Source organism: Flavobacterium tistrianum, from assembly GCF_003254545.1.
Taxonomy (GTDB): domain Bacteria; phylum Bacteroidota; class Bacteroidia; order Flavobacteriales; family Flavobacteriaceae; genus Flavobacterium; species Flavobacterium tistrianum.
In genome coordinates, this window is the sequence record NZ_QJRH01000063.1 from 115,344 (window position 1) to 173,014 (window position 57,671).

Sequence of the window (57,671 nt, forward strand, 5' to 3'; positions counted from 1 at the left end):
TTTATTACCAGAACGAGTATTCAAAACATAAGAACCAGCATCTAAACGTCCAGAATAAGCACGGAAGAAAGCTAAACGACCTACGAACGGGTCAGTAGCAATTTTAAATGCTAAAGCAGCGAACGGTTCTTTTACATCTGGACGACGTAAGATTTTAGTCTGATCTTCTTCTAACAATTCAGCATCATCAGGGTGAATTCCTTCGATACCTTCTTTATCTAATGGAGATGGCAAATACTTACAAACAGCATCTAACATGAATTGAACTCCTTTGTTTTTGAAAGAAGAACCAGCAAGCATAGGAATGATTGCCATATCAATAGTAGCCGCTCTTAATGCATTGTTGATTTCCTCCTCTGTAATAGAGTTCTCATCTTCCATGTATTTATCTAAAAGATTCTCATCATAAGTAGCAATCTCCTCGATAAGGATAGAACGGTAGTGTTTCACATCATCAACCATATCAGCTGGGATATCAACGATATCAAAAGTAGCTCCTTGAGTTTCATCATGCCATACGATAGCTTGATTTTTAACTAAATCAACAATACCTTTAAAGTCAGCCTCATCACCAATAGGTAAAGTAATTGCAACCGCATTCGATTTCAACATATCTTTAACCTGTCCGCACACAGCTAAGAAATTAGCACCTTGACGGTCCATTTTGTTTACGAATCCCATACGAGGAACTCTATATTGATCTGCAAGTCTCCAGTTAGTTTCTGATTGTGGCTCAACACCATCAACAGCACTAAATAAGAAAACTAAACCATCAAGTACACGTAAAGAACGGTTTACCTCTACAGTAAAGTCAACGTGCCCAGGAGTATCAATAATATTAAAGTGGTATGGTAATGATTCTGGAATAACTTTACCTTGCACAGTTGGAAAGTTCCAAGTACAAGTTGTAGCAGCAGAAGTAATTGTAATACCTCTTTCTTGCTCTTGAGCCATCCAGTCCATTGTTGCAGCACCATCGTGCACCTCACCAATTTTGTGTGACTTTCCAGTATAAAAAAGAATACGCTCAGTTGTTGTTGTTTTACCAGCATCAATGTGAGCCGCGATTCCGATATTTCTTGTATATTTTAAATCTCTAGCCATTTCTTACGAATTAAAATCTAAAGTGAGAGAATGCTTTATTAGCTTCTGCCATTTTGTGAGTATCCATTCTTTTCTTAACCGCAGCACCTTCTTCTTTAGCAGCAGCTAAACACTCAGAAGCTAAACGTTGTGCCATAGATTTTTCATTTCTTCTTCTAGAATAAAGTATCAACCACTTCATTGCCATAGAAATTTTTCTGTCTGGACGAATTTGCATTGGGATTTGGAATGTAGCTCCACCAACTCTACGGCTACGTACTTCTACGTGAGGCATAACGTTTGTTAAAGCATCTTTCCAGATCTCTAATGAAGTTTTCTCATCATTTTGCTTTTTAGTTTCAATGATATCAATTGCATCATAAAATACTTTAAAAGCTGTAGATTTCTTACCATCCCACATTAAGTTATTCACAAAACGTGTAACTAATTGGTCATTAAACCTTGGATCCGGTAAAAGTGGTCTTTTCTTTGCCGCTCTTTTTCTCATGTCTTTTTCTTAAAAGTTTTTAAATTACTTTTTTGCTTCTTTTGGGCGTTTAGCACCGTACTTAGATCTTCTTTGCGTTCTTCCTGCAACACCTGACGTATCAAGAGCTCCACGAACGATATGATATCTAACACCTGGTAAATCTTTTACCCTTCCACCTCGCACTAATACTATCGAGTGCTCTTGTAGATTATGTCCTTCTCCTGGGATGTAAGCATTCACCTCATTACCATTTGTCAAACGTACACGCGCAACTTTACGCATTGCAGAGTTTGGTTTTTTTGGTGTAGTAGTGTAAACACGCGTACAAACCCCTCTTCTTTGAGGACAAGAATCTAAAGCAACCGATTTACTCTTCTTAGTGATCTGAGTTCTTCCTGTTCTTACTAATTGTTGAATTGTTGGCATAATTAATACTAAAAATTATTATGTTTATTAAATTCCCGCTTTTTACGGGGTTGCAAATGTATAAAATAATTTTCAGTATACAAACGTTAAATCATTAATTTTCAACAACATTATTTATATCTATGATTTCAGAGAGAAACATTAGATATTTGCTTTACATTTAACCAACAAAATAATTGCATTTGAAACAATTACATTACATACTCATTTTACTTTTATCCTCAAATTGTTTCGCGCAATCTTTTTATCTGACTATAAACGGAGTCAACAAACTACAAAACTCAACAATCGATTCCATACCATATATCAGAAAACATACAAACATAAAATCTCTCAACAATGAAATTTACAACACTTTAAACAAACTGACAAAGCATGGCTATATAGATTCGAAAATAATAGAAAACAAGAAGGTCAGTGACAGCACATATAACGTTTTGATCGACTTAAAAAATAAGATAGAAGCGATACATATATATATAGGAACAAATAGTGCCTTTTATGATTCAAAGAAAATTTCGAAAGACAGCATATCGATCCCCTACTCAGAACTTGAAAACTTTTTAAATCAAGAAATTTCAAATAAAGAAAAAGCTGGTTTTGCATTCACAAAAATTAAACTAGAAAACCTTAAGAAAAAGAACTCCATAATATATGCTGATTTAAACTTTGACTCCGAAAAAAAAAGAATTCTAAATTCTATTGTTTTGAATTATACTAATCCCTCAGTGAAAGATTTTTTCCCTGAAGGAGCATTAAAACAATTGAATAGAAAATACACCAATAAAACCTTCAACCAAGAAACCGTTAAAAAACTTTCTGACGACATTAATAGTTTCGAATTTGTATCTCAAACCAAATATCCAGAAATCTTATTCACAAAAGACTCAACAAAAGTTTACACTTATATAGAGAAAAGAAAAGCAAACACTTTTGATGGCTATATTGGATTTTCAAACGACGACAGTAAAAAAATACGTCTTAATGGCTATTTAGACATTTCCTTAATTAACACACTTCATGCAGGAGAACAATTCTCATTATACTGGAAAAGCGACGGTAACAAACAAACGACTTTTAATACAAAACTAGAAATCCCATACATCTTTAGAAGTCCGCTAGGAATAAAAGCCCAACTAAACATTTTCAAACAAGACAGCACATTTCAAAACACAAAAACAGAAATAAATCTAGGTTATTTTCTAAACTACAATTCCAAAATATACATTGGATATCAATCAACCGAATCAAGCGATATACAAAACACCAACAGCGCAACAATAAGTGATTTCAAAAACTCATATTCCACCACCGCATTAGAATACAAAAAAAATGACAACTCCAACTATTTGTTCCCAAGAAAATCATATGCAAATCTATTGCTTGGTTTTGGAAAAAGAAAAATAAACAACACAGTCGAAACAACAGAAACGTCTAGTCAATTTTACACTAGTCTAAATCTATCGTACAATTTTGAATTAAATAAAAAAAACTTTATTTACATCAACCCCCAAATCTTATACCTAAAAAGCGACAATTACATAACGAATGAGCTTTTCAGATTTGGAGGATTAAACTCCATTAGAGGCTTCTCTGAAAATAGTTTACAAGGAAATGTTGCAAATCTATTCATTACTGAATACAGATACTTACTTAGCTCAAATTTATACATACACACCATACTTGATTATGGAATTTACCAAGACCAAACTTCGATAAATAATAGCAGAAAATTCAACAACTTAATTAGCGCTGGCGTAGGTTTAGGATTACTAACAAAAAATGGCCTATTGAAGACAATATTAGCTAACGGTAGCACAAATCAAGCCGAAATAAAATTTTATAACAGTATACTTGTAATCTGTTACAATGTTAAATTTTAAGGCTTTGTAAAAAATCATTAACAAAATATTAGGATTTTTAACAAGTATTTACGAATATTACATGACTAATCCAAAATATTTGACAATATGAAATCAAAACCAAACAGATTCTTAGTGTTTTTATTAGCACTAATGGCGCAACTAACCTTTGCGCAAGAAAGAACTGTTTCAGGTATTGTTACCGATGATGCCAATATGCCTCTACCAGGTGTAAGTGTATTAATAAAAGGAGCAAAAACTGGAACACAAACCGATTTTGATGGAAAATATTCCATCAAAGCATCACCAAATCAAGTTTTAGTTTTTAGCTACATTGGAATGAAATCACAAGAATTTCCAGCTAGCTCAACAAAAATTAATGCTAAACTATCAAGCGATGCACAACAGCTAGAGGGAGTTGTTGTTACTGCTTTAGGATTATCAAGAGAAAAAAAATCCCTTGGTTATGCAACTCAAGAAGTTAAAGGTGAAAATCTTGCCGCCGTTAAAAGTGACAACTTCGTAAATGCCATATCAGGAAAAGTTTCTGGAGTACAAGTAAAAAGAACGACCAATTTTGGAGGTTCTACCAATATTGTAATTAGAGGAAATTCTTCTCTTACAGGAAACAACCAAGCTTTGTTTGTTATTGATGGGGTTCCAGTAAGCAACAACAATTCTAACACAAGAGATCAGGAACAATCCGGAGCAGGTTATGATTACGGAAGCGCTGCATCAGACATAAACCCTGAAGACATTGAATCCATCAACGTACTTAAAGGTTCTGCCGCAAGTGCACTATATGGATCAAGAGCCGCAAATGGAGTTGTTGTTATAACAACAAAAAAAGGAAACAAAAAAGCAAAAGGCTACTCAATTACTGTTAATTCAGGTGTAACAATTGGTTCTGTCGACAAAAGCACTTTTATAAAATATCAAAAACAATATGGCGCAGGATATGGGCCTTATTATGGTCCGGACGAAGATTCATATTTAGATCATATTGATATAAATGGAGATGGGATTTTAGACAATGTAACTCCATTAACCGAAGATGCCTCTTATGGGCAAGCATTCGATCCAAAATTACTGGTTTATCAATGGGACGCATTTTATCCTGAGTCTCCAAACTACATGAAAGCTACACCTTGGGTAGCTGCTAAAAATGGTCCGATTACTTTTTTCCAAAAACCAGTAGCTCTTACCAATTCCATTTCAATTGACAAAGGTTTAGAAAATGGTTATTTAAGATTAGGAGCCAACAATCTTGATCAAACTGGTTTACTACCAAACAGTAGCTTGAAAAGAAACACTTTTACATTGAATGCTTCGACCCTAATCAACGACAGATTAACCGTGGCAGGATACGGAAACTTTACAAAAACAAGTACAATTGGTAGAAACAGCACAGGATACAATGACAATATTGCTGGTAATTTTAGACAATGGTGGCAAACCAACGTTGACTTAAAAAGCTTAAGACAAGCTTACGAACTTACAGGACGCAATGTATCATGGAACCCTAATTCATATACTAATCCGACTCCAATATTTTGGGACAACCCTTATTTTCAACGTTATGAAAATTTCGAATCAGATAGTAGAAGCAGATTCATTGGAAATGCTTCTCTAAACTATAAAATTGCAAGCTGGTTAGATGCCTTCGGCCGAATTTCTGTTGATACGTATGATGAACTACAAGAAGAAAGAAGAGCCATCGGAAGTGTACCTGTTGATTTTGGTATTGGAACTGGAGGTGGTGATGGTTCTCTTAACAGAAACCCAGCATCGTCAGGTTACTCGCGAAAAAACATTGGCTTCAGCGAATACAACTATGACTTCATGCTGAACTACAACACAGACATCACACAAAAGTTAAACCTTAAAGGTGTAGTCGGTGTAAATATTCGAAGAAGTTACTACAATTCAATATTCGCAGCAACAAATGGCGGACTTGCTATACCAAAATTATACTCTTTACAAAATACAGTAAGCCCCCTACTAGCACCTATCGAAAGAGATGAAGCTATAGGTGTAGATGGCATCTATGGAAGTGCATCTTTTGGATACGAAGATTATCTATTCCTAGAAGGAACAATCAGAAGAGACCACTCTTCAACTCTTCCAGAAGCAAATAGCACTTACTACTACCCTTCTGTTTCTTCAAGTTTTGTATTCTCTAAGTTTGTAAAAGCAGATTGGCTATCCTTTGGAAAAGTTCGACTTAATTATGCCGAAGTTGGAAACAGCCCTGGATTTGACAGAGTTTTAGACACTTATGCAGTTAACACAGCATTTGGAGCAGCATCAGCATCAGTAAAAGACACTAAGAATAATCCGAACCTAAAACCAGAACGCACAAAAAGCTACGAGGCAGGTTTAGAACTTTCTTTCTTCAAAAAGAGATTAGGACTTGATTTTTCTTACTACAAATCAAATTCTATTGATCAGATCATCCCATTAAGACTTACCGCTTCTACTGGATATTTATACGAATTAATTAATGCCGGAGAAATTGAAAACAAAGGAATTGAAATAAGCTTAAATGGTACTCCTATAAAAACAGACACTTTTTCGTGGGAAATAAACTTAAACTTTGCCAGAAACAGAAATAAAGTACTAGACCTACTAGAAGGCATTGATAACCTGCAATTAGGATCATTTCAAGGAGGCGTAACAATAAATGCCGCTATTGGACAACCATACGGTGTAATATATGGAACTAAATACACTTATTTAAACGGACAGCCAGTTGTTGACCCAAGCAATGGTCAATATATCAAAACTTCAACATCTGACAATGCAATTGGAAATGCAAATCCAGATTACACAGGAGGTTTAAATAATAAATTCACTTATAAAAACTTTTCAGTTGAATTCTTAATCGACATGCAAAAAGGCGGACAAATATTCTCACTAGACCGCTATTATGGCTTAGCAACAGGTTTGCCAGATGACACGGCATTTTTAAATGAATTAGGAAACCCTATCAGAAATCCATTGACATCTGGCGCTGATAGCGGAGGCTTTATAAATCCAGGTGTAAATCCTGATGGAAAAGTAAACACTACTAGAATTGAGGCAAGTCGATTTGGAGCTCAAGGTTACAGAAGAGGTTTACCAGATGAAGCATTTGTATATGACGCAAGCTATATCAAACTAAGACAAACAGCAATCACATACGCTTTACCAGAAAAGGTGTTGAAAAACACATTCATCAACGGAATGACCTTCAGCATTGTTGGAACAAATCTTTGGATTATACACAAAAACTTGCCAGACGCAGATCCAGAATCAGGATTAGGAGCTGGTAACTTACAAGGCTACTCAACAGGATCTTTACCATCTACAAGAGACGTAAGCTTCAACATTAAAATCCAATTCTAAAACAAGAAATCATGAAAAAGATATTTATAATCATACTAACCGCAGTAACATTCACGTCCTGCTCTGATGATATAGAAAAATTAAATGTAAACAAAAAAGATCCATCAAGCGTACCGGGAGAAGCTTTGTTTACAAGTGCTCAAAAAAGTTTGGTAGACCAGATGACGAATACAAATGTCAACAATAACATCATTAGATTAATTAACCAATATTTTACAGAGACCGTTTACACAGACGAAAGTAATTACGACTTAGTAACAAGAACAATCCCTGAACAGCATTGGCAATTTTTATATAAAGATGTATTAAAGGATTTAGATCAAAGCGCTAAGAATATTACCGATAAACCACTTGGTTTAACAGAAAATCCTTTAGACAAACAAAACAAACTTGCAATCATAGAAGTTCTAAACGTTTATACTTATGCAATATTAGTTGAAACTTTCGGAAATGTTCCATATAGTCAAGCTATAAACCTTAACTACAAAACACCAAAATACGATGATGGTTTAACAATCTACAAAGATTTAATTACGAGATTAAACAATGCAATAGCTAAACTAAATACTGGCGGTAAAAGTTTTGGAGATAATGATAGAATATACGGAGGAGATGTACAAAAGTGGATTAAATTCGCAAACACTCTAAAATTAAGAATGGGTATAACCATTTCTGATATTCCTGCAGAAAGCGCATTGGCGAAAGCAACGGTATCAAGTGCTGCTCCATTTGTGTTCACCTCAAATCTTGACAATGCTGATTTAAAATATCTTACAGCAACACCAAACACTAACCCTTTGTATGTTGATCTTGTTGCGAGTGGCCGTTCAGATTTTGTCCCAACTAGTACTATAATAGACATAATGAACGATTTGAGTGACCCAAGACGTTCAAAATATTTTGATGACAATATGGACGATCCATCCACACCAGAAATAGAATATATTGGTGGAGAAAACGGGTCTGCTAATTCATTTTCACAAAAAACACATATTACGCCAACAATTCAGGCTCCAGACTTTCCAGGAACAATTCTAGACTATGCTGAAGCTGAATTCCTTTTAGCAGAAGCTGCCGAAAGATCTTTATATGGAACTCCAAGTAATGCAGAAGCGCACTACAATGCGGCAATAACTGCTTCCATTTTAGATTGGGGAGGAACAGAAGCTGAAGCCACAAGTTACTTAGCTAATCCTGATGTAGCTTACACAACTGCTGCGGGAACTTGGAAACAGAAAATAGGAACACAAAGCTGGATAGCTTTCTACAATAACTCATTTGAAGGATGGTCATCCTATAGAAGATTGGACTTTCCTGTTTTAGTTGCACCACCTGATGCCGTATCAGGTTTTCCAATGCGTTATACTTATCCAATTATCGAACAGTCACTAAATAAAGCAAGTTACACAGAAGCAAGTGCCGCAATTGGCGGGGACGCTGTAGAAACTAAATTATTTTGGGATAAATTCTAAATTTTAAAATTAAAAGTAAGTAAAAGCGATTGCATCTTCTGCAATCGCTTTTTTTTATAAAATCCATTAACTTTAAATTTACATTTAACTCTCTTCAATCAGAATTCCAAAACAAAAAAATGTTAAAAGCATTAAAAGAAAATCACATCTATACTATTAAATAATAGCAAAGAAAACTTTGCATATTTTCTAAAACAATATTATAATATAGAAGCACTTTATCCATCCCTTAATACTGTCTAATAAAGATTCCCGCTTTTTTTAACAAAAATCAACAATAAACATGACTGTTTTTTTGAGACAAAAGTTATAAAAAAAACATTTAAACACCCTTCATCTATAAATTTAACATTTAAGGGTTTGACGAAATTTTTAATTATTATCAAATTTAACACTAAAAATTACGGATTTGTAATTTTAAGTTGATTTTAATCTATAAAACAGCAAAATCCAATCCTAAAATCATTATTTAACTAAAAAAAAAGCTTTTTAAATTAGGTAGATTAACAAATTATTAAGATTTTTGTCGGACTAATTCAAAATATTTAAAAATGAAACTAAAGTTCAATGGATTCTTAGTGCTTTTATTAGTACTAGTTGCGCAACTTTCTTTTGCGCAAGAAAGAGCTGTTTCGGGAACAGTTTCTGACAATGCAGGAATGCCTTTACCAGGTGTTAGTGTATTAGTTAAAGGAACTAAAACGGGAACACAAACTGACTTTGATGGTAAATTTTCGATCAAAGTATCACCAAGCCAAATTTTGGTATTTAGCTACATCGGAATGAAAACTCAAGAGGTAGCAGCAAGTTCTTCAACTGTAAATGTAAAATTAGCAGATGCAGGAGCACAAGAACTTGAAGGAGTAGTTGTAACTGCTTTCGGTATTAAAAGAGAGAAAAAATCTCTTGGATATGCGACTACAACTTTAAAATCGGATGCGATTACTCAAGTAGTTAACACGAACCCTTTTGAAACTTTATCTGGTAAAATTGCTGGGGTTGATATCACTGCTCCATCACAACCGGGAGCAGCTACAAAAGTTATCATCCGTGGTTTAAATACAATTACAGGTAACTCTGGGCCTTTATATGTAGTTGATGGATCTCCAATCAACAACACATCTACAGGTACTAGTAATAATGGTACTGCATCTATCAGTAGATCATATGATGCAGGTAACGGTGTAAGTGATTTAGATCCAAACAACATTGAAAGCATGACTGTACTTAAAGGAGCTGCTGCTTCTGCATTATACGGTTCAAGAGCTGGAGGTGGTGTTATCATCATTACTACTAAAAAAGGAAAAGCAAACTCTGGTATAAAAGTAGACTTGTTGGCTTCAACTGAATTAAGCGAAGTTGCAAGAGTTCCTCACCAACAAAGCGAATTTGGACAAGGATGGAACGGACATGGTTACACAGGAAACGGACCTAGTAACGAAAATGGTTCTTGGGGACCAAAATTTACTGGTGAGGTTAGACCTTGGGGAACTGTTTATGAAAACAGCCAACAAATCAAACCTTACGTTGGATTAAAAGACAACGTTAGAGACTTCTACAACACTGGTATTTTAGCTACACAATCTGTAAACCTTAGTGGTGGTGGAGATACTTCAGATTTCTCTTTAATCTTCTCTAATGTAAACAGTGATGGGGTTGTACCTACAGATGCTGATTTATACAAAAAACAATCTATTGGGTTCAATGGAGGTTTAAAAGGTAAAAGACTTACTTTAAGAACATCTTTAAACTATATCTACAAAGATCAAAGTGTTGTAAACACTGGTCAAGGTGATGATGCTGGAGAAGGTTCTACATTACAACAAGATTTATTACAAATCCCTACTGATATTAGTATAGTAGATTTGAGAGATTACAAAAACAATCCTTTCAATACTCCTTCTTACTATTTCACTCCTTACGCTTCAAATCCATATTTTACTATTAACGAAAATAGTACCAAAATATACGGAAACAATATTTTTGGAAATGCTAACTTAAGCTATAAAATTACTGACAAATTAACTGCTTCATGGCAAATTGGTGGTAACTTTAGAACTGAAAGATTAAAAAGCCACGGAGCTATCGTAAACTATTTACCAGGAAGCCCTCAAGATATTGCAGGAAGTTTAACTGTAGGAGGTGTTACAGAATCAAGATCTGAATTCTCAGAATTCGACACATTCTTCAACTTAAACTACAACACAAACTTAAGCGAAGACTGGACATTAAACCTTTTAGGTGGTTTTAACTATAACAGAAGAGAAAGCGACAGATTAATTGCTTCTATTACTAACTTAGGAATTCCAGGTTACTATGAATTATCTAACTCTGCTGTAAGACCAGTTCTTACTCAATCTAACAGCATGAGAAAAACTGGAGCTGTTTATGCATCTGCAGAATTTGCTTTCAAAAACAGATATTTTGCTACAATTACAGGTAGAGAAGATGTTACATCTACATTACCAATTGGTAACAATGCTTATTTCTACCCAGCATTATCTTTAGGTGCTATTGCAATTGACAATGGAAACACTTTCTTAAAATTAAGAGCTGCTGCTTCTAAAATTGCAAACGATACTGATCCTTATAGAACAGAAAATTCATACATCTCAGGAACTGCAGCAGCAAACTTCGGAATTATTGCATCTCCAATTGGAGGGGTAAGTTTCTACGAAGCTTCTGGAAGATTAGGAAATTCAAGTTTGAAACCAGAAAGTACTGTTGAATATGAAGTTGGTGCTGAAGGATCATTCTTCAAAAACAGAATTAGTTATGATATCGCTTTATATCACAAAACAACATCTGACTTAATTGTTAACCTTCCATTAGATCCATCTACTGGTTTTACACAAAAAGCAATCAATGCTGGTGATATCGTGAACAAAGGTATTGAGCTTTCTGTTACTGCAAGCCCAATTAAAAACCAAGACTTTACTTGGAGCTTAACTTATACATTCACTAAAAACCTTAATGAAGTTACTAAGTTAGCTGATGGTTTTGACAGAATTGACTTAGCAACTGCATACGGTGTAACTTTCTCAGCAGAAAAAGGACAACCAATCGGTTCATACTACTCTTTAGTTACAAAAACATCTCCAACTGGTCAGCCAATTGTAAGCGCTACTACAGGAATCGATGTAAACACAACTCAAGTTCAAAGAATTGGAAACGCACAACGTGATTTCGTTATGGGTTTACAAAATACATTTAAGTACAAAAACTTCAACTTAGGTATGTCATTAGACTGGAAACAAGGTGGAGAAATGTATTCTTACACAAAAAGATTGTCTCACTTCGTAGGAAATGGTATTGAAACTACTTACAACGACAGAGCTCCTTTTATCGTACCAAATTCTGTTAACGAAATTGTTGCTCCTGATGGATCTGTATCATACGTAGAAAACACTACACCAGTTTCATTCGAAAACGTTGCTAACTACTACAACACTCAAAGTAACTTAGCGATTGAAAACACTCACATTGTTGACAAAACTTTTGTTAGACTAAGAGAGATAAATTTAAACTATGATTTCCCTTCTTCACTAAGTAAAAACATGGGTCTAAACAAAATTACAGTTGGTATCTATGGAAGAAACTTATTTATGTGGACTCCTGGAGACAACCCTTATGTAGATCCAGAGGTAAGTACTTACGGTACAGGTGTACTTTCAGACTTAGGAGAGTTTGGAGCTAACCCATCTCAAAGATCAGTAGGTGGAGTTTTAAAATTATCATTCTAAAAAAAATATAGAAAAATGAAAAAGATAGCAACATTAATAACAGCTCTTTTCTTATTAGTGTCATGTGATGAAACATTTGACATTAACAGAGACCCGGATGCATTGCCTCCTGGACAAGCAAATAGCACAATATTTCCTGCTGGTATTGCAGGACTTGCAGGTGCACAAGGATCATACTACGCTATAATAGGTGGTTTTTGGTCTCAATTTTGGACACAAAACCCAACTTCTAACCAATATAGAGATATTGACAGCTACAGTATCGGTGCAAACAACTACGCAGCAGCTTATACTGCTATGTATGATGCATTAAACGATATCAGAACTGTAAAAGCTCAATCTGCAAAAGAAGGAAACTGGAACTATTACCTAATGGCTACAATTCTTGAAGTTGAAGGATCTCAAGTTTTAACGGATTTGTATGATGATATTCCTTATACTGAAGCTAACAATGTTAACATTTTACAACCTAAATTTAATACAGGAAAAGAAACTTATGATTTAATGATCGCTGATTTGAAATTAGCTTTATCAAAAGATTTAAGTGCTTCTGTAGGAGATAAACCAGGTAAGGATGATTTCATTTTCAATGGAGATATGGAAAAATGGACAAAATTTGGAAATACTCTATTGTTAAAATTACACATGAGATTAACTGCGGTTAACCCAACTCTTGCTCAGTCTGGAATCACTTCTTTAATTAATTCTGGAGCACAATTCTTAGATGTTGATGCTGCTATGACTCAATTCGAAGATGCTGCTGATAGAAGTAACCCACTTTATGAGTCTGATAGAAGACAATTAAATACTACTTTGAACTTAAGAGCTAGTAAAACTATGTTTTCTTACCTATCTCTTAAAGGTGACCCACGTTTAGCTAAATACTATGCACAACCTGGTAACCCAAACAATCAAGGTGATTGGAATAATACTTCAGTTCCAAACTTATCTCTAGTTCAATTAAGCCCTTTAACACCTGTTTTCTTTATCAGCAAGGAAGAAAGTTATTTCCTTCAAGCTGAAGCCCTTACAAGATACTATGGTGGTGCTGGTGCAAAAGCTAAATATGACGCTGGTGTTACTGCTGCTTTGGTAAGATGGGGACAAACTCCAACAGATGCTGCAGGTTTCGTAAATGGAGTGTATGCATTCCCTGCAACTGGAACTGACACTCAAATTGAAGCTATCATCACTCAAAAATGGATCGCAAGTTTCCCAGGAAATGGTTACGAATCATTCTTAGAGCAAAACAGAACAGGATATCCAAAAGAATCTGCTGTTAAACAATCTAGCGAATTATATATTCCTGGACAATTGGCTATTGCAGTTGAAACTAAAACTGGTAACGTATTCCCAAGAAGAATTGTATTACCAAACGTTGTAACAACAAGAAATCCAAATGCACCGGCAGCGAAACTAATCACTGACAAAGTTTGGTGGGATGTTAACTAATAAAAATTAGATCATGAAAAAAATATTTATACAACTAATGGTAGTCCTTGTTTCAGGATTATTATTTACAGCTTGTGATGGTGATTCAACTGCGAACGTTTCAAAAGTTACTTACTATCCAAACTTAACTATGCATGGAGATGCACTTGTTGTACTAACACAAGGAGATACTTACACTGAAAAAGGTGTTGATGCTGAAGCAAACGGACAACCTTTAGAGGTAAAAATTAGCGGTTCAGTAGATACAAGCAAACCAACTGTGTACAAAATTAACTATTCAGCTTTAAACAATGATGGATTTCCTGCTACTTTGACACGTACAGTTGTTGTATTAAGCAATAAACCTAGTACAATTAACTTAGAAGGTGCATTTACAAGAGGTGCAAACGTTAATAACGTTAAAAGGTTAGCTGACAGAAAGTACATTTGCGATAACGCTACAGGTTATAACGTTGCTAATGACTTCATTACATTGGAGTTCTACAACATAGATGACAAACAAATTTACGCTCCTTATGCTGAAAATACTTCTAAATCAGGAATTTCTGCGGAAAGTAATATTGGAACCATAACAGACAAAAACAACTGGAAATGGGTTATTTATGCTTCAGCAGTCTTTGGTACAGCTGAAAGAATATTTACACGATAATTTAAAAATATTAAAATGAAAAAATTAAAACTAAATATAACACGTGTACTTGTGGCGATCCTAGTACTTACGTCATTCGTAGCTTGTGACGAAGTTGGAGACACAAATCCAGGAGGAACATCAGCTGAATTTCTTGCGGGTGATTGGTATGTTTCAACTACTAATCCAGCTGGAACAGTAATTATTGATCATGCTTTGTTCACTACTTATAACACAGCTGCCAATGATAACACATTATGGTTAGACGATCATAATACTGCAGGTCTTAAGAGATTCAAAGTTAAAGTTACTTTTAACAGTGACAATACTTTTTCAGCAACTGCTGCAGCAAACACATACAATGCTAAAACTGTAACTATTACAGCTGGTAAAGTAGAAAAAAATGCTGCTACATCTCTTGGTGGACACACTGTTGATAAAATCTCTTTCAAAGCAGAGTTTAGCAATGAGCCAGGAATTATCTATACTTACGAAGGTCATAGAAGAACTGGTTTCTTAGAAGATGAATACTAAGATTTTTTAATCTAGCACTTTAATATTAAACCACCTCATTAATTTGGGGTGGTTTTTTTATATAAACATATTACCTATATTTGTCCAATGGAAAAAGAACATCAAATATTTGGCATTAGAGCCATAATAGAAGCAATTCAGGCGGGAAAAGAAGTAGACAAAGTTTTCATTCAGAAAGACATTTCTGGTGACCTTATGAAAGATTTAATGAAGGTAATGAAACGTGCAAATGTTAATTTCTCTTACGTGCCTGTAGAAAAACTTAATCGTTTAACTCCAAACAACCATCAAGGTGCTGTAGCTACCATCTCTCCTATTGGTTTTATCGATCTAGAACATCTAGTTGAATCTACAATTGAGTCTGGTGCAAAACCTCTTTTTCTTATCTTAGATCAGATATCAGACGCTAGAAATTTTGGAGCTATTATTAGGACAGCTGAGTGCACTGGTGTAAATGGAATCATTGTACAAAAGGCAGGTTCTGCTCCTGTTAATGGAGATACTGTTAAAACATCTGCCGGAGCTGTATTTAATGTTCCTATTTGCAAGGTTGAACATATTAAAGATGCCATTTTTTACCTACAAGGCTCTGGAATAAAAACATTGGCTGCAACTGAAAAAACAGACCAAAACATATACGACATATCACTATCTGAACCTGTAGCAATTATCATGGGATCTGAAGACCGAGGAATAAATCCTTCTGTTTTAAAAATAGTAGATGAAAAAGCCAAATTGCCAATGTTCGGCTCAATTGGATCTTTAAACGTATCTGTTGCCTGTGGCGCTTTTCTATACGAAGCTGTCCGCCAAAGAACATAAAAAACACATTGAAAGATTAAGATGCGAATGAAATAATTAAATACCTTTAATTAATGCTTTCAAAATCTAATTCAAAATCAAAAATTATACTATTCCGATGCCTGTTTGTAATTCTACTGATTACAAACAGCTACGGACAAAATAGTACTTATAATCAATTCTGGAATGAAATTCAGTTTAACCAAACTTTGAGTAAAAAATGGGCTACTGAAATAGATTTTGCTGCAGCTTACAGCAGCACTGAATCATCACCAAATTTATTCGAGAATACGATTCAGAGATCTATTAGAGGCTGGGGACATTATTATTTTTCTCCCAGATGGAAATTCTCGGCTTTTATAGCTTATTTCAATAATAGAGATGTCCCTGAAATAGGTCAATTTGAATCTCCAGAAACACGATTTGCTCTTCAGGGAATTTACTACTTTCATAAAACTGGATATACATTAAGTACAAGAATGCGTACCGAATTCCGTCATATGAAAAATAAAGATGATGATTATGAAAATGTTTTTCGATACCGTCAGCAAATCAAGTTTATACAACCAATCAATAGCAAAGTATTAAGAGGCGGTGTTGTATATGCAATTACCTCAGACGAAGTTTATTTTAAATCTGGAGCAAATGTTACAGGCGAAAGCTTCTTTGATCGGAATCGATTCAATATTGGAGCTGGTTATTTATTTTCAGATGATTTTCAGGTAGAATTAACTTATTGCAACGAGTTTCTTCCAAGAAACAGTGGAAATCAGACAACAAATGCGGCTTCGCTTACCATAACTTTCAACAATCTTATTCGAAACCTTCAAAAGAAAATAAAAGAGAAAAAGCATCTTGAAATAAAGGATGAAGAATAATTAGTTTTCTTCTTTCTTTAAAAAACATTTAAGCTGTTCGACAATAGCATCTTTATGAAGCTTAAAATTATAGCTTCTTATAAATTCTGTTCCCGCCATATTGATTTCTGCGCTAACGGCTTCATAATTAGAAAATGCATCGAGATCTTTATCATCAATTAAATAAAGAACTTGCATTATAGAATCGTTACGTCGATATTGGGTATCGTAATGTACCAACTTATAAGTTTTGCTATCTGCCAGATGAATTATTAAATCGTCTTTTATTTTTTTTCCAATTTTTTTTTCAGGAAACGGTGTCGGTTGTAGCGCAACAAAATAATGTTCTTTATCAGTAACAATATTAATTTTCAATGATTTTGATTTTGTGGTATAAAAAATGGCTGGTTCGAAATAGTACATCATACTCCCATCTGCCTGCACCCTATTTTTTATTTCGCATTGAGCAATGCCTTTTGCATTAAAAACAAAACACAAGAACAAAACTAAAAAATTCATTTTCTTCATAATGCTCAAAAATTAAAATTGTTAACTAACAAATTTAATCTTTTTATCTTAAAGAAAATTATTGAGTGGCATCATCTTCAGGAGTTTCCTTTTTGGTCACAATATAATTTACTGGATGACTAGACAAAAAATATCCTAAATCGTCTTCTTCCTCTTCATTATCAAAAACAACAAAATTTCCATTTTCATCAAAATGCTTCATAAAAGGGTCAGTAGTAGCATCAAAATCTGGACGTTGCCAATCGTAAACAATTGGTTTTGCGTATTCAGGCGCTTTGTAAAGTAAACTCAAAACAAAACCGGTAATAAGTCCTGCCAAATGCCCCTCCCAAGAAATAGACTGATCAACATCTGGAAAAACATACCAAATCATTCCGCCGTATAGTAGAATAACAGTCAAGGACAAAGCTACTAGTCTGTAATATTTCGTTTGAATGCCTTTAAAAAAAATAAAACTTACAAGAACATAAATCAATCCACTTGCACCAATATGAAAATTTTCTCTTCCCACAACCCAAGTAATCAATCCTGAAAAAAGAATACCATAACTGATAACTCCAAAAGTTTGTTCCGGGTAAAAAAACTGCATTGCTGCTAATAGTATTAAGAGAGGAATGCTATTATTGTATAAATGATCCAAATTTTCATGAATAAATGGACTGAACAAAACACCTCGCAGTCCAACAAAATCTCGAGGATAAATTCCATATCGATAAAAATCAAAATCAAACCGAATTTGAAGCCAATATATAACCCATAAAAAAAGGACAAAAAATAACGGAAGTCCAATAACCGAATTTGAAAACTTAAAATTAGTGTCGCTCATATTTTTTTAGAAAATAACATCTAGCAGAACTCAAAAAACTATCCAAAAATATTTTACTGATATTTTGTCATATCGATATAAAAAATTGTCTCAAATTGGAACAATCCTTCTCTCTAAGAACTGTTTTAACTTTTGAATGAACGAAATTTAAATCTGAAAACAGTAATTTTGTAATTATGGAAGCACCTTTAGCAGAGCGTATTCGTCCGCAGAAATTAGAAGATTATATAAGCCAGCAGCATTTGGTTGGACCAACTGGTTCTTTAACACAGCAAATTTCAAAAGGAATAATTCCTTCATTGATTTTTTGGGGGCCTCCTGGCACAGGAAAAACAACCTTGGCCCAAATCATTGCTCAGGAGTCCAAAAGACCCTTTTATATTCTAAGTGCCATAAACTCGGGTGTGAAAGATATTCGCGATGTTATTGATAAAGCAAAACAAAGCGGCGGGCTTTTTACAGCCAAAAATCCTATTCTGTTTATTGATGAGATTCATCGATTTAGTAAATCACAGCAAGATTCACTTTTAGCAGCTGTAGAAAAAGGTTGGATAACTTTGGTTGGTGCTACAACCGAAAACCCAAGTTTTGAAGTGATTCCTGCATTATTGTCACGTTGCCAAGTCTACATACTAAATGCATTTACAAAAGCCGATTTAGAAGCTCTTTTAGAGCGCGCAATGAAAACTGACGTCTATTTATTGACAAAAAAAATAAGTTTAAAAGAAACAGAAGCTTTATTGCGAATTTCGGGCGGTGACGGTAGAAAACTTCTAAATGTATTTGAACTTGTCATTAACGCTTCCGCAGGTGACGAAATTACGATTACCAACGATCGCGTTTTAGAACTTGTACAGCAAAACACAGTTCTTTATGACAAAACTGGTGAACAACATTATGATATAGTTTCTGCATTTATAAAATCAATTCGTGGCAGCGATCCCAATGGAGCTGTTTATTGGCTAGCCCGAATGATTGAAGGTGGAGAAGATGTAAAATTTATTGCAAGAAGAATGCTTATTCTGGCTAGTGAAGATATTGGCAATGCCAATCCAACTGCACTTATAATGGCCAATAATACTTTTCAGGCCGTTACAACTATTGGATATCCAGAGAGCAGAATCATATTAAGCCAATGTGCGATTTATTTGGCTACATCGCCAAAAAGCAATGCTTCTTATATGGCAATTGGAACTGCACAGCAATTGGTAAAACAAACTGGTGACTTACCTGTTCCGCTTCATTTGAGAAATGCTCCTACCAAATTAATGAAAGAACTAGGATACGGTGATGAATATAAGTATTCCCATGATTATGCCAATAATTTTGCTGAACAGGAATTCTTGCCAGATGCTATAAAAGAAACGGTTCTTTATAATCCTGGAAACAATTCTAGAGAGAACAGTACCCGCGAATTTCTAAAGAACCGTTGGAAAGATAAATACGGTTATTAAACCATATTTTATATTTAGAATTTAACTACAATTTTTTCTGAAACTAATTTATCATTCTGATAAGATTCAAAATACCATTGTCCGTCTCCTTTCAAGATTAAAGAACCTTGCACATTATCCTTACTAGCGATGTAAACGTTCGGTTGCGAAGTTTTGAAAAGCTTCATTACCACTTTTGGAGTTTTATCAATTAATTGATAGCCTGATTCTGTTGGTTGAGCGTATAGTAAATTTGGATCTTTTAAGTCTGGTGAAGATGCTGTAACAATTTGAGTTGCTGCTACAGTAGTAACCGCAGTTGTTGCAACAGCTTTTGCGGGAGCAGGAGTTTTTGAAGTCGCAACTGGAGTACCGCTATATTTATAATGTAAAGCAGCAACTGACTTAAAAGCATTGTCCAATGCTTCTTTGTAAGCTACCTCATAATCCTTCTCTTTACTTCTTCCTACTTCAGAAGTATAAACAACCTGACCAAAACAATCTTTTAAGTTCACTATAAGCTTAGTTACCAAGAAAGCATTATCTTTTACTACATCAATATACAAAACCTGACAACGATCTGTATAACCGTCAGGAAGCTGTTCATTTGAATAAAAAGCTTCAAAACCAGCTTTAGTTAAATTTTGTTTGCTTAAAGTTGCCAAACGATATTGATTATCAGTCTTCATAAACTCATATTTCAAAGGAATAATTACAGCTTTGTAATCATTAATAGACTGCGCAAATCCAACAAATGAACATAAAAGTGCAGCAAATAAAATTTTAATTCTCATCATTATAAATATTTTTTTAGTTCTAATAAATGGTTAATTTGTTTATAGTTTTCCGAAACGTCGATTCTCTTCTCATTAAAGAAAATAGCATCTATACCAGCATTCAAAGCACCATTTACATCGGCTTCAAAATCATCTCCAATCATAATGCTGTTTTCTTTAGAAGTATTTGCCAGTTTTAATGCATAATCAAATATAATACTATTTGGCTTTTTAACTCCTGCTAGCTCCGAATTTGTAATCGTACTGAAATAACCTCCAAGTGAAGCATTGTTAATTTTCTTTTCCTGCACTTGGGCAAATCCGTTTGTAATGATATGAAGTTTATATTTTGGCTTTAAATATTCCAAAACTTCAATTGCTCCATCAAAGAGATAATTATTGTCGGTCAAAAACTCAATATAATCATTGGCAATTTCCAAGATATTCTCCTCTGAGATAGCATAATTCAAAGCATCGAAAGAAAACTTCAAACGATTGTAACGTAATTCTTGATGCGTAATTTTATCATTCTGATACAGTCTCCAGCATTCTTGGTTGATCGGAATATATTCTCTAATAAAATCTTGAGTAACGATTTCTTGATACTTACTTTTAAAAATACGATCAAAAGCCATTTCTGAATTTTTATCAAAATCCCAAAGCGTGTGATCTAAATCAAAAAAGATGTCGGTAATATTGGTATTCATGCATTAAAAAATTCCTTCATCTACAAAACTATAATATTTTGATTCAGTTATAATAACATGGTCCAAAACTTTAACATCTAAAATTTCTCCTGCAGTTTTAATTTTATTGGTAATTTGTTTATCGGCACTACTTGGAACTAAACTTCCAGAAGGATGATTATGACACAAAATCAAGCCAGTAGCACTATTTTCTAATGCCAATTTAAAAACAAGTCTTATATCTACAATTGTTCCAGCAATGCCTCCTTTGCTTAATTGTGATTTATAAATTACTTTATTAGAATTATTAAGAAAAAGCACCCAAAATTCTTCATGCGGAAGTTCTCCAATAATTGGTTGCATGATATCAAAAACACCTTTACTTGAAGTTATTTTTTTGACTTTTTCAACATCTTCTATTCTTTGTCTTCTACCCAACTCTAAAGCCGAAACAATTGAAACCGCTTTTGCTTCACCTATACCTTTAAATTGCATCAATTGAATAATAGACATTTTCCCCAAAGCAGTTATATTTTTTGTGGTAGCTAAAATCCGTTTACTTAATGCAACCGCAGATTCATTGCGACTTCCTGAGCCAATTAAAATTGCTAATAATTCAGCATCGCTCAAAACCTCTTTTCCTTTAAGCATTAACTTTTCACGAGGTTTGTCACCATCAGACCAATTTTTTATAGCAAAATGTCCTCCTTCCATAATAATAAATTTAAGAAGCGAAGATATTTAAAAAAGAAGAAAAATCTTTCAAAAAAATCTAGTTAGATAATTAGAAAATTTATCAAATAGATAATTAAAAAAAATGTGCCAACTGCAAAGCAATTGACACATTATCTAATTTTCTAATTGACTAATTAAGAAATCAATCCTTTAACCTCATCAAAGTTTAAACCTCCATAATTTCCTGAACTCATTAATAAAAGTGCAGAATTATCTAAATTCAAATTGAACAAATATTCTTTAAATTCAGCTGGATTAGTATAAATAATTAAATCTTTTCTGTTGAATGCCGTAGCAATTTGTTCGTAAGTTACTTCTTCTAGCTGTTTAATTTTTACAGCATCTGGCGAATAAAAAACAACAGCAACATCTGCATATTCCAAAGCACCTTCATACTCTTTTAAAAACTCAGCATTTAAACTACTATAAGTATGCAATTCTAAACAAGCGACCAAAGTTCTGTTTGGGTATTGTTCTTTTACCGCTTTTGTTGTTGCAGCCACCTTACTTGGCGAATGCGCAAAATCTTTATAAGCTACTTTGCCTTTTCCTTCAGCAATTTTTTCTAAACGTTTAGAAGCGCCTTTGAAACTTGCAATTGCTTCGTAGAAATCAGCTTCGTCAACGCCCATATTTTGGCAGATCCATTTTGCTCCTGCTAAGTTATTCAAGTTATGCGCTCCAAAAACTTCAATTGGCATATCGCCTTCTGGAGTTTTTAGTAAAGTTACTCCATCACTTACAGAATATTCTGGTGTTGAATACGCAATTTTTCTAATCGGATTTGTCGCTGCTTCAGAAACACGTTTTACTTCAGGATCATTTTCGTTGTAAACCAAAATTCCGCCATTTGTAATTTTTTCGATAAAAATCTCAAACTGCTCAACATAGTTTTCATAGGTTGGAAAAACATTAATATGATCCCAAGCAATTCCAGAAATCAAAGCAATGTTTGGTTGGTATAAATGAAATTTTGGACGTCTGTCAATTGGTGAAGACAAATATTCGTCGCCTTCCAAAACCATAAAATCATTTTCCTCGGTCAAATGTACCATAGTATCAAAACCTTCTAGTTGTGCTCCTACCATATAATCAACCGCAATATTGTGATAATGCATTACATGAAGAATCATCGAAGTTATGGTAGTTTTACCATGAGAACCTCCAATAACAACACGTGTTTTGTTTTTTGATTGTTCATATAAAAACTCAGGATATGAATAGATTTTTAAACCTAATTCTTGCGCTTTTAATAATTCAGGATTATCTGCTTTTGCATGCATTCCTAAAATAATTGCGTCAATATCTGAAGTGATTTTTTCCGGAAACCATCCTAGTTCAGCAGGAAGAATTCCTTTTTTTTCTAATCTTGATTTTGAAGGTTCAAAAATAGCGTCGTCACTTCCTGTAACCTGATATCCTTTATTATGTAATGCTAATGCCAGATTATGCATTGCGCTTCCGCCTATAGCGATGAAATGTGTTTTCATTTAAAATGTTTAATCGTTAAACTGTTTAATCGGTTAATCGAAATGGCAAATAACTTATTAAACTCCATAATTATTTTTCAAAAATAAGGAAATATAATATGCTTTTGGAGATAAATTAATTTAGAAGACAATAAAAAACCCGACAAGCTTAAATCCTGTCGGGTTTGATATTTATAATCAGAATTAAAGATTATTTTGCAATCGTCAATTCGTCGATAATATTTTTCGCTCCTGCGTATTTGTCTATAATCCAAAGTACATAACGAATATCTACGTTAATCGTTCTTTGCAATTTAGAATCAAAAATTACGTCTCCAGCCATAGCTTCGATGTTTCCGTCAAAAGCAATTCCGATTAATTCTCCTTTTCCGTTAAGAACTGGCGAACCAGAGTTTCCTCCAGTAATATCGTTATCAGTTAGGAAGTTTACCGGCATGTAACCTGCTTTATCAGCATATTGTCCGAAATCTTTTTTCTTGTTTAATTCTAATAAACGAGCTGGCAAGTCAAATTCCTGATCTCCTGCTTTGTATTTTTTAACCATACTTTCCATTGTAGTATAGTTATTGATTTTTGCATCGTTGCGAGGATCTGCAGGTAAAGCGCGAACTTTTCCGTAAGTCAATCTCAATGTAGAGTTTGCATCTGGATATTTAATCGCGTTCAATTTAGATTCTCTTAAACCTTCTACCAATTTACGGTAAGCTGTTGCAAAACCATCATCTGCTTTTGCCTGATCGTCTGTTTTAGCACGGTATTTTGTCAACAAATCATTAGAAATAATATACAACGGATCGTGTACAATTGCTAATGGTTTTGGATCAGCTAAAAATGCTAATACTTTTTCTTTGGTTGTAAAATAACTAACTTCCGTTGCTTTTGCTACATCAGCAGTAAAGTCTCCATTGTTAGCTGTTTTCATTTTTGCAATTTCTGGAGCAAGTCCGTACTCAGCAGCTTTAGAAGCATATAGATTCAATTGAGCTGTTAGAACATCTTTTTCTAATGGAGTATAAAAATCACCATAAATACTTTCTACCATTGCATTGATTTTAGGAAGCATTTCAGCTTTCTTCGCATCATTTTCTTTGTAATAAGCAATTAAAGCATTTCCTAAATTAGCTGGTCCAGTTGCATAAGAAGAAGTACGTAAAAGCTGTGTTAAATAATTATCGTGACGCGCTTTTAAGTTTGTTTCTCTGTAATAATCGTTGATAGTCGGAATTACATTTTCGTACTTTTCTTTGTTTGCAGGTTTAGTAGCCCACTCGTAGAATTTATCTTCTTGCTCCGTTTTAGTATCAACTGTACCTGCTTTTGTTAAAGCATCGATCATACCTTGACGGTTTTTCCAGTAGTTTGCAGTCGAAGCATATTTAGAAGCGTATTGTAAGCGAACAGTTGCATCTTTGTCCATATACTTTTTCATTACATCCATTCCTGTTTTTGCACCTTCAACCCAAGCAGGATAAGCATATTTAATGTTTTGCTCAATTCCTCCAGCTGGCATCCAACGGTTTGTTCTTCCCGGATAACCTAAGATCATAGCAAAATCATTTTCTTTTACTCCTTTTAAACTTACAGGCAAATGATGTTTTGGCTGTAATGGCACATTGTCTTTAGAATATGCTGCAGGATTTCCGTCTTTGTCTGCATAAACTCTAAACATAGAGAAATCTCCAGTTTGACGAGGCCATTCCCAGTTGTCTGTATCTCCACCAAATTTACCAACGCTTTCAGGTGGAGTTCCTACTAAACGAACGTCTGTGTAATCTTGGTAAACAAAATAGTAATATTCATTTCCTTGAAAGAAAGGACGAACAGAAACTGTGTACTTTCCATTTTCGCTGTTTTCTTTTTCGATTAAAGCGATTTCTTGCTGAATAACTTTATTTCTTTCAGTTTCTGTCATTGTATCATTTACTTTTGACAAAATTCTTTTTGAAACATCATCCATACGAACGAAGAAACGAACGAACAACGATTTAGGTTTTAATTCTTCAGAACGGCTTTTTGCCCAAAAACCATTTTTCAAATGATTTTGTTCTGCAGTTGAAAGTTCTGCAATCGCACCGTATCCGCAGTGGTGATTCGTCAATACCAAACCAGTATTTGAAACGATTTCTGCTGTACATCCTCCATTGAACTGTACAATCGCATCTTTTAAGCTATGGTGATTAATACTGTAAATTTCTTCGGCTGTCAATTGCAAGCCCATTTTTTCCATATCTCTATGGTTCAATCTTTCGATAAACATCAAAAACCACATTCCTTCATCGGCTCTCATTGGGAAAGCCATAAGGCACATGGTCAAGAATAAAATTACTTTTTTCATGTTATTTTGTTTAAGTGATGCGAATATAAGCCATTTTAGCAAAAAAAATAAGCTTTAAACTCAAAAACAAAACATAATAAATCGAATAAGGCATGATTTTGCGAAATTCACAATTTTCATAAAACATAGAATAAGCTTTAAATTTTTAAAGTAAATCCATAAAAATTAATAAAAACATTAAGTAAAATAATTACTAGTTTTAAATCGAAATGATTATTTATAAAAATAAACCTTCAAATACAAAATAATATTATAAATCATTTCTTACAATTTATTTTCTACTAAATTTGCCGTTCAATAATTATTAGACTAAAATGAAAAAATTGTTAGTAGCAGTTGTAATCTTATTTACAACTATGGCAAGTGCGCAAAAAAATTCTATCCTTTTGGGTGGTAACGTTGGATTTTCTTCTGAGAAAATCGGTGATTCCAAATCAGAAAACTTCGAATTCTCTCCAAAAGTAGGATATCAATTTGCTGACCGATGGACAGCTGGAATTGAAGGTTCTATTGGAAACGTTAAAAACTTCGGAGAAGACACAACTGAAAAATACAAAATTGGAGGTTTTGTACGTTACACTGTTCCTCTTTCAGATGTGTTCTCTGTTTTTGGTGATTTAGGTGCTGGATACCAATCTACTAATGTTAATGATGCGAAAGGAATGTATGCTAGCCTTACACCTGCTTTATTTATTAATATGAAAAGAGGATTTGGTTTAAATTTCTCTATTGGAGGAATTAACTATGACAATCTTGATGGTAAAAATGATCCAAGACAAGAACGTTTAGGCTTTAATTTTGGAAAAACTCTAAACATTGGAATTTCTAAAAACTTCGGATTATAAATCAAAGTTAACAAGTAAGATTTAGCCATCTTAATCTTTTTGTTTTTTTTTCGTACAAAAAGAAAAACCCGACAATACTGTTCATTGTCGGGTTTTATATTTTTAATTGAAAAAAAATTTACTCATTAAGCATTTTCCAAAGTCTATCTTTCAAATCTGTCAAACCTTGTTGTGCAACAGAAGAAATAAACATATAAGGAACACCTTTGAAAGAAACATCTAATTCTGCTTTCAATTCTGCCTTCAACTCATCATCCAGCATATCACACTTCGAAATTACAACTAGACGTTCTTTGTCCAACATTTCAGGATTATATTTCGTCAATTCATTAACCAAAATATCATATTCTGCCTTAATATCTGCTGTATCAACAGGAATCAAAAACAATAATGTTGAGTTACGTTCGATATGACGCAAGAAATAATGACCTAAACCTTTTCCTTCAGCAGCTCCTTCAATAATTCCAGGAATATCAGCAATCACAAAAGATTGAAAATCTCTATAAGCTACAATTCCTAAATTTGGTTTTAAAGTCGTAAACGGATAATCAGCAATTTTTGGCTTTGCGGAAGTTAAAACAGACAATAAAGTAGATTTTCCAGCATTCGGGAAACCAACTAAACCAACATCGGCTAAAACTTTAAGCTCTAGAATAACATCCATTTCTACACCAAGCAAACCTGGCTGTGCATAACGAGGTGTCTGATTTGTTGAACTTCTAAAATGCCAGTTTCCTAAACCTCCCTTTCCTCCTCTTGCCAGAATCTGTTTTTCTCCGTGTTCTGTAATTTCAAAAAGTGTTTCTCCGGTTTCCTTGTCTTTTACAACAGTTCCTAGTGGCACTTCAATTACTTTATCTTCTCCATCTGCACCTGTACTTCTGTCAGATCCTCCGTCTCCACCGTGACCCGCTTTAATGTGACGTGCAAACTTTAAATGAAATAATGTCCAGAGTCCTTTATTTCCAACTAAATAAACATGCCCTCCGCGACCTCCATCTCCTCCGTCAGGACCGCCTTTTTCGATAAATTTCTCTCTATGTAAATGCGTTGATCCTTTCCCTCCCTTTCCGGAAGAAACATATATCTTAACGTAGTCTACAAAATTTCCTTCTGTCATTTTTTCTTGTTTATGTGTAGTTCCATGTTTCAAGTTTCAAGTTAACAGAACGTCAACCAACTTGAAACTTTAAACTTGAAACAAATTTTACTCTTTTAATGCTCTTACAAGCACTTTGTCAATCTTGACACCGTCCATATCAATTACCTCCAGAACGAATTTCTGCCAAACTAATTTTTCTCCTTCTTTTGGAATATGAGACAACTCAGTCATAATCATTCCGCTTACGGTGTTTACTTCGTAATCGTTGGTTAATTCGTCCAATTCGAAATACGTTAAGAAATCGTGTAACGAATAATGTCCGTCAACTAGCCACGAACCGTCTTCTCTTTCGATAAGCTGGAACTCGTCTTTATAAAATTCGGCAGCATCACCAACTAAAGCTTCTAAAATATCATTCAACGTAATCATACCTTGAAAAACTCCGTATTCATCTGAAACTAAAGCATAATGGACTCCTGTTTTTTTGAAATTTTCTAATGCTTTATAAGCCGTAGTTTGTTCCATCAAATAAGGAGCGTCAGACAATATTGAGTTCAAATCAAAATTATCTTTTTCGATGTGTGCGAAGATATTTTTCAGCGTTACAACTCCTACAATATCATCGTAATTATCATTGTAAACAGGATAAACGGCATGAAGATCCTGAACTACTAATTCTTTGATTTTTTCTTTATCTGCTTTTAATGGCAGCATGTCAACCGACTTACGGTGTGTCATTAAAGAATTTACTTTTCTGTCTCCAATATGAAAAACACGCTCCACAATATCCTGTTCAATTTCTTGAACTTCTCCTACTTCTGTTCCTTCTTTAATGATGGCTTTAATTTCTTCTTCGGTAACTTTTCCGTCAGCAGTTGGTTTTATCTGAAGAACATTCAGTAAAAAATCTGTTGAAGAAGTTAACAGCCAAATAAATGGTGCCGTAATGATCGAAATCACTTTCATTGGCATTGCAACCATTTTAGCAATAGCTTCTGGATAATTTAATCCAATTCGTTTTGGAAGTAGCTCTCCCAAAACCAATGAGAAAAAAGTTAAAACTACAACTACAATTCCAACCGCAATTGAATGTGCATAAGGCTTAAGAACTGCAAAACCAGCTACAAAAAGTTCAACGTCTGCCGTGATTTTGTCACCAGAATAAATACCCGTCAAAATTCCGATTAAGGTAATTCCGATTTGTACTGTAGACAAAAATTTATTTGGGGAGTTGGCTAAATCGAGTGCTGTTTTAGCGCTTTTGTTGCCTTTTTTAGCTGCTGTTTCTAGCCTGTTTTTACGTGCCGAAATCAAAGCGATTTCAGACATGGAGAAAACTCCGTTTAATAGAATTAGAAAAAATATTATTAGTATTTCCAATTGATAGGGGATTCGTTATAAAATAGTCTCGTTAATGTAATTTGTAATCGCAATCTAAAATAGCCCAGATGGAAGAGAAGAGCCAGGAGCTAAAAAAACTAATTTTTCTTGCCATAAAACAGCGACTGAAAGAAGCTCGTTTTATGGTATAGAAAAATAGTTTTTTTAGCGAGGACTCGTAACGTACAGCTGGAAAAAGCTTCTACAAATTATCTATAACTGACGTTAAGCGCTCTGTAATTTGTTCGATAGTTCCGATACCGTCTACAGCATGAAACTTACCTTGTTCTTTATAATATCCAATTAGAGGAGCAGTTTTCTCATTGTACTCTTGATATCTCACACGAATTTTTTCTTCGTCCTGATCATCAGCTCTTCCACTTGTTTTTCCTCTTTCTAATAGACGTTTTACCAAAATTTCGTCATCAGCTTCTAAAGCGATTGTTGCTGTTACGCTAGATCCAATTGTTGGTAAAAATTTATCTAAAGCTTCTGCCTGATTGATTGTTCTTGGGTAACCATCGAACAAAAATCCTGCTGTATCTGGGTGTTTTTTCACCTCATCAATTAACATTGCAGTTGTTACTTCGCAAGGAACCAATTCTCCATTGTCCATAAAAACTCTTGCTTGTTTTCCTAGTTCAGTATCATTTTTTAAATTGAAACGAAAAATATCTCCTGTTGAAAGGTGCGTTAAATTGTATTTCTCTTTTAAAAATTCTGCCTGAGTTCCTTTTCCTGCACCAGGCTTTCCAAATAAAACGATGTTAATCATAATTGAAATGAGTGTTGTTACTTCTGTCTTTCAGAAGTCTTTAAATGAATATTTAGTTGTGTTTTGTTATTCTGCTAATTTGTAAATTTCGGTTAAGTTTCTTCCCAAACCATCATAGTCTAGACCGTAACCTACAATAAATTTATTCGGAATACGAATCCCGATGTAATCTATTTTGATGTCTTTTTTGTATGCTTCTGGTTTAAAAAACAATGTTGCAATTTTAAAGTGCTTTACATTTTGCGCTTTAAACAAGTGCTTTAATTCTTCGATTGTATTTCCGGTATCAATAATATCTTCAATGATAATTACGGTTCTTCCCGAAAGATCCTGATTGATTCCGATTAATTCCTTAACAGCATTTGTTGTTTCAGTTCCTTCGTACGATGCCATTTTGATAAACGAAACTTCACATGGTTTTTTATATTTTTTCAGAAAATCTGACACGACCATAAAAGCACCATTCAAAACTCCAATAAAAATTGGCGTATCATCTCCAAAATCGTCTTCTACCTGAGCTACTATTTTAGTTAAAGCAAAATCAATTTCTTTAGCCGAAATAAACGGAACAAATTGTTTATCGTGAAGTTGTATCATTATTTTTCTTTTTAAAATAATGGACAAAGATACAGAATTACAACTTAACTGCTTCTATCAAAATAAACTGTATCAAGATATTTTTTAAGAATGTTAAATATCAGTTAATGTTTACAAATTAATTTTTGACACTATAAGATTTTTCAGTAAATTGTTGTGACATAATCATTTAACTCCAAAAACTGATGAAAAAATCCTTAACCCTGATATCTATACCACTACTAGCCTTAATGACTGCCTGCAATGGGCAAGTAAAAAAAGAAGAAAAAGAAGAGCTTGCCAAACAGCCAGGCAATGTTGTAAAAACTGCCATTGGAGATATTACTCTTCCTCCACCCTATGCAACAGAATCAAAAACCAACAATAGCAAAGTAATCGGATGGCCTGCTGGCAAAACTCCAAAAGCACCTGAAGGTTTTACTGTAACTAAATTTGCTGACGGATTTGAAAATCCGCGTTGGACTTATATTGCTCCAAACCAGGACATTTTTGTTGTTGAAAGCGGAACAAGATCTAGTAAAAACCAAATTACGGTTTTAAGAGATAAAGATAAAGACGGGAAATTTGAAACTCGTCAAGTTTTTGTTACCGGTTTGAACAAACCTTTTGGAATGTTGGTTTTAAAAGACTTTTTCTACATAGCCAATACCGACGGATTATACCGTTATCCTTATAAAAACAATCCCCTGAAACTGGAAACAAAAGGCGAAAAAATCCTTGATCTTCCTGCAGGCGGATACAATAATCACTGGAGTAGAAATTTATTGGCAAGTTCTGACGGAAGTAAAATTTACGTTTCTGTAGGTTCTGGAAGTAATAATGGAGAAAACGGAATGGACAAAGAAGTACGTCGTGCAGCAATTCTTGAAATTAATCCTGACGGAACAGGAGAAAAAATCTTCGCTTCGGGATTGAGAAATCCTGTTGGAATGGATTGGAATCCTGTGAATAAAGAACTTTGGACAGCAGTAAACGAACGTGATGAACTCGGAGACGATTTAGTTCCTGATTATATTACAAGTGTAAAAAGAGATGGTTTCTACGGTTGGCCATATTCCTATTTTGGAAATATTCCTGACCCAAGAATGAAAGGCGAAAGAAAAGATTTGGTAGAAAAAGCAATTGTGCCCGATGTTTCAGTTGGTCCTCACACGGCTTCGCTTGGATTGGCTTTTTATACTAAAGATAAATTCCCAGCGAAATATAAAAACGGAGCTTTTGTCGGACAGCATGGTTCTTGGAACCGCTCTAAAATTTCGGGCTATAAAGTACTTTTTGTTCCTTTTAAAGACGGAAAACCTTCAGGAAAACCAGAAGATTTTTTAACCGGATTTATTTCTAACGAAAACAAAGCAGAAGTTTACGGACGTCCAGTTGCGGTAACGGTTATGAATGACGGATCACTTTTGGTAAATGATGATAGCGGAAATACGATTTGGAAAGTGACAGCTAAATAAAACTCCAAATTAAAAACTCCAAATTCCAACTACAAAAAGATTTTAAACACATAGAGACATAGATTTTTTGCATTAAAAAGTTGATTTAAGAAAACTCGTTTTCACACATAGTTGCTATGTGGCTTTTGATAAGTGAAACGCCTTTTTTGCCTCAATCAATACTATGTTTCTATGTGTTAAATAAAAATGCATTTAACCCACCTCCTTTTATGCCTTTCAAAAAATATTTTCTTCTCCTTTTTGTTCTTTTTATTTCTAAAAATAGTTTAGCACAAGAAAAAGAAGTCCAAAATATTGATTCTAAAAAAACTCAAAAACTGAACGAAGTTTTAATAAGTCCGCTTCACATTAATCGTGATTTACAAAACAGTCCAGCTTCGATTGGCATTTTATCTGAAAAAGAATTACTTCGAAATAATACTACCGATATCAGTAACGTCATTAATACAATTCCTGGTGTTTTTATGCAATCTTCAAATATTACGACAACCCGAATTTCGATTCGTGGAATTGGCGCGAGAACTCCGTATGGAACCAATAAAATCAGAGCTTTTTATGGAAATATTCCGCTGACATCTGGAAATAGCGAAACCGTAATTGACGACATTGATATTCAAAACATCAATCAGGTTGAAGTCATTAAAGGTCCACTTTCGAGTATTTACGGAGCGGGTTTGGGCGGAGCAATTTTGGTTTCGCCTCAAACTTTAAAAAAAGGAAATTATCAAGCTGAAGTAAGTTCTGTTTTTGGTTCTTTTGGATTATTGAAAAATAGAATTTCTTTTGATTTGAATGAAAGAGAATCTTCTTTAAGTCTTAGTTATCATAATTTAAAAACTGACGGCTGGCGCGAAAACAGCGCTTACAATCGCGAAGGAATTACACTTGGCGGAGAATTATTCAGAAAGAAGAATAGTAAACTAACATATTTCTCCAATTATACTTATTTGAAAGCTTACATTCCGAGTTCGATCAATAAAACCACTTTCGAAAATAACCCACAAGCAGGCGCGCCAACTTGGGTTGCTTCAAAAGGATTCAAAGAATACAAGTCAACTTTGGCTGGATTAGCTTATGATTTTAAAATTAATGATCATTTAAACAATTCGACTTCAGTTTTCATCAATTATAAAGACAGTAACGAACCGCGTCCTTTTGATATTTTGCGCCAATATACTTTTGCTTCGGGTGCACGAACTCAATTTTCGGGAGATTTTAAAATCGGCAAAATCAACAATCAATTTATTGCTGGATTGGAATATTTCAAAGATAATTACAACGGCAATACTTTTGAAAATCTATATCAGCAAAATAACGGAAATGGAAGCTTGCAAGGCGATCAACTTACAGCAACCAATCAAAAAAGACATTTTTATAATATTTTCTCTCAAATTAGAACTTTACTTTCTGATCGATTTGAGATTCAGGCAGGTTTAAATTACAACAAAACCAAATTTGAATTGCAGAATGATTTTCCCGCTTCCGCGAATAATCCAAAAGAAAAATATAGTTATGATGGCATTTTTTCGCCACAGCTTTCTTTTTTATTTAAACCGAATGAAGTTCAAACTTTCTACTTTTCTGTGAGCCGAGGATTTTCTCTTCCCGCAACCGAAGAAACTCTAACCTCAACAGGAAACATCAATTCTGACATTAAACCCGAAACCGGTTATAATTTTGAATTAGGCGGAAAACTACATTTTTTCAATAAAAAACTCTACACCGAAATTGCCATTTACCGAATGGAAATTAAAGATTTATTAGTCGCCAAAAGAATCGGAGATGATCAATACGAAGGTGTAAATGCTGGAAAAACGTTTCACGAAGGAATCGAAATTTCATTAAACCATAATTGGCCCATAAATCGAACTTTCAATTTGAATTCTTATGTTGGAACATCAATCGGAAATTATGAATTTAAAGAATTTGTAGATAACGGAAATGATTATTCGGGAAATAAATTAACTGGAGTTCCAGCAAACACTGCAAGTGCTGGTTTTAATTTGAATACTAATTCAGGATTCTACTTTTCTGCCGATTTCCAATTCACAGATAAAATCCCAATGAATGATTCGAATGCTGATTTTTCAAATTCTTATTCACTTTTGAATTTAAAAACGGGCTATCAATTTGAGATTTTATCAGGATTGAAAGCACATTTTGATGCTGGAATAAATAATGTCACCAACGAAAAATATGCTTCTATGATTTTGACCAATGCAACAGGAGTTGGAAATGCACAACCAAGGTTTTATTATCCAGGACTGCCCGTAAACTATTACGGAATTGTCTCATTAAATTATTTATTTTAGCGACATTAAATCTTAAAAACAATGCTTTCCGAACTGCAGAAAAAACTGGATTATGTCAATGCATACAGAGAAAATCGTCTCAAAACAGCACAAGAGGTTTTAGAGAATCCATCGCTTTTTAGTGAATTGGTTTCGATTTGCTTTTCACCAGAAAACAAAAACAACCATAAAGCTTGCTGGATTTTAGAATTTGTTTCTTACGAAGAATTACTTTGGTTACAACCTCATCTAGATTTTTTCTGTTCGAATTTAAAAGTTTTAAAAGACGAAAGTTCCATGCGTCCGATTGCAAAAGTGACACAACTTTTGGTAAAATCACATTATAAGAAAAACGAAAACGGAATAAAACTCTCCGAAGAAAATCTTCAAGATTGCATTGAAGCTTCTTTCGATTGGCTTATTAACGATACCAAAGTCGCTACAAAAGCGTATTCCATAAGAACTTTATTTATTCTAGGAAATTATTACGACTGGATTCATCCCGAATTAAAAGTGATTATTGATAAAGATTTCGGAGACCATTCTGCAGCATACAAAGCCGTCGCCAAAGAAGTTTTGAAGAAAATAAAATAGTCTTAAGAGCCACGACCCGAGCGATAGCGAATAGGCGAAGCAATTCACGAATTATTTTTTCGCCACAGATTAAAAGGATTAAAATGTTTTTTTAATTACTTCAAAAAATAATCTGTGGAAATCTGTGGAAATCTGTGGCAAAATATTTTAAGCCAAAAATTGATTTCCATAAATTTAAAATTCGTGAATTCGTGGCTAAAAAAACTAAATTTTGGCTAAAAAAAGATTAAAAAGTATCTTTGCAAAAACACAACACAAAATGAATTATTTTTCTTCTGATTTTAAATTAGGAATATTAGGTGGCGGACAATTAGGTAAAATGCTTTTGTTCGATACCAGAAAATTTGACATACAAACTTACGTTCTAGATCCAAGCGATGAAGCACCAAGTAAAATTGCCTGCAACAAGTTTTTTCAAGGCGATTTAATGGATTATGATACCGTTTACAATTTCGGAAAACAAGTCGATGTTTTGACTTTCGAAATCGAATTGGTAAATCTTGAAGCTTTAACGCAACTGGAAAATGAAGGTTTAAAAATATATCCATCTCCTAAAACCTTAAAAGGAATTCAGAATAAAGGCGTTCAAAAAGATTTTTACGCTAAAAATAATATCCCAACTGCGCCTTTCGAAAGATTTGAGAACCTTGAAAATCTAAAATCAGAAATCGCTAATCCACAATCAACTATCAAATTGCCTTTTGTTTGGAAATGCACCGAATTTGGTTATGACGGAAATGGCGTGAAAATAGTTCGCCAAATTTCAGATTTAGATACGCTTCCAAATGTAGAATGTATTGCAGAAACTATGGTTCCGTTCAAAAACGAATTGGCAGTAATTGTGGTTAGAAATCCGTCAGGCGAAATGAAAACATATCCGGTTGTCGAAATGGAATTTCACCCAGAAGCCAACCAAGTTGAATACGTAATCTGCCCAGCAAGAATCGACAAAAAAGTAGCTGAAAAAGCGAGAGCAGTTGCCTTAAAAGTTTCAGAAAACTTCAACCACGTTGGACTTCTAGCAGTTGAAATGTTTCAGACTCACGATGACGAAATTTTGGTAAACGAAGTTGCTCCTCGCCCACACAATTCTGGACATTATTCTATTGAAGCTAGTTATACTTCACAATTCGAAAATCATTTACGCGCTATTTTAGATCTTCCGTTAGGAAATACCGACAGCAAAGTGGCGGGAATTATGGTAAATTTAGTTGGTGCCGAAGGTCATTCTGGAAATGTTGTATATGAAAACATAGAAACCATTTTAGGATGGGACGGCGTTACACCACATATTTACGGTAAAAAACAAACACGACCTTTCAGAAAAATGGGACACGTGACAATCGTAAATGAAAATATGGCTGAAGCGAGAAGAATTGCACAGGAAGTTAAAGAAACTATTAAGGTGATCAGCGCTTAAATTAGTTTTCAGTCGCAGTATTCAGTTAAAACTAAACAAACAGTGTTTACAGTTCCAAACAACTTGAAACTTTAAACCTGAAACAAACACAACAAAATAAAAACATGAGCAAAGTAGCTATTATAATGGGAAGCATCTCAGACATGCCAGTTATGCAGGATGCGATCGACATATTAAAACAATTCAATGTAGATGTTGAAGTAGATATCGTTTCGGCACACAGAACGCCGGAGAAATTATTCGATTTCAGCAAAAATGCACACAATCGCGGGATTTCGGTAATTATTGCCGGTGCTGGCGGTGCGGCGCATTTACCGGGAATGGTGGCTTCAATGTCTCCACTTCCTGTAATTGGAGTTCCTGTAAAATCAAGCAATTCCATTGATGGTTGGGATTCGGTTTTATCGATTCTTCAAATGCCGGGCGGTGTTCCTGTTGCAACTGTAGCTTTAAACGGAGCAAAAAATGCTGGAATCTTAGCAGCACAAATCATCGGAAGCCATGACAAAAAAGTTTTAGATACCATTATTTCTTATAAAGAAGAATTGAAAGCTGCGGTTAATAAAGCGGCTGAAGGCTTAAAGAAATAATCTTCCCATAAATTCCTGCAAGGTTTCCAAAACCTTGTAGGTCTGATTATCACAATCAAAATTAAAGTACTTCAAAAACACCTACAAGGTTTTAAAAACCTTGCAGGACAAAAAACTGTAATATGAGTATCTTAACACAATATTTCAACACCAAACATAACACCGCACCTTTTTCGCAAATTAAAATCGAAGATTACGTTCCTGCTTTTCAGGAAGGAATTGCTTTGGCGAAAGCCGAAATTGATGCGATTGTAAATAATCCAGATGCACCTACTTTTGAAAACACAATTGTAGCGATGGATTTTTCGGGCGATATTTTAGATCGTCTTTCTAGTATTTTCTTCAATTTGAATTCGGCTGAAACGAATGACGAAATGCAGAAAATTGCACAAGAAGTTTCGCCTTGGCTTTCAGAATTCGGAAATGACATTCGGTTAAACGCTGAATTATTTGTACGAGTAAAAGCGGTTTATGATCAAAAAGAAAGTTTAAATCTTAATCCAGAACAAACTACTTTATTAGATAAAAAATACAAAAGCTTTTCAAGAAACGGAGCTAATTTGCCAGAAGACAAGAAAAACAAATTAAGAGAAATCGACAAAGAATTATCGAAATTGAGTTTACAGTTTGGCGAAAATGTTTTGGCAGAAACCAACAACTTCGAACTGCATTTAACTGATGAAAAAGATTTGTCTGGTTTGCCAGAAGGAACAATTGAAGCCGCAAGATTATTAGCCAAAAATCAGGAAAAAGAAGGTTGGATTTTCACTTTAGATCATCCAAGCTACGTTCCGTTTTTGACTTATGCTGACAATCGTGAATTGCGTAAAAAAATGGCCGTTGCTTTTGGCGCAAAAGGTTTTCAGAAAAACGAATTCAACAACGAAGAAAATGTTCTGAAAATTGCTAAACTGCGTCACGAAAGAGCCAATTTATTAGGTTACAAAACGCACGCTCATTTTGTTTTGGAAGAAAGAATGGCCGAAAGTCCAGAAAAAGTATTCTCTTTCTTAAATGATTTATTAGCAAAAGCAAAACCTGCAGCGCAAAAAGAATTTGCTGAATTAACAGCTTTCGCGAAAGAATTGGACGGAATAGAACAATTGGAAAAATGGGACGGCGCTTATTATTCTGAAAAATTAAAACAACAGCTTTTTAATTTAGATGATGAAAAACTGAAACCTTATTTTCAATTAGAAAAAGTTTTAGACGGCGCTTTTATGGTTGCCAAAAAATTATACGGTTTAACTTTTACGGAAGTTTTTGATATCGATAAATACCACGAAGAAGTTACGACTTACGAAGTAAAAAACGCTGATGGCAATTTAGTTTCTATTTTCTACGCTGATTTCTTCCCAAGAAAAGGAAAAAGAAACGGCGCGTGGATGACATCATTCAAATCACAATATGTAAAAGACGGCGTAAACGAAAGACCGCACATTTCGAACGTTTGCAACTTTACAAAACCAACGGAAACAAAACCTTCGTTATTGACTTTTAATGAAGTGACGACTTTATTCCATGAATTCGGTCACGGATTACATGGAATGCTGGCTGATACGGTTTACCCAAGTTTATCTGGAACCTCTGTTTATTGGGATTTCGTAGAATTGCCAAGTCAAATTATGGAAAACTGGTGCTACGAACCTGAGGCTTTAGCTTTGTTCGCAAATCATTATGAAACTGGAGAAATTATTCCGATTGAATATGTGCAGAAAATTAAAGAAAGTGCAAGCTTCCAAGAAGGTTTGGCAACTTTACGCCAGTTAAGTTTCGGATTATTAGATATGGCTTGGCACGGACAAGATCCAACAAACATTACAGATCTTAAATCTTTCGAAACGGAACAATTTGCGAACACACAATTGTATCCTGATGTAAAGGAAAATGCAATGAGTACAGCATTCTCTCATATTTTCCAAGGTGGCTATTCTTCTGGATATTATAGCTACAAATGGGCGGAAGTTTTAGATGCAGACGCTTTTGAATATTTCCATGAAAATGGAATCTTTAACGAAGAAATTGCGAAAAAATTCAAAGATAATGTACTTTCAAAAGGTGGAACAGAACATCCGATGATTTTATACAAACGTTTCAGAGGGCAAGAACCAAAACCTGAAGCTTTGTTAAAAAGAGCGGGTCTTCTCTAGACTTCTTAGATTTTTAGACTTCTTAGAATATTAGATAATTAGAACCGAGGTAGAAATACTTCGGTTTTTTATTTGATTTTACTTTAGCTATCTTCGTATTTTTAAATCTTAATCTTACAAATACAAGCCGTGAAAAAATATTTTAAAATAGCGCTTTATCTTGCCATTATCGGATTGATTGCCATTGTTTCGGTCAATTATTACGTGAAATCTTCGACTAAAAAGTACATTTATTATTCAATAAAAAAGTTTCCTAAAAATGATGTCGGAATTATTTTTGGTGCAGGAATTAACGGAAATCAGCCAAGCAAATATTTGAAAGATCGTTTAGATGCTGGAATTATGCTTTGGAAAGCAAAACGCATTAATAAAATTTTACTTTCAGGAGATAATGGCCGAGATGAATATGATGAATTAACGGTTATGAAAAACTACTGTTTTAATCACGGAGTTGACACAACCAAAATATTTATTGATTATGCAGGTTTCGATACGTATTCAACAATGTATCGTGCAAAACATATTTTTAAGATTAAAAAAGCGACTTTAATTTCGCAGGAATATCATTTAAATCGTGCGATTTATATTGGACAAAAACTAGGAATTAAATCCTCTGGATATTCTGCCAATAAAGGAGAATATCTTGGATATAATTATGTTCGGTTTAGAGAATATGGTTCGGTTTTTAAATCTTTCTTCGATGTTTTAAGAAATCGTAAACCCCGTTTTTTAGGTGGAGAAATTAATATTAACGGAGAATCGAATTATTCTAAAGAAGATAAACGATAAAAAAACAAAACCCTGCAAAAGAACTTGCAGGGTTTTTAGTTTTATAATTTAAATACAAAGAATAGAAATCTTGCCTCTTTATTCTTTTTTCTATTAAATCTTTATTCCTTCTCCAAAACTCTGTTAGCTAATTTCCCAACTGTCAACCCTTGAACCACAATAGAAAATAAGACTACAATATAAGTTACTTCCAAAAGCAAGTTTTTATATTCGCTCTCAGGCATAGAAAGTACTAACGCAATAGAAACTCCACCGCGAATTCCGCCCCAAACCAAAACCATCAAAGAACCTTTGTTGTAAGCAGATTTGATTCCGAAAAACTTAAAGATATCGAAGAATTTCCACGGTAACACAATTGAAGTTAATCTTGAAAAAAGCACAATAAAAATAGCTACAAAACCGGTAAGCAATTGTTTGTTCAAATCTGGAAGCAATAACAATTCGAAACCTATAAATAAAAACAAAATAGCATTTAAAATCTCATCTATAAGTTCCCAGAATTTGCCTAAATAATCTTTAGTCACTTCACTCATGGCAACTTTTTTGCCATAATTACCAATAATTAAACCAGCAACAACCATTGCCAACGGACTCGAAACGTGCAAACTTTGAGCAATTAAAAATCCTCCCATAACTATAGAAAGTGTTATAAGAACAGAAACTTTATAATCGTCAATTTTCTTCATCACCTTAGAAGCTGTAAATCCGAAAACCGCTCCTAATAAAAGTCCACCAATTCCTTCTTTCATAAACAACCAACTAATTGAACTAAAAGTAGCATCAAATGTTGGGTCGGTTGCCATTTTTAGAACAACCGCAAACATTACAACTGCAACTCCATCATTAAAAAGTGATTCACCAACAATTTTAGTTTCGATTCTTTTAGGAACTTTAGCTTCTTTTAAAACTCCCAAAACCACGATTGGATCGGTTGGAGAAATTAATGTCCCGAAAACCAAACAAAATATATACGGAATAGTTATTCCGAGAAGTGGCGCTATATAATAAAGCAGAACAGAAATAATTAAAGCTGATAAAACGACACTTACTGTCGAATAAATCATGATAGGAACTTTTTGTTCTTTAAGATCAAACATGTTTACGTGTAAAGCTCCCGCGAATAAAAGAAAGTTCAACATCGCTCCCATTAGGATTTCATTGAAATCAAATTCCTTTATCAAATCAAAAAAATGCTTTGTCATTGCAGGAAAATAAGAATCTCCCAAAAGACGAATTCCTACTGAGACCAACATCGCAATAATCATGATTCCGATGGTTCCTGGAAGTTTTAAAAATCTTAAATTTAAATAGGCGAAGAATGATGCCAATACAATTAGCACCGAAAATGTGTAGTATAATTCCATAAAATGTGATTTTTACAAAAATAGCTGTATCATTATTTAATCGAAAATTTAAAGGTTCGAATTAACACAACTTTATAATTTGTTAAATATGTTTCAATTATTTTTGAAAGTTTAAAAACTTTTACTTACATTTGACTCATGGAATTCAAAGAAGCAAAAAATAAATTCGTTCAAACTTGGGGAGCACTAGGTTCCCAGTGGGGAATTAATAAAACGATGGCACAGATCCACGCTTTATTAATGGTCTCAAACGAAGCTGTTTCTATGGAAGACATTATGGAAGAATTGCAGATTTCACGCGGAAATGCCAGCATGAACCTAAGAGCTTTAATGGATTGGGGAATTGTTTACAAAGAATTTAAAGCCGGAGAAAGAAAAGAGTTCTTTACAGCCGAAAAAGATTTAGATGAATTAGCAGCAAAAATCTCCAGAGAAAGAAGCAAAAGAGAAATTAAACCTGCTCTTAAAATTTTAAAAGAAGTTTCGACAATTGAAGCTAAAGATTCGGCAGAAGAAAAACACTTCGTTGATCAGACCACTAAGCTCTATGATTTTGTTTTAAAAGCAGATAATATGTTGGACAAAATGACTGAATTTAATGATAACTGGCTTGGGAAATTGTTTATAAAAATGATGAAATAAAAAAATTTAATCAAATCTTTCAATTTTTTCTGAAAGTTTAAAAACAACAGTAACTATGAAAACAACTTTTAAAATAATGGAAATTATCAATATTTGTGCATTAACGTTTTTACTCGCAGGTGCTTATGGAATAGCAATTACAGGAGCATTACAAGTTTTAGCTGCATTTCTATTTCTTATTTTGTTTCCGAAAAACAAATTCATTTATATTTATTTCTCACTCGTAATCTTTTTCTTTTTGATCTGGGATGGAGAATTTACTTGGCTTTTTTTATTACCAGTTGCCTTAATATTCTTTCTAACGTTTATTATCTATAATCAAAAAAAGAAATTATGAATTTCAACATTATTGGATATTTAATCTATCTCGGCATTACAACTTTTATCATTCTAAAAGTTGGAAAAATCTGCTATAAAAACGGAAATCTTTATGTTGCAGATCTAATTCCGCATCACGCTGACATCTGTAAAAAAATAAATCAGGTTTTGCTTTTAGCTTATTATCTATTAAATATTGGCTATTGTGCAATGACTCTAATTTCCTGGCAAAAAATCATTACTTCCACTCAATTGATCGAAACAATTTGCATAAAAACAGCCATTATCGTTTTTATTATTTCAATTCTGCATTACCTCAACATTTTAATTATAACTAAATACGTTCAAAAACTAATTCATAACAACTAAAATTCAAATATTATGGAAACTACAAAAATCTTAATCGGTTACGGAATTTATTTACCAGTCGCTTTATTTTTAACTTATTACGTTTCTAAAACCCTTTTCAAAAACGGAAAAATCTTTATGCTTGACATTTTTAAAGGCCGAGAAGAAATTGCTGAAGCAACCAACAAACTTTTTGAAACGGGATTCTATCTTTTAAATATTGGATTTGCGTTAATGATTCTGGAACTGCAATTAAACCAGGACAGTTATCAGGAATTAATTGAAAGACTAAGTTATAAAATTGGCGGATTTTCTATTTATCTTGGCATTATGTTATTCTTCAATTTGTATTTCTTTTTTAGAGGAAAAAGAAAAGCTAAAGAAGCTCAGAGAGAAGAAAGATTAGTTTTTAAAGCTTAAGATATATCGAAACCTAACAGGTTTAAAAAACCTGTTAGGTTTAATACTCGAAAACAAAATGAAAAAACTTATAATCGCAGCCGGAACTGGTTTTCTTGGACAAGTTTTAGTGAATCATTTCAAAGATAAATTTGAAGAAATTGTAATTCTCACTCGAGGAAAATCTCAAACAATTGACGGAATTAAATATGTAAACTGGAATGCTCGAACTTTTACAGGTTGGGAAAAAGAATTAGAAAATGCTTCTATTCTAATAAATCTCACAGGAAAATCTGTTGATTGTCGTTATACGAAAGCTAATAAAAAAGAAATTCTTTGGTCTAGAATTGAAAGCACAAAAATCTTGAAAAAAGCAGTTTTGAATTGCAAAAATCCGCCGAAACATTGGCTGAATTCGTCAACTTCTACGATTTATCGTTTTTCTTTAGACAAACAAATGGATGAAGTTTATGGTGAAATTGGAAATGACTTTTCTATAAATGTTGCCCTTTCTTGGGAAAAAGCATTCTTTAAAACTGAAACGCCAAAAACTTTAAAAACCGCTTTACGAACTTCGATTGTTTTAGGAAAAAATGGCGGTGCTTTTGTTCCATTAAAGACTTTGGCTAAAATTGGTTTTGGAGGAAAACAAGGAAATGGAAATCAATTCGTAAGCTGGATTCACGAAGAAGATTTTGCGAATGCAATTGATTTTATTATTGAAAAAGAAATTACAGGCGTTATAAATATTGTTTCACCAACGCCAATTCGAAATGCTGATTTTATGCAGAAACTTAGAAAAGCGGTTGGCTTCCCGTTTGGAATTCCTTTGAATAAATTCTTTCTAGAAATTGGTTCTTTTATCATTCGAACGGAAACGGAATTGGTTTTGAAAAGCAGAAATGTAATTCCGAGACGGCTTTCGGAAAATGGGTTTCAGTTTAAGTTTGGAGATATTGATAGAACTTTTCGAGATTTAATATAGACCTCAAATTCACACAGTTTTGTCATTTCGACGGAGGAGAAATCTTCGCGAGTAACTCTACAAAGATTGGCGACATTCTGTACGGAGCTACTTGTGGAGATTTCTCCTACGTCGAAATGACAAGATTGTACAAAATATCTAGTAACTTAATTTATAAGAAGGCTTTCACTTAAAACTATAAACAGTCAAAAAATAGACGATCAAATTATCTCTTAAAAATGAATCTTCTCATTTTACGTTTTGCGTGAGGGATAGAAGCAAGCTACCGAAGTAGCGCGGATAGCCTAACTCCGATAATACGAGCGGGCGAATATGCTCAAAGTAATTTTGCCCGCTTGTATTATCGGGGGCACGCCCAAAATATCTTTATAAAAAAACCACCATCAGCCACCAAAAAATCGGAACAGCTTCAACCCAAAAAGAAGTATAATACTTAGATCGGTTTGGATTGGCGAAAATGATAAAAAGCATCAGCATAATGACCATTATCAAATTGATGAAGGCATCATGATAATTAAAAGTTGACACGAAAATCTCTAAAAACCAAAACGGAACTAAAAGTGAAAGTCCTAAAACTTTGGTTCTTTTTACTCCAATTGTCTGCGGAACGGTTTGTAAATGTGGATCATCGTTAGCCAAATCTAAGATTTCGAAAACCAGAATCAATACAAAAACGAGAATAAATCGCTGAATACATTTAATGAAAAAATCTGTGGTAAACGGAATTTCAGCATTTATTAATGGTAAAACCAAAGTTGCTCCAACCCAACAAAGTGCGACAATATAAATTTTTACGCCTGCCCAGTTTCTGGCATTTCTTCGGTTTGGGAAAAAAGGTAAAGTATAAAGCGCCGTTATGGCAAAAATTCCGACAGAGACTATTTGCGTAATTCTCTTTAAATGGAAAAAATAATAACCGACTAAAACGACCGAAATAAAACTCAAAACAGCAATAATTTTTAGCTGAGTTCCAATCGGATTTTTTTTTACGCGAACCAGCGCATCATATTTTACGAAATTATATCCTACAATTGTTCCAAAAAAAACAAAAAGCGCCATCGGCTCATCATATTGAATATGAAACACATGAAACGTGATTCGCACAAGTGCATAACATGACAAAGCCACATGAATACTGCTATTTAGGTAAAAATCTAAGAAGCGTTTTGATACTATCATACCTCAAATCTAATCTTTTATTAACAAATCATACCATTAGTTAGAAATTTGATAAAAAATGAAGTTAAAAATACCTATTAAATTATTAATAATACTTAATTTTGCGCCACAAAAAACAACACATTTACTTTTAAATGTGATTCGTACAGTGAAAAGTGCACGAACACATCAATTTAAAAAACTTAGATAGCTACATGAAAACAGATGCTTTTGCTTTAAGACACATTGGTCCAAGAGAAACCGATCTTCAGCATATGCTGAAAACAATTGGAGTTGACTCAATTGAGCAACTTGTTTACGAAACCCTTCCGGATGATATTCGTTTAAAAGCACCTTTGAATTTAGATCCTGCAATGACAGAATATGAATTTGCAAATCATATTCAGGAATTAGGAAAGAAAAATAAAGTATTCAAATCGTATATCGGTTTGGGTTATCACCCAACAATCGTTCCAGCTCCAATTCAAAGAAATATCTTTGAAAATCCAGGATGGTATACAGCTTACACACCTTATCAGGCAGAAATTGCTCAAGGTCGTCTAGAAGCTATTTTAAATTTCCAAACTACGGTTATTGAATTAACAGGAATGGAAATCGCCAACGCTTCTTTACTTGATGAAGGTACAGCTGCTGCTGAAGCTATGGCTTTATTATTTGACGTTCGTACGAGAGATCAAAAGAAAAACAACACACATAAATTCTTCGTTTCTGAAGAAATTTTACCACAAACTTTATCTGTACTGCAAACACGTTCAACTCCAATCGGAATTGAATTAGTGGTTGGAAATCACGAAACATTTGATTTTTCAAACGAATTCTTCGGAGCGATTTTACAATACCCTGGAAAATTTGGTCAGGTAAACGATTATAGCGCTTTTGTTGCTAAAGCAAAAGAAAATGAAATCAAAGTTGCCTTTGCTGCTGATATTTTATCACTTGCAACTTTAACTTCTCCAGGAGAAATGGGAGCTGCTGTTGTAGTTGGAACAACACAACGTTTTGGAGTACCAATGGGTTACGGTGGTCCTCACGCTGCATATTTTGCTACTAAAGATGAATACAAACGTTCTATGCCAGGTCGTATCATCGGAGTTTCTGTTGATACAAATGGAAACCGTGCTTTACGTATGGCTTTAGGAACTCGTGAACAGCACATCAAACGTGAAAAAGCAACTTCAAATATTTGTACTGCTCAAGTTTTATTGGCTGTTATGGCAGGAATGTATGCTGTTTACCACGGACCAGAAGGTTTGAAATACATTGCAAACAAAGTTCACGCATCGGCTGTTACTACTGCTGAAGCTTTAAATAAAATTGGAGTTTACCAAACGAACTCAGCTTACTTTGATACAATCTTAGTAAAAGCAGACGCTCAAAAAGTAAAAGCTGTTGCTGAGAAGAACGAAGTAAACTTCTTCTATCCTGATGCTGAATCAGTTTCAATTTCATTTAACGAAACAACTTCGATTTCTGACATCAATCAAATCATTGCGATTTTTGCTGAGGCTTTAGGAAAAGAAACTTTCACAGTTTCTGAATTAAGTGAGGCTAGCCAATTACCGGCTTCCTTAGAAAGAACATCTTCTTTCTTAACGCATGATGTTTTCAATAATCATCATTCCGAAAGCCAGTTAATGCGTTATATCAAAAAATTAGAGCGTAAAGATTTATCATTGAATCATTCGATGATTTCATTAGGTTCTTGTACAATGAAATTAAACGCGGCTTCTGAAATGTTGCCTCTTTCAATGCCAAACTGGAACAGCATTCACCCGTTTGCACCAGTTGAGCAAGCTGAAGGTTACATCACAATGCTTAAAAAATTAGAGCAACAATTAAATGTAATTACTGGTTTTGCTGGAACAACTTTACAGCCAAACTCAGGAGCTCAAGGAGAATATGCTGGTTTAATGGCAATTCGTGCTTACCACATGTCAAGAAACGAAGGTCACCGCAATGTATGCTTGATTCCTTCATCGGCTCACGGAACAAACCCTGCTTCTGCAGCTATGGCTGGAATGAAAATCATTGTTACGAAAACAACTCCAGAAGGAAATATTGATGTAGAAGATTTAAGAGCAAAAGCTATTGAACACAAAGATGATTTATCTTGTTTAATGGTAACGTACCCTTCTACTCACGGAGTTTACGAATCTTCAATTATTGAAATCACAAAATTAATCCACGAAAACGGCGGATTAGTATATATGGATGGTGCAAACATGAACGCGCAAGTTGGATTAACAAATCCTGCTACAATTGGTGCTGACGTTTGCCACTTAAACTTACACAAAACATTCGCGATTCCTCACGGTGGTGGTGGACCTGGAGTTGGACCAATTTGTGTGAACGAAAAATTAGTTCCGTTCTTGCCAACAAACCCAATCTTAAAAGTTGGTGGAGAGCAAGCAATTACTGCTATTTCATCTGCACCTTACGGATCTGCTTTAGTTTGTTTAATCTCTTACGGTTATATCACAATGATGGGTGCTGAAGGATTAAAAAGCGCTACAGAGCATGCGATCTTAAATGCTAACTACATGAAAGCTCGTTTTGAAGGACACTACCCTATTCTTTATACTGGAGAATGCGGAAGAGCTGCTCACGAAATGATTTTAGATTGCCGTGCATTTAAAGAAAACGGAATCGAAGTGGGTGATATCGCGAAACGTTTAATGGATTACGGTTTCCACGCTCCTACAGTTTCTTTCCCAGTAGCTGGAACTTTAATGATTGAGCCAACTGAATCTGAAGATTTAGCTGAGTTAGATCGTTTTTGTGATGCTCTTATCTCAATCAGAAAAGAGATTGAAGTTGCAACAGCTGATAATACAAACAATGTATTGAAAAATGCACCTCACACATTAGCTATGTTAACTGCTGATTCTTGGGATTTCCCTTATTCAAGAGAAAAAGCGGCTTATCCGTTAGATTACATTGCTGAAAATAAATTCTGGCCATCTGTTCGTCGTGTCGATGATGCTTATGGTGATAGAAACTTAGTTTGCAGCTGTGCTCCTATTGAAGCTTACATGGAAAGCTAAAATTTAGTTTTTCATATAAATATCCAAACCCGACAGGTTTTTAAAACTTGTCGGGTTTTGTTTTGTTTCAAGTTTCAGGTTTCAAGTTTCGAAAAGCAACTTGAAAGGAAACCTGAAACTTTTTCCAAACAAAACACCAAAGAAGAAATCTGATTTAAAGAAACATAACTTTCTGCTAATCTTTTGTGAAATTATTGTCACGAAATTAAAACAAAGGTAAAAAAACTTCACCTCCAAAATCGTCTTCAATCGTTTGAAATCTAGGAAATATTAAAAAATCATTAGAGAAAAAACAATATATCAATCTAAAAATAGTTATTTCATAATTATATGCATGCATACTATTTTTTATGATTGTTATCATAATATTATTTATACATTAGCGCTAAATTTATCGGATAATAAAGGGAAAAATGAAAATAAAAATTATTGGCATTGGGAGCTATATTCCTAATCTAGAAGTAAAAAACACAGATTTTGATAAACATGTTTTTTTAAATGAGGATGGAACTCCTTTTGGTTATCCGAACGAAGTTGTAATTAAAAAATTTAAAGGTATTACGGGAATTGAAAATCGTCGTTATGCTGAACCACAATACAATGCTTCTGATTTAGCTTTCTTTGCTGCTGAAAAAGCCATTGCAAATGCTGCTGTTGATGCAGAAACTTTAGACTATATTATCGTCGCTCATAATTTTGGAGATGTAAAACCTGGAACTACTCAATCTGATATTTTACCGAGTTTAGCAACACGTGTTAAAAACAAACTAGGAATTAAAAATCCTAAGTGCGTGGCTTACGATATTATTTTTGGATGTCCAGGATGGATTGAAGGCGTTTTGCAAGCCAATGCTTTCATCAAATCTGGAATGGCAAAAAGAGTAATGGTAATTGGAGCCGAAACGCTATCAAGAGTTGTTGACGATCATGATCGCGATTCAATGATTTATTCTGACGGTGCAGGCGCTTCAATTTTAGAAGCTTCAACTGATGAAACAGGATTATTAGCTTACGAAAGTGCAACTTATGCGACTGATGAAGCTGGTTACCTTTTCTTTGGAAAATCATACAATAAAGATTTAGATCCGGACACGAAATACATTAAAATGTACGGACGTAAAATCTACGAATTTGCATTAAGCAATGTTCCTTGCGCGATGAAAAGTTGTTTAGATAAAAGTGGCATCGGAATTGACGAAGTGAAAAAAATCCTTATTCATCAGGCAAACGAAAAAATGGACGAAGCGATTATTGAACGTTTCTACAAATTATACGATAAAACAGCTCCTAAAGACATTATGCCAATGAGCATTCACGATTTAGGAAACAGCAGTGTTGCAACCGTTCCTACTTTATACGATTTAATTCTTCAAGGAAAAGTTGAAAATCATGAAATCAATAAAGGCGATGTTCTTATTTTTGCTTCGGTTGGAGCGGGAATGAACATTAATGCTTTTGTTTATAGATATTAAAATTTAAAGTCGAGTGAAATAATCTCGCAAAGACGCGAAGTCGCAAAGTTTTTTGCCACAGATTAAGAGAATTAAAAAGATTAAAAAAATCTGTTTAGATCTGCCAAATCTGTGTGAAACAGAAAAACTTTTTGACTTCGCGTCTTTGCGAGAGATTCATTTTAAAACTTAGCACCTCAACTGAATACTAAAAACTGAACACTGAATACTTTTTTAGTATATTTGCGACCTAATTAAAAGCTAGAACGAGAGATTCGTTCGCAATGACTATGTACGAAAAAACGTTTCCGAATAAAAGATTCAAACTTACTTTAGAATTTTTAAAAAAACACGTTAGCACATCTGAAACCATTTTTGATTTTGGCGTGCCAAATCCATTTTCTAGAATAATGGAAGAAAACGGATATAAAGTAAAAAACACTAAAGGAGAAGATTTAGATAACGATCATACAGCTTTACAAACAGAAGATTATACCGTTTTTACAGCATTTGAAATTTTCGAACATTTACTAAATCCATACACTATTTTGCAAAATGTAAAATGTGATAAGTTGTTAATTTCAATTCCATTGCGTTTATGGTTTTCTCCAGCATATCGTTCTAAAACTGATATGTGGGACAGACATTACCACGAATTTGAAGATTGGCAATTGGACTGGCTTTTGGAAAAAACGGGATGGAAAATAACAGATCGTCTGCAGTTTACGCATCCGGTAAAAAAACTTGGAATCAGACCATTATTAAGATATTTCACTCCGAGATATTATATAGTTGTCGCGGAAAAAGTTAAGAACTAAGATTGCTGATTAACGATTTTTGATTTTTGATTTTTAGATGACTTGTTCAGAATCTAAAATCTAAAATCTAAAATCTAAAATTCTTTAAATGAAATATTACATCGTCATTCCCGCACACAACGAAGAAAATCTAATTGGCTTGACATTACAGTCTCTAGTTACTCAAACTGTTCTGCCTTCTAAAGTTGTGGTTGTAAATGATAATTCGACAGATAAAACTGAAGAAGTTGTTTTGGGATTCGCAAAAGAAAACCCATACATTTCTGTTGTAAACAAAACTTCAGATGCGATTCATTTGCCAGGAAGCAAAGTAATTCAGGCTTTTCAGAAAGGTTTTGAAACTCTAGATTCTGATTATGATATCATTGTAAAAATAGACGGTGATTTAATTTTTCCTCCAAACTACTTCGAAACTATAATCAAACATTTCGAATCTGATCCAAAAATCGGAATGGCTGGCGGATTCTGCTATATTGATAAAAACGGCGAATGGGTTTTAGAAAACTTAACCGATAAAGATCATATTCGTGGTGCTTTGAAAGCGTATCGAAAAGAAACTTTTCAGCAAATTGGAGGTTTACGACCTGCAATGGGTTGGGATACTGTAGATGAATTATTGTGTAAATATTATGATTGGGAAATTGTGACCGACGAATCTTTACATGTAAAACATCTAAAACCGACTGGTGCCAATTACAACAAAACAGCTCGTTACAAACAAGGCGAAGCTTTTTATACTTTAGGTTATGGTTTTTGGATTACTGCTATTGCTTCAGCAAAATTGGCAATGATGAAGAAAAAACCATTTCTATTTTTAGATTACATTAAAGGATTTATGAAAGCAAAAAGCGCCAAAACTCCTTTATTAGTAACTCCCGAACAAGCTAAGTTTATTAGAAATTATCGTTTAAAAAAAATGAAAGAAAAGTTAATTTGAGTAGTAAAACACTCGAAAAAACTGAACTCATAACTCAAAACTCACAACTTCTTTTTACCTTAGCCAATATTTAAAACTTATGATGCTAATTCGTTATTTATCCCAAATAGGAAAATATTTTTTAATGCTGAAAGAAATTTTCAATAAACAGACCAAATGGTCGGTTATGAAAAATTTAATTTTCAAAGAAATTGATGATTTGATTATTGATTCCCTTGGAATTGTCTGCTTTATATCTTTTTTCATTGGAGGAGTTGTTGCTATTCAAACAGCTTTAAACTTAACTAATCCATTAATTCCAAAATATTTAATTGGTTTCGCAACACGTCAATCTGTAGTTTTGGAGTTTGCCCCTACTTTTATTTCGGTAATTATGGCCGGAAAAATGGGATCTTACATTACTTCAAGTATCGGAACAATGCGTGTTACAGAACAAATTGATGCTTTAGAAGTTATGGGAGTTAACTCTGTAAATTATCTTGTTTTCCCAAAAATTATAGCTTTATTAATGTACCCTTTTGTAATCGGGATTAGTATGTTTTTAGGAATTTTTGGAGGATGGCTTGCTTGCGCTTACGGAGGATTTTCAACGGGCGCAGATTTTATTATGGGAGCGCAAAAAGATTTCATACCATTTCATATTACGTATGCCTTTATCAAGACTTTAATTTTTGCTATGTTATTGGCAACAATCCCATCTTTTCATGGTTATTATATGAAAGGTGGTGCGCTAGAAGTTGGTAAAGCAAGTACAACATCGTTTGTATGGACATCTGTAACTATCATCCTTTTAAATTATATATTAACTCAATTATTATTAGGATAATGATAGAAGTAAAAAATATAGAAAAATCATTTGGTGACAGTAAAGTTTTAAAAGGCGTTTCGACGGTCTTTGAAACTGGAAAAACCAATTTGATTATCGGACAAAGTGGATCTGGAAAAACAGTTTTATTAAAAACTCTTTTAGGAATTCACACACCAGATTCAGGAACAATTGAATTTGACGGAAGAGTTTATTCTGACTTAGACAAAGATGAAAAACGTGACTTGAGAACTGAAATTGGAATGGTATTTCAAGGTTCTGCATTATTTGACTCTATGACTGTTGAAGAAAATGTGGCTTTCCCGTTAAAAATGTTTACTAACAATAGCAAAGCACAAATCAAAGAACGTGTTGATTTTGTTTTAGAAAGGGTAAATCTAGTTGACGCACATAAAAAATTACCTTCTGAAATTTCTGGAGGTATGCAGAAACGTGTGGCAATTGCACGTGCCATTGTAAACAATCCGAAATATTTATTTTGTGACGAACCAAACTCAGGTTTAGATCCAAATACTTCAATTTTGATTGATAACTTGATTCAGGAAATTACAAAAGAATACAATATCACTACGGTAATCAATACACACGATATGAACTCTGTAATGGAGATTGGCGAGAATATTGTTTTCTTAAAGAAAGGATTAAAAGCTTGGCAGGGAACTAAAGAAGAAATCTTTAGAACCGATAATGAAGCAATCGTCAAATTCGTTTATTCTTCAAACTTGTTCAAGAAAGTACGTGAAGCTTATTTGAAAGGATTATAATCTTTTAAATTCCAAAATATTAAAAATCCCAAATTCCAACGTTAACTAAATTGGAATTTGGGATTTTTTTATTGACTTTTCCAATAATTGGAATTTTAAATATTGGAATTTTTCAACGTTATCAATTCAACCTCAGCATTTGGATTAAAAAGATAGGTTTTTCCAGAACTAATTTCGATGCATTCAAAACGTTTGGTTCTAACAGCCAATTTTTTAAAAACTTTACCATTCTTAATTCTAAAAATACTTCCGTAAGGAATTTCGAAAACGTAATTTTTATCATTTTCTTTATCATATTGTTTTAAAGCTAAAGATAAAGTCGTATCGGTATCACTACTCGCCGAAGGATTTTTAAAATGTCGCGCTAGTAACGGCAAAATCTGTCCCGGAAATATTTCTGGCCGAATAAACGGAACCATTAAACGCTGAAAAGTATATTTCCATTCATTTCCGTGCGGTTTTATATTTCGCCCAAACTTTTCAAAAGCAACCAAATGTGCAATTTCATGAATTAATGTGATTAAAAACCTGTATTTATTCAAACTAGCGTTAACCGTAATTTCATGCTTTCCACTTGGACCGCGTCTATAGTCACCATGACGCGTCTGACGTTCGTTTACGATTTTCAAATGAACCTGATTGGCCACTATCAAATCGAAAACGGGTTTTACCGCATGTTCTGGAATATATTTAGCTAAAGTTTCGCTCAATTTAATTATGAATTATGAGTTTTGAGTTATTAGTTTTTTCTTTGACGTTATGATTATACTTTTTATGATCTTTAGCACTTCCTCACATTGCTTATGCATTGATTCAAATTCAGATTTGGAAATATAATTCGTAGCAATCAATATTTCCAACCAATACATTGATTCATCACATTCCTTTTGAGAAATTGATAATTTATGAATAAAATCGGGTTTGCTTTGTGCGTTAACAGCTTCACGAACGTTCGCCCCAACAGAAGTAATAGAACGCAAAAATTGTTTACTCATTACAAATTCCTTTCTTTCCATAACTAACCATTTGTAAAAATTAACTTCTCTTACAGCTAATTCAAAACTTTTAGTTTTCACAATACTCTCACTCATAATTCATAACTCATAATTTATAATTTACTAAGGGTTTGTTGATGAAACTTCAAGAACTTTTCCATTAAAATACTTATTTCCGCTTAATGTAAAATCATAAATATAAGTTGCCATTCCTTCTGCCGAAATTGGCGCTTGATATCCTGGAAAAGCTTCATTCAACATTTCAGTTTGAACAGAACCTAAAGCCAAAACATTAAACGAAATTCCTTTTTCTTTATATTCTTCTGCTAATAATTCAGTCAAAGTAATTACAGCTCCTTTACTTGAACTATAAGCCGCAAGTCCTGCAAATTTTAAACTTCCGCGAACTCCACCAATTGAACTAATCGTAACAACATGGCTTCCTTTTTCCAAATACGGAATACAGATTCGAGTTAGATTAGCAACTGCAAAAACATTCACTTTATAAATATTTTCAAAATCTGTTTGAGTAGTTTCTGCAAAAGGTTTCCAAATTAAAGCACCGGCATTATGCACAACTGCATCTACTTTTTTCCAAGTTGAAGAAAGAAAATTGTCAACCTGATCTAAAGCCGTTTCATCGGCCAAATCAACAGATAGGCAAGTTATGTTTTTATGTTCTAAAAGTGCTTGCGGTATTTTTCTGGAAATGGCCAAAACCTGATGGCCTGCTTCAGCAAATTTCAAGGCCAATTCATAACCAATTCCTCTGCTTGTTCCTGTAACGATAATATTTTTCATGTCGCAAAAATAATCAAATGCTGTAAAACAGCCTCTTATTTATTCATCGTTATTTCTTGTGTAGGCGAAGTAGCAATTTTGGTCACAGCTGGCAATAATTCTTGTGTGAATCTAGTAATATGAGGAATATCCATTACTTTAAACTCATCTGAAACATGGTGATAAAAATCAAAATTTTCAAAATCAAAAGTACTTAGAGATTGACATGGTTTTCCAAAAGCTTGAAAGAACGAATAATTATCAGAACGATAAAACAACTGATATTCCGCTTCTTTTGGCAAAAATCCGATTGTACTTTTTCCTGTGTATTCGTTTATTTTTTGCGCCATGTTCGATTTATCAAAACCAGTAATGTAAGCTAGATAATCTCTTTTCATTGGCACGCCAACCATTTCGATATTTAGTTGTGTATAAAGATTGAAGTTTTGCTTTTTTAATTTCTCAACTAAACTTTTAGATCCTAATAATCCTTTTTCTTCTCCCGCGAAGAACGCAATTAAAATACTTCTTTTATTCGCTTTTGTTTCGCTAAAATATTTTGCCATTGCCGCTACAGAAGTTACGCCTGAAGCATCATCGTTTGCACCATTATTTATTTTATCAGCCTGCTCTTTTTTCTCCAAACCAATATGATCGTAATGCGCACTCAATACCACAAATTCTTTTTTTAATTGAGGGTCAGTTCCTTCAATAACTCCAACAATATTAAAAGCTGGCGAATCAAAATTGGTCAAAGTATCTCTGTACGTTTTAAAATACGGTTTGATTTTATTTTTCTTTAAAAAATCCTCCAAGAAAACCGCCGCTTTTTCAATTCCCTTAGTTCCTGTTTCACGGCCTTCCATTTCATCAGAAGAAAGATATTTCAGAAAATCTGATATTTCATTTTCTTTTACTTTGTAAGTAATTTCAATTGGTTTCGAATCTGCTTTTGTTTCTTTATCATTTGCAGTTGTTGTTCCCGATTTACAGGCTAAAAATACAAATGGAAGTAAAAAATATAGTTTTCTCATGGTTTTCTCTGGTTTATTGATGATTGAAATTAAAATATCACTTGAAGCTATAAACTTATGAAAAGTAATAGAATATTCATAAAAAAACCCTTTCGTCTTTTAGTTCGAAAGGGTTTAAAATCAAATTCTAAAATTTATTTATCCAGCAATCACTGCTCTAGAAATTACGATTTTCTGAATTTCAGAAGTTCCCTCGTAAATCTGAGTAATTTTTGCATCACGCATTAAGCGCTCTACATGATATTCTTTTACGTATCCATTTCCACCATGAATCTGAACCGCTTCTACAGTAGTGTCCATGGCAACTTGCGAAGCAAAAAGTTTTGCCATTGCACCACTCACATCGTAATTTTTATGATTGTCTTTATCCCAAGCTGCTTTCATACATAAATGACGCGCTGCTTCGATATTAACCGCCATATCTGCCAATTTAAAAGCAATTGCTTGGTGATTGCAGATTTCAGTTCCAAAAGCTTTGCGCTCTTTAGAATATTTCAAAGCCAGTTCATAAGCTCCAGAAGCAATTCCTAAAGCTTGAGAAGCAATACCGATTCTACCTCCAGCAAGAGTTTTCATTGCAAATTTAAATCCGAAACCATCTTCTCCGATTCTGTTTTCTTTTGGAACTTTAACATCAGTAAACATTAAAGAGTGCGTATCAGAACCACGGATTCCCATTTTTTGCTCTTTTGGTCCAACAGCAAAACCTGGCATATCTTTAGTCATAATCAAAGCATTAATTCCTTTGTGCTTCAATTCTGGATGAGTTTGTGCAATTACTAAATATACAGATGCAGTATTTCCGTTTGTAATCCAGTTTTTTGTACCATTAACTAAATAATGATCTCCCATATCAACCGCAGTTGTTTTTTGTGAAGTTGCATCACTTCCTGCTTCAGGCTCGCTTAAGCAAAATGCCCCATGAATTTGTCCAGAAGCCAAACCTGGAAGATATTTTTGTTTTTGTTCTTCGGTTCCAAACTCTTGTAATCCCCAGCAAACTAATGAATTGTTTACCGACATAACAACAGAAGCAGAAGCATCGACTTTAGAAATTTCTTCCATTGCAATAACATAAGAAATAGCGTCTAACCCGCTTCCCCCATATTTAGGATCAACCATCATTCCCAAAAATCCAAGCTCACCCATTTTCTTGATTTGCTCAGTTGGAAAAATTTGTTTTTCGTCACGTTCAATAACTCCCGGCAATAATTCATTTTGAGCAAAATCTCTTGCTGCCTGCTGAATCATTAAATGTTCTTCGGTAAGATTAAAATCCATAGTAGTTTACTTTAAATGTTTTTCTCAACCAGATTTCAAAACAGATTTCTTTAGTTGATTGTTTTTTTATGTTTTTTGTGATTTTTTCGATGCCTTACTTTTTAATGCAAAGGCTTCCAAAGATACTTTTTAAATGTTTAAATTACAATGCGCGCATATAAAATTAATAGATCAGCAAAGATTACGATAACGTTTTCGCAATTATTTAGCTTTTTTTTCAAAAGAGCATTAATTTGACAACAATTTCTATAAATTTTCTGACTGAAAAAATAGGCTTAAAAGTATTTTTTTAATCTAAAAAAAGCCATTTTCAATTACCTAAAAAGTTAGACAATTCTTAAAATGAGTAAAAGTACGTAAACCTACTCTTACTAAATTGATTGTTAATGTAATACAAAAATTAAACATAAAAATTTTAGTAAAAAAACATTTTCAATATGACCTAAATATTAATAAATTACTATTATTTTTGCCTTAAAAATAAAAATTTGATAGAATATGAAAAAGATTTTACTTTTACTGGCAGTCCTTTTTAGTTTGCAATTTTCTACTGTTTCAGCCCAAACCCAAATTGATGTTAATGGTGTGACAGTTCCTAGAAAAATAGAATTTCAAGGCAAGCCATTACAGTTAAACGGAGCAGGCGGAAGATCAAAAATGTGGTTGGAAGTTTATGTTCAAGCATTGTATTTATCACAATTAACTCAAGATCCGCAATTCATTATTGATAGCGATACTGAGATGGCTGTTAGAATCGAAATTACTTCTTCTATGGTTTCTTCAAACAAACTGACAAAAGCGATGAACACAGGTTTTGAAAAATCTGCTGGTGCAAATTTGGAACAATTGCGCCCAAGAATTGAGCAGTTAAAAAGCTATCTAAGTGATGCTATTACAGAAAAAGATGTTTTCATTTTAGCATACAATCCATTAGATCAAAATGTTTACGTAAGTAAAAATGAAGTGCTAAAA

Annotated in this window: 51 protein-coding genes (2 of these 51 cut by a window edge); 30 read left to right on the top strand and 21 right to left on the bottom strand. The window is 33.8% G+C overall.

Annotated elements, in window-relative coordinates:
• The 3 genes in view from fusA to rpsL are tightly spaced (at most 24 nt apart) and all read right to left on the bottom strand, a layout consistent with a single transcriptional unit that may run on beyond the window.
• Window positions 1-1,104, bottom strand: the 5' portion of a protein-coding gene (fusA, locus tag DMB71_RS05865; RefSeq protein ID WP_111364460.1) for an elongation factor G. The gene continues 1,053 nt to the left of window position 1, outside the view; the window shows 1,104 of its 2,157 coding nt (coding positions 1-1,104); the start codon lies at window positions 1,102-1,104; its stop codon lies off the left edge, out of view.
• 10 nt (window positions 1,105-1,114) lie between these two features.
• Window positions 1,115-1,591: a 30S ribosomal protein S7 gene (gene rpsG / locus DMB71_RS05870; protein ID WP_026727879.1), complete on the bottom strand. Its 477-nt coding sequence runs from the start codon at window positions 1,589-1,591 to the stop codon at window positions 1,115-1,117.
• Between the two features lie 24 nt (window positions 1,592-1,615).
• On the bottom strand, window positions 1,616-1,999 hold the full coding sequence (gene rpsL / locus DMB71_RS05875) for a 30S ribosomal protein S12 (protein ID WP_007136570.1): 384 nt from the start codon (window positions 1,997-1,999) through the stop codon (window positions 1,616-1,618).
• A 728-nt stretch (window positions 2,000-2,727) separates the two neighbouring features.
• On the opposite strand from rpsL, the gene DMB71_RS05880 reads away from it, so the two are divergent.
• From DMB71_RS05880 to DMB71_RS05920, 9 genes are all read left to right on the top strand, one after another.
• Window positions 2,728-3,882 (top strand): ShlB/FhaC/HecB family hemolysin secretion/activation protein, encoded by a 1,155-nt coding sequence (locus tag DMB71_RS05880; RefSeq protein WP_239452930.1) that lies wholly within the window; start codon window positions 2,728-2,730, stop codon window positions 3,880-3,882.
• An 87-nt stretch (window positions 3,883-3,969) separates the two neighbouring features.
• A complete protein-coding gene (locus DMB71_RS05885; protein WP_111364462.1) occupies window positions 3,970-7,248 on the top strand; it encodes a SusC/RagA family TonB-linked outer membrane protein in 3,279 nt (1,092 codons plus the stop codon).
• A gap of 11 nt (window positions 7,249-7,259) precedes the next feature.
• Window positions 7,260-8,720: a SusD/RagB family nutrient-binding outer membrane lipoprotein gene (locus DMB71_RS05890; RefSeq protein WP_111364464.1), complete on the top strand. Its 1,461-nt coding sequence runs from the start codon at window positions 7,260-7,262 to the stop codon at window positions 8,718-8,720.
• A 551-nt stretch (window positions 8,721-9,271) separates the two neighbouring features.
• On the top strand, window positions 9,272-12,463 hold the full coding sequence (locus tag DMB71_RS05895; protein WP_111364466.1) for a SusC/RagA family TonB-linked outer membrane protein: 3,192 nt from the start codon (window positions 9,272-9,274) through the stop codon (window positions 12,461-12,463).
• Between the two features lie 15 nt (window positions 12,464-12,478).
• Window positions 12,479-13,915 (top strand): SusD/RagB family nutrient-binding outer membrane lipoprotein, encoded by a 1,437-nt coding sequence (locus DMB71_RS05900; RefSeq protein WP_111364468.1) that lies wholly within the window; start codon window positions 12,479-12,481, stop codon window positions 13,913-13,915.
• Window positions 13,916-13,928: 13 nt separating this feature from the next.
• Window positions 13,929-14,564, top strand: coding sequence for a DUF5011 domain-containing protein (locus DMB71_RS05905; RefSeq protein WP_111364470.1), 636 nt, complete (start codon window positions 13,929-13,931; stop codon window positions 14,562-14,564).
• A 15-nt stretch (window positions 14,565-14,579) separates the two neighbouring features.
• Entirely contained in the window at window positions 14,580-15,077 is a 498-nt protein-coding gene (locus DMB71_RS05910; RefSeq protein WP_111364472.1) for a lipid-binding protein, read from the top strand.
• A gap of 87 nt (window positions 15,078-15,164) precedes the next feature.
• Window positions 15,165-15,899, top strand: a complete 735-nt coding sequence (gene rlmB / locus DMB71_RS05915) for a 23S rRNA (guanosine(2251)-2'-O)-methyltransferase RlmB (protein WP_111364474.1) — start codon at window positions 15,165-15,167, stop codon at window positions 15,897-15,899.
• Between the two features lie 53 nt (window positions 15,900-15,952).
• The gene (locus tag DMB71_RS05920; protein WP_111364476.1) at window positions 15,953-16,756 is read left to right on the top strand and encodes a DUF2490 domain-containing protein; all 804 of its coding nucleotides are present in this window, start codon (window positions 15,953-15,955) and stop codon (window positions 16,754-16,756) included.
• On the opposite strand, the gene DMB71_RS05925 is transcribed toward DMB71_RS05920, so the two are convergent.
• Entirely contained in the window at window positions 16,757-17,263 is a 507-nt protein-coding gene (locus DMB71_RS05925; protein ID WP_239452931.1) for a hypothetical protein, read from the bottom strand.
• Window positions 17,264-17,321: 58 nt separating this feature from the next.
• On the bottom strand, window positions 17,322-18,089 hold the full coding sequence (locus tag DMB71_RS05930; RefSeq protein WP_111364478.1) for a rhomboid family intramembrane serine protease: 768 nt from the start codon (window positions 18,087-18,089) through the stop codon (window positions 17,322-17,324).
• 176 nt (window positions 18,090-18,265) lie between these two features.
• Between DMB71_RS05930 and DMB71_RS05935 the strand changes: the two genes are divergently transcribed.
• Entirely contained in the window at window positions 18,266-19,543 is a 1,278-nt protein-coding gene (locus tag DMB71_RS05935) for a replication-associated recombination protein A (protein ID WP_111364480.1), read from the top strand.
• Window positions 19,544-19,557: 14 nt separating this feature from the next.
• On the opposite strand, the gene DMB71_RS05940 is transcribed toward DMB71_RS05935, so the two are convergent.
• The 5 genes from DMB71_RS05940 to DMB71_RS05960 all read right to left on the bottom strand — a co-directional run bounded on the left by DMB71_RS05940 (window position 19,558) and on the right by DMB71_RS05960 (window position 25,544).
• On the bottom strand, window positions 19,558-20,319 hold the full coding sequence (locus DMB71_RS05940; RefSeq protein ID WP_111364482.1) for a hypothetical protein: 762 nt from the start codon (window positions 20,317-20,319) through the stop codon (window positions 19,558-19,560).
• Window positions 20,319-21,005, bottom strand: coding sequence for a YjjG family noncanonical pyrimidine nucleotidase (locus DMB71_RS05945; RefSeq protein ID WP_111364484.1), 687 nt, complete (start codon window positions 21,003-21,005; stop codon window positions 20,319-20,321). The genes DMB71_RS05940 and DMB71_RS05945 overlap by 1 nt, the downstream gene beginning before the upstream one ends.
• A 3-nt stretch (window positions 21,006-21,008) precedes the next feature.
• The gene (gene radC, locus DMB71_RS05950) at window positions 21,009-21,698 is read right to left on the bottom strand and encodes a RadC family protein (protein WP_111364486.1); all 690 of its coding nucleotides are present in this window, start codon (window positions 21,696-21,698) and stop codon (window positions 21,009-21,011) included.
• A gap of 155 nt (window positions 21,699-21,853) precedes the next feature.
• A complete protein-coding gene (locus DMB71_RS05955; RefSeq protein ID WP_111364488.1) occupies window positions 21,854-23,209 on the bottom strand; it encodes a UDP-N-acetylmuramate--L-alanine ligase in 1,356 nt (451 codons plus the stop codon).
• 190 nt (window positions 23,210-23,399) lie between these two features.
• On the bottom strand, window positions 23,400-25,544 hold the full coding sequence (locus DMB71_RS05960; protein WP_111364490.1) for a S46 family peptidase: 2,145 nt from the start codon (window positions 25,542-25,544) through the stop codon (window positions 23,400-23,402).
• 314 nt (window positions 25,545-25,858) lie between these two features.
• On the opposite strand from DMB71_RS05960, the gene DMB71_RS05965 reads away from it, so the two are divergent.
• Window positions 25,859-26,389, top strand: a complete 531-nt coding sequence (locus DMB71_RS05965; protein WP_111364492.1) for an outer membrane beta-barrel protein — start codon at window positions 25,859-25,861, stop codon at window positions 26,387-26,389.
• Between the two features lie 118 nt (window positions 26,390-26,507).
• Here the strand turns inward: DMB71_RS05965 and obgE are convergent, their stop codons facing one another.
• The 4 genes from obgE to hpt form a co-directional block, all read right to left on the bottom strand.
• On the bottom strand, window positions 26,508-27,509 hold the full coding sequence (gene obgE / locus DMB71_RS05970) for a GTPase ObgE (protein ID WP_111364574.1): 1,002 nt from the start codon (window positions 27,507-27,509) through the stop codon (window positions 26,508-26,510).
• A gap of 87 nt (window positions 27,510-27,596) precedes the next feature.
• Window positions 27,597-28,871, bottom strand: a complete 1,275-nt coding sequence (locus tag DMB71_RS05975; RefSeq protein WP_111364494.1) for a hemolysin family protein — start codon at window positions 28,869-28,871, stop codon at window positions 27,597-27,599.
• 202 nt (window positions 28,872-29,073) lie between these two features.
• Window positions 29,074-29,646 (bottom strand): adenylate kinase, encoded by a 573-nt coding sequence (locus tag DMB71_RS22150; RefSeq protein WP_239452933.1) that lies wholly within the window; start codon window positions 29,644-29,646, stop codon window positions 29,074-29,076.
• Window positions 29,647-29,712: 66 nt separating this feature from the next.
• Entirely contained in the window at window positions 29,713-30,243 is a 531-nt protein-coding gene (hpt, locus tag DMB71_RS22155) for a hypoxanthine phosphoribosyltransferase (RefSeq protein ID WP_111379706.1), read from the bottom strand.
• 185 nt (window positions 30,244-30,428) lie between these two features.
• On the opposite strand from hpt, the gene DMB71_RS05985 reads away from it, so the two are divergent.
• From DMB71_RS05985 to DMB71_RS06015, 7 genes are all read left to right on the top strand, one after another.
• A complete protein-coding gene (locus DMB71_RS05985) occupies window positions 30,429-31,700 on the top strand; it encodes a PQQ-dependent sugar dehydrogenase (protein WP_111364496.1) in 1,272 nt (423 codons plus the stop codon).
• Between the two features lie 209 nt (window positions 31,701-31,909).
• Window positions 31,910-34,012 (top strand): TonB-dependent receptor, encoded by a 2,103-nt coding sequence (locus DMB71_RS05990; RefSeq protein ID WP_111364576.1) that lies wholly within the window; start codon window positions 31,910-31,912, stop codon window positions 34,010-34,012.
• 21 nt (window positions 34,013-34,033) lie between these two features.
• Window positions 34,034-34,585, top strand: coding sequence for a hypothetical protein (locus DMB71_RS05995; RefSeq protein ID WP_111364498.1), 552 nt, complete (start codon window positions 34,034-34,036; stop codon window positions 34,583-34,585).
• Window positions 34,586-34,844: 259 nt separating this feature from the next.
• Window positions 34,845-36,005, top strand: coding sequence for a 5-(carboxyamino)imidazole ribonucleotide synthase (locus DMB71_RS06000; RefSeq protein ID WP_111364500.1), 1,161 nt, complete (start codon window positions 34,845-34,847; stop codon window positions 36,003-36,005).
• Window positions 36,006-36,109: 104 nt separating this feature from the next.
• On the top strand, window positions 36,110-36,595 hold the full coding sequence (gene purE, locus DMB71_RS06005; RefSeq protein ID WP_111364502.1) for a 5-(carboxyamino)imidazole ribonucleotide mutase: 486 nt from the start codon (window positions 36,110-36,112) through the stop codon (window positions 36,593-36,595).
• A gap of 122 nt (window positions 36,596-36,717) precedes the next feature.
• Window positions 36,718-38,745: a M3 family metallopeptidase gene (locus DMB71_RS06010; RefSeq protein WP_111364504.1), complete on the top strand. Its 2,028-nt coding sequence runs from the start codon at window positions 36,718-36,720 to the stop codon at window positions 38,743-38,745.
• A gap of 129 nt (window positions 38,746-38,874) precedes the next feature.
• Window positions 38,875-39,534, top strand: coding sequence for a SanA/YdcF family protein (locus tag DMB71_RS06015; RefSeq protein WP_111364506.1), 660 nt, complete (start codon window positions 38,875-38,877; stop codon window positions 39,532-39,534).
• A gap of 101 nt (window positions 39,535-39,635) precedes the next feature.
• Here DMB71_RS06015 and DMB71_RS06020 read toward each other — a convergent pair whose 3' ends face one another.
• Window positions 39,636-40,898, bottom strand: a complete 1,263-nt coding sequence (locus tag DMB71_RS06020; protein WP_111364508.1) for a cation:proton antiporter — start codon at window positions 40,896-40,898, stop codon at window positions 39,636-39,638.
• Between the two features lie 138 nt (window positions 40,899-41,036).
• Here DMB71_RS06020 and DMB71_RS06025 point away from each other — a divergent pair, with 138 nt between their 5' ends.
• The 5 genes from DMB71_RS06025 to DMB71_RS06045 are packed head-to-tail and all read left to right on the top strand — an operon-like array spanning window position 41,037 to window position 43,590.
• A complete protein-coding gene (locus DMB71_RS06025) occupies window positions 41,037-41,540 on the top strand; it encodes a GbsR/MarR family transcriptional regulator (RefSeq protein WP_111364510.1) in 504 nt (167 codons plus the stop codon).
• 55 nt (window positions 41,541-41,595) lie between these two features.
• Window positions 41,596-41,877: a hypothetical protein gene (locus tag DMB71_RS06030; protein ID WP_066033507.1), complete on the top strand. Its 282-nt coding sequence runs from the start codon at window positions 41,596-41,598 to the stop codon at window positions 41,875-41,877.
• The gene (locus tag DMB71_RS06035; RefSeq protein WP_111364512.1) at window positions 41,874-42,227 is read left to right on the top strand and encodes a hypothetical protein; all 354 of its coding nucleotides are present in this window, start codon (window positions 41,874-41,876) and stop codon (window positions 42,225-42,227) included. Before DMB71_RS06030 ends, DMB71_RS06035 begins: the two co-directional genes overlap by 4 nt.
• Window positions 42,228-42,239: 12 nt before the next feature.
• Window positions 42,240-42,626, top strand: coding sequence for a hypothetical protein (locus DMB71_RS06040; RefSeq protein WP_066033505.1), 387 nt, complete (start codon window positions 42,240-42,242; stop codon window positions 42,624-42,626).
• 58 nt (window positions 42,627-42,684) lie between these two features.
• Entirely contained in the window at window positions 42,685-43,590 is a 906-nt protein-coding gene (locus DMB71_RS06045; RefSeq protein ID WP_111364514.1) for a TIGR01777 family oxidoreductase, read from the top strand.
• A 366-nt stretch (window positions 43,591-43,956) separates the two neighbouring features.
• On the opposite strand, the gene DMB71_RS06050 is transcribed toward DMB71_RS06045, so the two are convergent.
• The gene (locus tag DMB71_RS06050) at window positions 43,957-44,769 is read right to left on the bottom strand and encodes a UbiA prenyltransferase family protein (RefSeq protein ID WP_111364516.1); all 813 of its coding nucleotides are present in this window, start codon (window positions 44,767-44,769) and stop codon (window positions 43,957-43,959) included.
• 194 nt (window positions 44,770-44,963) lie between these two features.
• Between DMB71_RS06050 and gcvP the strand changes: the two genes are divergently transcribed.
• The 6 genes from gcvP to DMB71_RS06080 all read left to right on the top strand — a co-directional run bounded on the left by gcvP (window position 44,964) and on the right by DMB71_RS06080 (window position 52,609).
• Window positions 44,964-47,813, top strand: a complete 2,850-nt coding sequence (gene gcvP / locus DMB71_RS06055; RefSeq protein WP_111364518.1) for an aminomethyl-transferring glycine dehydrogenase — start codon at window positions 44,964-44,966, stop codon at window positions 47,811-47,813.
• Window positions 47,814-48,226: 413 nt separating this feature from the next.
• Entirely contained in the window at window positions 48,227-49,285 is a 1,059-nt protein-coding gene (locus DMB71_RS06060) for a 3-oxoacyl-ACP synthase III family protein (protein ID WP_111364520.1), read from the top strand.
• 269 nt (window positions 49,286-49,554) lie between these two features.
• Window positions 49,555-50,082, top strand: coding sequence for a methyltransferase (locus DMB71_RS06065; protein WP_111364522.1), 528 nt, complete (start codon window positions 49,555-49,557; stop codon window positions 50,080-50,082).
• An 88-nt stretch (window positions 50,083-50,170) separates the two neighbouring features.
• Window positions 50,171-51,019 carry a glycosyltransferase gene (locus tag DMB71_RS06070; RefSeq protein ID WP_111364524.1) on the top strand — a complete coding sequence of 283 codons (849 nt, stop codon included), beginning with the start codon at window positions 50,171-50,173 and terminating at the stop codon, window positions 51,017-51,019.
• A 79-nt stretch (window positions 51,020-51,098) separates the two neighbouring features.
• The gene (locus tag DMB71_RS06075; protein WP_008464210.1) at window positions 51,099-51,845 is read left to right on the top strand and encodes an MlaE family ABC transporter permease; all 747 of its coding nucleotides are present in this window, start codon (window positions 51,099-51,101) and stop codon (window positions 51,843-51,845) included.
• Window positions 51,845-52,609 carry an ABC transporter ATP-binding protein gene (locus DMB71_RS06080; RefSeq protein ID WP_111364526.1) on the top strand — a complete coding sequence of 255 codons (765 nt, stop codon included), beginning with the start codon at window positions 51,845-51,847 and terminating at the stop codon, window positions 52,607-52,609. The genes DMB71_RS06075 and DMB71_RS06080 overlap by 1 nt, the downstream gene beginning before the upstream one ends.
• A gap of 95 nt (window positions 52,610-52,704) precedes the next feature.
• Here DMB71_RS06080 and DMB71_RS06085 read toward each other — a convergent pair whose 3' ends face one another.
• From DMB71_RS06085 to DMB71_RS06105, 5 genes are all read right to left on the bottom strand, one after another.
• Window positions 52,705-53,319 (bottom strand): SprT-like domain-containing protein, encoded by a 615-nt coding sequence (locus DMB71_RS06085; protein WP_111364528.1) that lies wholly within the window; start codon window positions 53,317-53,319, stop codon window positions 52,705-52,707.
• Window positions 53,320-53,331: 12 nt separating this feature from the next.
• Window positions 53,332-53,700 carry a four helix bundle protein gene (locus DMB71_RS06090; RefSeq protein WP_111364530.1) on the bottom strand — a complete coding sequence of 123 codons (369 nt, stop codon included), beginning with the start codon at window positions 53,698-53,700 and terminating at the stop codon, window positions 53,332-53,334.
• 27 nt (window positions 53,701-53,727) lie between these two features.
• Window positions 53,728-54,405: an SDR family NAD(P)-dependent oxidoreductase gene (locus DMB71_RS06095; RefSeq protein ID WP_111364532.1), complete on the bottom strand. Its 678-nt coding sequence runs from the start codon at window positions 54,403-54,405 to the stop codon at window positions 53,728-53,730.
• 35 nt (window positions 54,406-54,440) lie between these two features.
• Window positions 54,441-55,418 (bottom strand): M28 family peptidase, encoded by a 978-nt coding sequence (locus DMB71_RS06100; RefSeq protein WP_111364534.1) that lies wholly within the window; start codon window positions 55,416-55,418, stop codon window positions 54,441-54,443.
• 138 nt (window positions 55,419-55,556) lie between these two features.
• Window positions 55,557-56,699, bottom strand: a complete 1,143-nt coding sequence (locus DMB71_RS06105; RefSeq protein ID WP_111364536.1) for an acyl-CoA dehydrogenase — start codon at window positions 56,697-56,699, stop codon at window positions 55,557-55,559.
• 498 nt (window positions 56,700-57,197) lie between these two features.
• Here DMB71_RS06105 and DMB71_RS06110 point away from each other — a divergent pair, with 498 nt between their 5' ends.
• On the top strand, window positions 57,198-57,671 hold the 5' portion of the coding sequence (locus DMB71_RS06110) for a chalcone isomerase family protein (RefSeq protein ID WP_111364538.1). 102 nt of this gene lie beyond the right edge of the window; 474 of the gene's 576 nt are visible here — the first part of the coding sequence; its start codon is at window positions 57,198-57,200; its stop codon lies beyond the right edge, outside the window.

Bases quoted from the DNA above. Each gene is read 5' to 3' on its own strand.
- DMB71_RS06100 (WP_111364534.1), bottom strand. From the start codon at position 55,418: ATGAGAAAACTATATTTTTTACTTCCATTTGTATTTTTAGCCTGTAAA.
- DMB71_RS06065 (WP_111364522.1), top strand. From the start codon at position 49,555: ATGTACGAAAAAACGTTTCCGAATAAAAGATTCAAACTTACTTTAGAA.
- DMB71_RS05900 (WP_111364468.1), top strand. From the start codon at position 12,479: ATGAAAAAGATAGCAACATTAATAACAGCTCTTTTCTTATTAGTGTCA.
- DMB71_RS06075 (WP_008464210.1), top strand. From the start codon at position 51,099: ATGATGCTAATTCGTTATTTATCCCAAATAGGAAAATATTTTTTAATG.
- DMB71_RS06095 (WP_111364532.1), bottom strand. From the start codon at position 54,405: ATGAAAAATATTATCGTTACAGGAACAAGCAGAGGAATTGGTTATGAA.
- DMB71_RS06060 (WP_111364520.1), top strand. From the start codon at position 48,227: ATGAAAATAAAAATTATTGGCATTGGGAGCTATATTCCTAATCTAGAA.
- DMB71_RS06035 (WP_111364512.1), top strand. From the start codon at position 41,874: ATGAATTTCAACATTATTGGATATTTAATCTATCTCGGCATTACAACT.
- DMB71_RS06040 (WP_066033505.1), top strand. From the start codon at position 42,240: ATGGAAACTACAAAAATCTTAATCGGTTACGGAATTTATTTACCAGTC.
- DMB71_RS05940 (WP_111364482.1), bottom strand. From the start codon at position 20,319: ATGATGAGAATTAAAATTTTATTTGCTGCACTTTTATGTTCATTTGTT.
- DMB71_RS05995 (WP_111364498.1), top strand. From the start codon at position 34,034: ATGCTTTCCGAACTGCAGAAAAAACTGGATTATGTCAATGCATACAGA.
- DMB71_RS06045 (WP_111364514.1), top strand. From the start codon at position 42,685: ATGAAAAAACTTATAATCGCAGCCGGAACTGGTTTTCTTGGACAAGTT.
- DMB71_RS05985 (WP_111364496.1), top strand. From the start codon at position 30,429: ATGAAAAAATCCTTAACCCTGATATCTATACCACTACTAGCCTTAATG.
- DMB71_RS05925 (WP_239452931.1), bottom strand. From the start codon at position 17,263: ATGAAGAAAATGAATTTTTTAGTTTTGTTCTTGTGTTTTGTTTTTAAT.
- DMB71_RS05920 (WP_111364476.1), top strand. From the start codon at position 15,953: ATGCTTTCAAAATCTAATTCAAAATCAAAAATTATACTATTCCGATGC.
- hpt (WP_111379706.1), bottom strand. From the start codon at position 30,243: ATGATACAACTTCACGATAAACAATTTGTTCCGTTTATTTCGGCTAAA.
- DMB71_RS06030 (WP_066033507.1), top strand. From the start codon at position 41,596: ATGAAAACAACTTTTAAAATAATGGAAATTATCAATATTTGTGCATTA.
- DMB71_RS06050 (WP_111364516.1), bottom strand. From the start codon at position 44,769: ATGATAGTATCAAAACGCTTCTTAGATTTTTACCTAAATAGCAGTATT.
- DMB71_RS05990 (WP_111364576.1), top strand. From the start codon at position 31,910: ATGCCTTTCAAAAAATATTTTCTTCTCCTTTTTGTTCTTTTTATTTCT.
- DMB71_RS05945 (WP_111364484.1), bottom strand. From the start codon at position 21,005: ATGAATACCAATATTACCGACATCTTTTTTGATTTAGATCACACGCTT.
- DMB71_RS05930 (WP_111364478.1), bottom strand. From the start codon at position 18,089: ATGAGCGACACTAATTTTAAGTTTTCAAATTCGGTTATTGGACTTCCG.
- DMB71_RS06020 (WP_111364508.1), bottom strand. From the start codon at position 40,898: ATGGAATTATACTACACATTTTCGGTGCTAATTGTATTGGCATCATTC.
- purE (WP_111364502.1), top strand. From the start codon at position 36,110: ATGAGCAAAGTAGCTATTATAATGGGAAGCATCTCAGACATGCCAGTT.
- radC (WP_111364486.1), bottom strand. From the start codon at position 21,698: ATGGAAGGAGGACATTTTGCTATAAAAAATTGGTCTGATGGTGACAAA.
- rpsL (WP_007136570.1), bottom strand. From the start codon at position 1,999: ATGCCAACAATTCAACAATTAGTAAGAACAGGAAGAACTCAGATCACT.
- DMB71_RS05905 (WP_111364470.1), top strand. From the start codon at position 13,929: ATGAAAAAAATATTTATACAACTAATGGTAGTCCTTGTTTCAGGATTA.
- DMB71_RS22150 (WP_239452933.1), bottom strand. From the start codon at position 29,646: ATGATTAACATCGTTTTATTTGGAAAGCCTGGTGCAGGAAAAGGAACT.
- obgE (WP_111364574.1), bottom strand. From the start codon at position 27,509: ATGACAGAAGGAAATTTTGTAGACTACGTTAAGATATATGTTTCTTCC.
- DMB71_RS05935 (WP_111364480.1), top strand. From the start codon at position 18,266: ATGGAAGCACCTTTAGCAGAGCGTATTCGTCCGCAGAAATTAGAAGAT.
- DMB71_RS06070 (WP_111364524.1), top strand. From the start codon at position 50,171: ATGAAATATTACATCGTCATTCCCGCACACAACGAAGAAAATCTAATT.
- gcvP (WP_111364518.1), top strand. From the start codon at position 44,964: ATGAAAACAGATGCTTTTGCTTTAAGACACATTGGTCCAAGAGAAACC.
- DMB71_RS06080 (WP_111364526.1), top strand. From the start codon at position 51,845: ATGATAGAAGTAAAAAATATAGAAAAATCATTTGGTGACAGTAAAGTT.
- DMB71_RS05895 (WP_111364466.1), top strand. From the start codon at position 9,272: ATGAAACTAAAGTTCAATGGATTCTTAGTGCTTTTATTAGTACTAGTT.
- DMB71_RS05965 (WP_111364492.1), top strand. From the start codon at position 25,859: ATGAAAAAATTGTTAGTAGCAGTTGTAATCTTATTTACAACTATGGCA.
- DMB71_RS05955 (WP_111364488.1), bottom strand. From the start codon at position 23,209: ATGAAAACACATTTCATCGCTATAGGCGGAAGCGCAATGCATAATCTG.
- rpsG (WP_026727879.1), bottom strand. From the start codon at position 1,591: ATGAGAAAAAGAGCGGCAAAGAAAAGACCACTTTTACCGGATCCAAGG.
- DMB71_RS06025 (WP_111364510.1), top strand. From the start codon at position 41,037: ATGGAATTCAAAGAAGCAAAAAATAAATTCGTTCAAACTTGGGGAGCA.
- DMB71_RS05890 (WP_111364464.1), top strand. From the start codon at position 7,260: ATGAAAAAGATATTTATAATCATACTAACCGCAGTAACATTCACGTCC.
- DMB71_RS06105 (WP_111364536.1), bottom strand. From the start codon at position 56,699: ATGGATTTTAATCTTACCGAAGAACATTTAATGATTCAGCAGGCAGCA.
- DMB71_RS06010 (WP_111364504.1), top strand. From the start codon at position 36,718: ATGAGTATCTTAACACAATATTTCAACACCAAACATAACACCGCACCT.
- DMB71_RS06000 (WP_111364500.1), top strand. From the start codon at position 34,845: ATGAATTATTTTTCTTCTGATTTTAAATTAGGAATATTAGGTGGCGGA.
- DMB71_RS06090 (WP_111364530.1), bottom strand. From the start codon at position 53,700: ATGAGTGAGAGTATTGTGAAAACTAAAAGTTTTGAATTAGCTGTAAGA.
- DMB71_RS05910 (WP_111364472.1), top strand. From the start codon at position 14,580: ATGAAAAAATTAAAACTAAATATAACACGTGTACTTGTGGCGATCCTA.
- DMB71_RS05885 (WP_111364462.1), top strand. From the start codon at position 3,970: ATGAAATCAAAACCAAACAGATTCTTAGTGTTTTTATTAGCACTAATG.
- rlmB (WP_111364474.1), top strand. From the start codon at position 15,165: ATGGAAAAAGAACATCAAATATTTGGCATTAGAGCCATAATAGAAGCA.
- DMB71_RS05960 (WP_111364490.1), bottom strand. From the start codon at position 25,544: ATGAAAAAAGTAATTTTATTCTTGACCATGTGCCTTATGGCTTTCCCA.